The organism is Cryobacterium inferilacus (assembly GCF_019599185.1).
Classification (GTDB): Bacteria; Actinomycetota; Actinomycetes; order Actinomycetales; family Microbacteriaceae; genus Cryobacterium; species Cryobacterium inferilacus.
Genome location: NZ_JAIEUL010000012.1, coordinates 1 through 56870 on the forward strand (window position 1 = coordinate 1; position 56870 = coordinate 56870).

Sequence of the window (56870 nt, forward strand, 5' to 3'; positions counted from 1 at the left end):
GCACAGTCGGCATCAACATCCCCAAAGAAACCGTCAATATCTAACCCAAGTGACTCCACTCAGCTTGACATCGCCCGCGTGCGGACAATTGCGCCCGGTACGCCGGGCGCAATTGTCCGTTTGGGCAACACTTGGCTCGCGGGGCGACCCGGCTCAGCTCCAGAGTGCGGCCATCTCCTCCGGCAGGGTGCGCAACCGCGGCCAGCGCTCTGGCACGACCAGGCTCGGCAGCACGAACAACCACATCTCCACGACTCTCTGCACGAGGTCGTCGCGCCCGGTGAGCACGTCAGAGACCACCTGCACACCCGTGAACGCGGGGCTGATGAACCGGGCCGCGGCGGCCACATCCACATCGGCTCGCACATCGCCGTCACGGATGGCCCGGCGCAGCAGCACGTCGCAGGCCGCGATCCACTCCTCGTATGGCCGAACGACCGGGGTGGTGAGGCTGCTCGACTCCATGGTCAGGCGGATGCCGGCCCGCGTCACCGGGTCGTGGCGCAGCTGCTTCGACAGCTCGAACGCCATCCGAAGCAACACCTCCAGCCCGGGCTGCTCGCTGTGCAGCAGCTCGTTCCCCAGCGCGATCGCCCGCTCGTGCTGCGCGTCGATGACGGCGAGGGCGAGGGCCTCCTTCGACTCGAAGTGAAAGTACAGCGCGCCCTTGGTGAGGCCGGACGCGACGCAGATGTCCGCCATCGAGGCACCGCCGAAGCCGAGGGCACCGAACACGTCGGCCGCCGCCAGGATGATCGCCGCCCGGGTTTCGACGGCACGGGCCTGCTTGATCATGACGCTCCTCTGGCCGGCTCTGGCGCCACCAGGCGCGGCGTACACGAATGTTACGACTTCGTCTCCGAAAGAATCATACCGTTTGGTATGCTTTCGGCAGGCCGGGCGAACATTCCGGGGGGAACCTGTTTTCCCGGCCGACGACCATTGCAGTTCGTATCGCCAAGCCCCCCGTTCGCTGTGCACCATCTGCCGGGATCGAGGGGAAACCGACGCATGAACACCACCACATTCCACCTGGCCGCCCGCCTGGAATCCGGGGGTACCGGCAACGTGCTGGACGGCAACGGGGTCGACGGGGCCCAGCTGGGTGCGGTGATCGGCCTGACGCTCCTGGTCCTGGCCGCGCTGGGCGCCATCCTGCTCATCGTCGCCGCGCTCGTGCAGATCATCCAGGCCGTGCACCTGCGCGAGCCGGCCCGCACCCGCTGGATCCTGTCGGTGGTCTTCGCGCCCGTCTTCGGCGCGATCGCCTGGTTCGCGGTGGGAAACCGCCCCCAGCTGGGCTGAGCCGGAGCCACGCTCGGCACCTCAGGAGCCACCGATCGGCCGCACCACGAGCACCGGGCAGTCCGCGTGCCGCACGCACTGTTCGCTCACCGAGCCGAGCAGCATCCCGGCCAGGCCGCCGCGTCCCCGGGAGCCGACCACGAGCATCCTGGACCCCTTCGACACTTCGATCAGGGTCTTCGCCGGGCCTCCCAAAGCCACCCGGTACTCCACGGTGAGATTCGGATGCGCGGCCACAACGGCGCTCACATCTTTCTTCAGCCGCTCCAGCACGGCGCCGGCGTAGTCGGAGTACGACGACACGTAGCCGAACTCCCAGTTCGCCGGGCGCGGGGCGGTATCGATCGACCAGGCCCGCACCACGGTCACCGGCACCGCCAGGCCGGCGGCGAGGTCGAGCGCCACCGTCAGAGCGTGGTTCGCGTCGGCCGAGCCGTCGTGTCCGACGACGATGCCGGCGCTCGGTCCCGGCTCCTGCGCGGGTTGGGCGCTGGCCTCGGCGTGTACGGCCGCGGCGTCGCCGGTCGGCGCGGGGTCCGGCTGGGTGTCAGGAACCATGATGACCTCCTGCCGCGACGGGCGGCGAATCCGACCTCTGCGGCTGCCCCCATTCAACCGCTCCGGGGTCGCCGCCGAAAGAGCACGGCCCAAGCGGCGCGTCGGGGCGGATGCCGGTTCAGCCCAGCAGCGCCCGCCGGTCCAGCAGCGCCTGGCGGCTGTCCAGGCGCAGCTCGAGTTCGCTCATCACGGTGGCGGCGAGATCCTCGAGGGTGGCCAGCTGGGCAGGAGTGAACTCGCGCGGCACGTAGTCGATCACGCAGAAGGTACCCAGGTTGTGGCCGTCCCTGGAGGTCAGCGGTACCCCGGCGTAGAACTGCAGGCCCATCTCGCCGGCCACGAGCGGGTTCGCCAGCGCGCGCGGGTCGGTGCGGGCATCCGACACCACCCACGGCTCGTTGTGCAGAATCGCACTGGCGCACAGTCCCGCGTCCCGGTCGATTTGGGCGGCGCTCAGCCCATGCCGGGACTTGAACCAGATCCGGTCGTAGTCCACGACGCTCACCAGGGCGATCGGCACGTCGAAGATGCGGGCGGCCATGCCGGTGATCCGGTCGAACGCCCCATCCGGTGGCGTGTCGAGCAGGTCGTACCGGCGCACGGCGCTCATCCGGCCCTCTTCGTCCGCGGCCTCTGGTGCCCCCGGCCGGGTGAGGCGTGCCGTGGGCGCGAGCTGCACTGGTGCGTCGGCGCGGTGCCGGCCGGAGGCCCCGATGATGAGCTGGCGCAGCGCCAGCACCAGGTCGTGCACGAGCGGGCGGTCGCGCGGGTCGAGTGCGGTCATCGCGGCGAGCAGGCCGGCCCAGGCTCTGGGCACGGTCGCGGGGATCACCGGGTCGTTCAGCAGCCGGGCCAGCGCCGAGGGCACGGCAGAGCCGGGAAAGGCGACCTCGCCGGTGAAGCATTCCAGCAGCACCAGGCCGAGCGCGTAGACGTCGCTGGCCGGGCCGACGGGGTCCCCCTTGGCCTGCTCGGGGCTCATGTAGTGCGCGCTGCCGGTGGCGGTGCCATCCTGGGTCAGCCGTTCGGATTCGGCGAGCAGGGCGATACCGAAGTCGGTGAGCTTGGCCCGGGTGCGGGAGTTGTCGCCGTTGTAGTCCACCATCAGCACATTCGCCGGCTTCACGTCACGGTGCACCACGCCACGGGAATGGATGTACTCCAGCCCCTCTGCCAGGTCGTACCCGAGCTGGGCGATCTGGCGCACGGGCAGCGGCCCGGCGGCGAGCTTGCGCTGCAGGTCGGCGCCCTCGACGAGTTCCATCACCAGGTAGATGCGCGGCAGGGCGGGCACGCTGCGGTCCACGGCCGCGTCGAGCAGGGTGACCAGGCTGTGGTGGCTGAGCGAGGCGAGGATATTGACCTCGTCCTCCTGGCGGCGCACATCAGCGGCCGCGGTGGCGGAGGCCAGGAAGATCTTGATGGCCACATTGCGACCGAGGAACTCGTCCCTGGCCTTGTACACGGCGCCCATGCCGCCCTGGCCGATCAATTCCAGCAGCCGGTACCGACCTCGCAGGAGGCCCGTGGCTGCACCGTTCTCCGGCACGCTCCCCGCCTTCCCTGAGAGCTAAATCATATCCAGCCGGATGCCTCTCACGGCCGCTGACGACCCCCCGCAGCGGGCAATCGTTAGGGGCCCGTAATATCTTCCCGAGCACGACCTCCGCCTGCGCTTCGCAGGCTGCTCCCACCCGGCGGTGGCGTGCCTTCGCTAGTGTCGAAGAATGAGCTTTCTCGAGCGTCACCGCCTGTCCGCGCTCGCGACGGCGGCGGTCCTCGTGGTCACGCTGTCCGGGGCGGCCCTCATCAACGGTGCCGTGCGCGCCGAACCGGCCATCGCCGAGCCCGCCCCGATGATCGCCACCGAAGCGGTCGACATGGCCGAGTTCGAGCCGGGTCGCATCGTCAGCGACTTCACCTTCTTCAATCCCGACGCCATGACAGAGGCCGAGGTGCAGTCGTTCCTGCAGTCGCGCAGCTGCACGAGCAGCGACGATTCCCCCTGCCTCTGGGAGTACCGCACGGACACCGTCGACCAGCCCGACGCCGGGGCAGGTCATTGCGACGCGTACGTCGGCGCGGAGCACGAACGGGCCAGCCGCATCATCAGCAAGGTCGCCGAGGCCTGCGGCATCAGCCCGCGGGTGCTGCTCGTGCTGCTGCAGAAGGAGCAGTCCCTGCTCAGCCGGCCCACCATAGACGGTTACCTGCGGGCCACCGGGTACGGCTGCCCGGACACCGCCGATTGCGACGCCGAGTTCTTCGGCTTCTTCAACCAGGTCTACCGCGCCGCCTGGCAGTTCCGGCAGTACACCCAGGAACCCGACCGCACCTACCAGATCGGTGACGTCGAGGTGGGCTACAACCCGGACGCCGCCTGCGGGGCCAGCACCGTCGACATCCAGAACCAGGCCACTGCGAACCTGTACAACTACACGCCGTACCAGCCCAACGAGGCGGCCCTGGCCGAGGCCGGCCAAGACGGTGACGGATGCTCCACCCACGGCAACCTCAACTTCTGGCTGTTCTACTCGGCCTGGTTCGGCTCCGCCGACACCGACCCGTACCCGAGCGTGTTCGATTCCTGCCTCAACTACGCCGGCGGTCAGCCGTGCCGGGTGCCCGAGCTCGTTCCCGCGCTGTAACCACCCCGACGCACTCAGGAGGACCCATCGTGGACGTTCCCACCGGCCGCCATCTCGTCTACCAGACCAGCCTGATGAGCGCGCTCCTCGACGGCATCTACGACGGTGACACCACCGTGGCCACCCTGCTGGAGCACGGTGATTTCGGGCTCGGCACCTTCAACGCGCTCGACGGTGAGATGCTGATCCTCGACGGCGTCTGCTACCGGATGCGCGTGGACGGCACCGTGGCACCTGCCGCAGCAGATGACCTGACCCCGTTCGCCGTCGTCACCGAGTTCGTGCCCAGTGTCACCATCCCCGTTGACACGCCCGCCACCCGCGACGAGGCGGTGGCCCTCATCACCGATCGGCTGCAGAGCGCCAACTATCTGTACGCGGTGCGGCTCACCGGTGAGTTCGAGTGGGTGCGGGTGCGGGCCGTGCAACGGCAGGAGAAGCCGTACCAGCCCATGTCGGAGGCTATCCGCGGCGAGAAGACCCTCGAGTTCGGCCGCTCCACCGGCGTCGTCGCGGGGTTCCGCACCCCGCTCTACGGGCAGGGCATTGGGGTGCCGGGCGGGCACGTGCACTACATCGACGCCGACCGCGGCCACGGCGGCCACGTGCTCGACTTCCAGCTGCTCTCCGGCACGATCGAGATCTGCATCGGCACCGACCTGCACCTCGAGCTGCCGCTCACGGCCGAGTTCAAGGACGCCGACCTCAGCCCAGACGACCTCGCCGACCAGATCGAGCAGACCGAAAACCACCGCTGACCCCGGCTGAGTGCGCTGGTCGAGCCTGTCGAGACCCCGCGGGCCGACCCACGAACGCGCCCACCTCACCAGATCTCGACAAGCTCGATCAACGCTGGGTCGCGCCCACGTCGCTGGTCGAGCCTGTCGAGACCCCGCGACCCGACCCACGAACGCGCCCACCTCACCAGATCTCGACAAGCTCGATCAACGTATGGTCGCGACCACGTCGCTGGTCGAGCCTGTCGAGACCCCGCGACCCGACCTCTGAACGCACGTCACCAGATCTCGACAAGCTCGATCAACGCTGGGTCGCGCCCGTCCCGCACGGTCGCGACCGCGTCGCTGGTCGAGCCTGTCGAGACCCCGCGACCCGACCTCTGAACGCACGTCACCAGATCTCGACAAGCTCGATCAGCGGGTGTGGCCCGGCCACAGCGCCGCATCCAGCCCGCGCTCCAGCTTGGCGATCGTCTCCATGTCCGGCCAGGCCCTGCCCTCGAGGATGCCGATCAGCGTCGCGTGGTTCATCCCGCAGGTCTCGGCGGCGCTCCGGATGCTCCGCTCGCCGATGGCCCGGCGCAGATTGCCCGCGAACACCCGGGCAACCTCCCCGATCGGGTCGCTGGCCGGGCCGTCCGGCCACGCCGCGACCAGCTCATGGGGCTTCAGGCGGATGGTGCGTGACATTCCCCCAGCGTAGAGGCACGTCAGCGTAGAGGCACGTCGACTCAGGGTGTCCACCACGGCCGCAACGGCAGCGTGCCGCCGCCCCTCTGGTCGGGCCTGGTCATCAGCACCTGGTGCAACTGGATGCCGTTGCTCTCGAAGGCGAGCCGAGAGCCGGCCATGTACAGACCCCACACCTTCGCGGTGGGGAGCCCGACCTCGGCGACCGCCTCGTCCCAGTGCTCCACCAGGTTGGCGCCCCAGTCCCGCAGTGTCATCGCGTAGTGCTGCCGCAGGTTCTCGTCGTGCAGCACCTCCAGGCCGGTGTCATGCGCGTCGCTGATGATCCGGCCCACTCCGGTGATCTCTCCGTCTGGGAACACGTAGCGATCGATGAATCCACCCGCCTGGGCGCGCGCCCGGTTGTCCGGCCGGGTGATGGAGTGGTTGAGCAACAGCCCGCCGGGGCGGAGCCGGGACTGCAGAACGGCGAAGTACGACGGATAGTTCCGCCGGCCGATGTGCTCGAGCAGCCCGATCGACGACACCGCGTCGAACCCGGTTTCCGTGACTTCACGGTAGTCGGCGTGGCGCACCTCGGCCAGATCGCTCAGGCCCTCGGCCGCGATGGCCCGCTGCGCCCACTCGGCCTGCTCGGCCGACAGCGTCACACCGGTGGCGTGCACGCCACGGCGTGCGGCGTAGCGCACCATGCCGCCCCAGCCGCAGCCGACGTCGAGCAACCGATCCCCCGCTTTCAGCCGCAGCTTGTCGAACACGAGCCGGTACTTGTTGTCCTGCGCCTCCTCGAGGGAGGCGTCATCGTGCGGGTAACAGGCGCAGGTGTAGGTCATCGAGGGTCCGAGCACCCACTCGTAGAAGGTGTTGGACACGTCGTAGTGGTGGTGGATCGCGTCGGCGTCCCTGGTCTTGGTGTGCCGGAGTCCCCCGGCGATCCTGCGCCACCTGGGCAGCGCTTCCTCGGGCGGCGGCGCTACCGGGCGCAGTCGGTCGACACCGATCGAGCGGATGATGTCGGCCAGCATCCGTACCGGCGGGCGGGTGAAGACGAGGCTGTCGGCGAGCGCCGCGAGCAGTGCGTATGGGTCGCCAGGGTGCACGCCGCGAATCTCGAGGTCACCGGCGATGTAGGCGCGGGCGAAACCGAGGTCGCCGCGGCCGGTGGCGAGATAGCTCGTGCCGCGCGGGTTCCGCAGCTCCAGCCCGAATGGCGCGTCGGGCGGCCCGGCCGAACTCCCGTCGTAGGCGGTGAACGAGAGCGGAAGCCGGCCGCCGACCAGGATCTCCAGGACCTCGGCGAGGGAGAACTTGCCCGCCATTCCGGCGTGCGCTGGCGCATCCGTCAGCGACGTCGCCGCCGTCGAGTGGTCCTTGAACGTGGTCATCGTCGTTGCACCGCCTTGGCGTAGAGGTCGAGGAGACGTGAATCAGGGTCGTATCTTTTCTTCACCGCCCGGTAGCTGTCCCCGCCGTAGAGCTCGTCGAACTCCTCCCGGGAGTAGTACGAATCGGAGTACAGCGACTTGTGCCCCTCGAACCGCCGCACCGCGCGCTCGATCCGGCGGTTCGTCGCCCCCGCGACCGAACCGATCGGCACCGTCGACCAGAAGCCCACATTCACGTAGCTGCGCCGAGGCTCCATCGGGTAGAGCGGCCAACCGACGTCGCTCTGCAACCGCAGCGGGCACAGCCAGATCGGTGTGATCGGCACGGTGTCCAGGAACCAGCGCAGGAACGCCGCGCACCGCTCCATGGGCACCTCGATGTCCTGCACAACGCGTTCGCGCGGCGGCCGGCCGCGGAGCTGTTCGATCCGATCGCCGACGCGGAACCTCTGTTCGTATTTCATCAGCGTTGAGTAGACGCTGCTGCTCCGGTAGCGTTTCGGCCAGATCCGGCGCAGACGCCGGTCCTGCGCACCGAACGGCTGGGAGCACCAGAACCAGTCGGTGTCCCAACGCCACAGGTAGTCGTGAATGGTGAGGCGGTCATCCGTCACGCCGGTGTCGTGCTGGATCGAGCGATAGTAGATCTGCTGGCCGGTGTAGTCACTGACGGCACCGCGGGCATCGGTCTGCACGCCCACGCACAGGTAGCTCTCCTCGGCGCTGAACACCACGCCGTCGAGGTAGTCGATCGCCACACCGTCGAGCCGGCCGGTCTGGGCGAGGCGGCCGAGGGCATCGGCCAGGTCGCTGAGCGAGTGGAAGCGCAGGTGCCGGAGGGTGACGAACGGCGTGACCGGTTCCAGGTCGATGCGAAGGCGCACCGCGTACCCCAGCGTGCCGTAGGAGTTGGGGAAGGCCCGGTAGAGATCGGCGTGCTCGGTGGGCGACGCGGTGAGCACCTCCCCCGCGCCGGTGAGGATGTCCATCTCCAGGACCGACTCGTGCGGCAGTCCGTTGCGGAACGAGGTGGACTCGATGCCGAGCCCGGTGACGGCACCGCCGAGGGTGATGGTCTTGAGCTGCGGCACCACCAGCGGTGCCAGTCCGTGGCGCAGGGTCGCCGCGACAAGATCGTCGTAGGTGCACATGCCGGCGACCTCGGCCGTTCGCGCCCGGGTGTCGATGGCGATGACGCCGGTCAACCCTGAGGTGTCCAGGCCCCTGCCCTGGGTCGTGGTGCGAGTCCGGAACAGGTTCGAGGTGGGTTTGGCCAGCCGCACCGCGGTCCCGTCGGGAACGGCCCGATAGCTCTCCAGTAGGCGCTGCACGCCGGCGGCGTGAGCGCGCTGCGCATCAACGAGAGCGGGCACGCCCACACGATAGCCCGCGGTCGACCCGGCCGCGACGGCTAGCCCTGCCGGGCCTTCAAGCGGGGGTTCTTCTTGTTGATCACGAACACCCGGCCGCGCCGGTGCACGATCTGCGCGCCGGGGAGCTTCTTGAGTGCCTGGAGTGAATTGCGAACCTTCATGACTGCACCGTCCTTAATGAGAATGGATATCAATTAGAGTAACAGGTATGACACCGTCCTCATTCCTCACCGTCAACCTCGTCAGCGGACTCGCGGGTGCGGGCAAGTCGTCCATGGTCCGGGCCAGCGGCGGCACCGGCATCCGCCTGACCGGCTCCGACACGGATGCCGTGGGCCGAGCCCTCACCGACCGTCACGCCCAGGCTCCGACCGAGGTGATGCTCGAGGTGCACCCCTCTGCCGTACCGCTCGAGGTGGCCATCTCGGTGATCGCCGCCGGCGGCGACCCGATGCTCCGGCCGGAGGCCGGCGCCATCCGGCTGGGCAATTTTGTCAGCGTGCTCGACGCGTCCAGCTTCTGGCGGGACATCCGCAGCGACGCGCTCGCGCCGGAGCCGCCGGTGCCGTGCGCGACGCACGGCGAGCACGACCGCACCGTGGCCGACGCCCTCGTGCAACAGATCGAGTGGGCCAGCGTGGTGGTGATCAACAAGACCGACCTCGCCACCGCCGCCGACTGCGCCGACCTGCGTGACTTCGTGCGACTGCTCAACCCGTCCAGCCTCGTGGTCTTCGCCCGTCACGGGCACAGTTCGGTCAGCCCGTGGCTGCCGCCGCGGGAAGACATGCTGCGCTGGCTGCAGCAGAGCCCCGGTTGGATCCGGCAGCTGAACGGCGAGGGCCTGCTGGCCTCCAGCCGCACGGGCCTGGGCTGCGTCGTCTACCGCGACCCCCGACCGTTCCACCCGGGCCGACTCGCCGACTTCCTCAGCGACCGGTCCACCGAATCGGGCGAGATCCTGCGCTCCCGCGGGCTGTTCCGCCTGGCGTCCCGCCCGCATGTCGTCGGCTCCTGGAACAGCGCGGGCCCCAGCATCGAGTTCGAACCGACCGGCATGGGCAGCCATGACCCGGAGTCTCCGTGGGGTCAGGAGATCGCCTTCTTCGGCCGGGACCTCGACGCGGCGCGCCTCACCGCGAACCTCGATGCCTGCCTGCTCGACGACACCGAGTTCGTCGGCGGCCCCCTGGAGTGGAGAAGCCTGGCCGACCCCTTCCCGGCCTGGGATCTCGACCGGGACGACGCCTAGGCCGAAGCCCCGCCCGAGTGTCGTCCATTTACTTCAAAAAGCACCCTCGTTCGCAAGAACGAGGGTGCTTTTCTCCGAATTCAGCGGGCAGCCGCCGGACCGGCGGGTGGGGCTAGAAGTCCCAGTCGTCGTCTTCGGTGTTGACAGCCTTGCCGATGACGTACGAGGAGCCAGACCCGGAGAAGAAGTCGTGGTTCTCGTCGGCGTTCGGCGACAGCGCCGAGAGGATCGCCGGGTTCACGTCGGTGACGGCCTTGGGGAACATCGGCTCGTAGCCGAGGTTCATCAGGGCCTTGTTGGCGTTGTAGTGCAGGAACTTCTTGACGTCTTCGGTCAGACCGACCTCGTCGTAGAGGTCCTGCGTGTACTGGATCTCGTTCTCGTAGAGCTCGAACATGAGATTGAAGGTGTAATCCTTGATCTCATCGCGACGCTCCTGGGTCTCCTTCTCGAGGCCCTTCTGGAACTTGTAGCCGATGTAGTAGCCGTGCACGGCTTCATCCCGGATGATGAGACGGATGAGGTCGGCCGTGTTGGTGAGCTTGGCGCGGCTGGACCAGTACATCGGCAGGTAGAAGCCGGAGTAGAACAGGAACGACTCGAGCAGGGTCGAGGCGACCTTGCGCTTGAGCGGGTCGTCGCCCTGGTAGTAGTCCATCACGATGGACGCCTTCTTCTGCAGGTTGACGTTCTCGGTCGACCAGCGGAACGCCTCGTCGATCTCCTTCGTCGAGCACAGGGTCGAGAAGATCGACGAGTAGCTCTTGGCGTGCACGGACTCCATGAACGCGATGTTCGTGTAGACGGCCTCTTCGTGCGGGGTGATCGCATCCGGGATCAGCGACACGGCGCCGACGGTGCCCTGGATGGTGTCCAGCAGAGTCAGACCGGTGAACACGCGCATGGTGAGCTGCTGCTCCACCGGCGTGAGGGTGTTCCAGGACTGCACGTCGTTGGAGAGCGGGATCTTCTCTGGCAGCCAGAAGTTGTTGACGAGGCGGTTCCAGACCTCGACGTCCTTCTCGTCTTCGATCTTGTTCCAGTTGATCGCGTCAACGTGGGAGACGAGCTTGAGCTTGTCAATCATGAATTTTTCCTCTTGGTGATACGTCGTTGATCGAGCTTGTCGAGATCTGAGCCGAGTCTTCGACGCAGTACTTACATTCGGGCTTCAACACGCCCCTGTTGGTGTGATACCGGGTATGAGCACTGCGCTTACTCTTCGGCTGCGGAATGCCTTTGGTTGCGGCCGATAGTTTTGCAATGGTCTCAGCACTGGTTGTCTTGCCGAAATTCGGATTCAGCGGACCTCGACGCTTGGCCGCCAGAATAAGCTTCGCCTCGTCCGACATCGTATGGCCGAAGCCAGGGTGATCTGATCCAAACTTACCGAAGTTGGGGTTGTCTGCACCTGTATAAGTGCCCTTCCGAGATTCGCGCCAACGGGCCTTCTGCTCGTCAGAGTGGGTCTGACCAAACATCGGATTGTCCGCTCCATAGCGCGGTGGTATCGAGCGACCTGTAGAGCGTACTCGTGCGGCCTCCCGCTGCTCTTTCGACCACTCAATCCCGGTCGGCCCCAGTCCCCCTTCCGAGAGATTGAGAAGTCTGTCACCCTGTGCCCTCAGTTTCGCTATCCACAACACCTCAGCCTTACCGAGGTCGTCCAGAGTGCTAGTAACCACCTGAAGCGACTGCACATAGACGAATTCGGTAGGCGCTTTGCGCAGCCAGTCATAAAACGGGTTGCGAACGCCCATCTCAGCTTTCCGCCTGTGCTGTTGCATTCGCCGGCGAATGCTGGCGGTCGTGAGCCCGACGTAGCGGAACTCCGAAGATGTCTCGAGTCGGACGCCATAAATGACACCGATGATACTTCCCGGAAGCGGCGACCTCGCCAGGCTCACGTTTGTGCCTTTCCTTAGGTGCTCAGGCTGCTCACAGCAAACTCACTCATAACGCACAGGAAACACAGCCCTCAACCTCCGTGCCCTCGAGGGCCATCTGGCGCAGACGGATGTAGTAGATCGTCTTGATGCCCTTCTTCCACGCGTAGATCTGGGCGCGGTTGATGTCGCGGGTGGTGGCGGTGTCCTTGAAGAACAGCGTCAGCGACAGGCCCTGGTCCACGTGCTGCGTCGCGGCGGCGTAGGTGTCGATGACCTTCTCGTAGCCGATCTCGTAGGCATCCTGGTAGAACTCGGTGTTGTCGTTCGTCATGAACGGCGCCGGGTAGTAGACGCGGCCGAGCTTGCCTTCCTTGCGGATCTCGATCTTCGAGGCGATCGGGTGGATCGACGCGGTCGAGTTGTTGATGTACGAGATCGACCCGGTCGGCGGCACGGCCTGCAGGTTCTGGTTGTAGATACCGTGCGCCATGACGGATGCCTTGAGCTCGGCCCAGTCCGCCTGGGTCGGGATCTCGACGTTGGAGTTGGCGAACAGCTCGGCGCCGCGCGCGGTGGCGGGTGCCCAGACCTGGTCGGTGTACTTGTCGAAGAACGCACCGGAGGCGTAGGTCGAGTTCTCGAAGCCCTCGAAGGTGATGCCACGCTCGATGGCGATCTTGTTCGAGGCGCGCAGGGCGTGGAACAGCACCGTGTAGAAGTAGATGTTGGTGAAGTCGATGCCCTCTTCGCTGCCGTAGTACACCCGCTCGCGGGCGAGGTAGCCGTGCAGGTTCATCTGGCCGAGGCCGATGGCGTGCGACTTGTCGTTACCGCTCTCGATCGAGCGCACCGACGCGATGTGGCTCTGGTCGGAGACGGCGCTCAGGCCGCGGATGGCGGTGTCGACGACCCGGCCGAAGTCGGGCGCATCCATGGCCAGCGCGATGTTCATCGAGCCGAGGTTGCAGGAGATGTCCTTGCCGATGGTGTCGTAGGAGAGGTCCTCGTTGTACGTGGTCGGGGTGTTGACCTGGAGGATCTCCGAGCACAGGTTCGACATGTTGACGCGGCCCTGGATGGGGTTCGCCTCGTTCACGGTGTCTTCGAACATGATGTACGGGTAGCCGGACTCGAACTGGATCTCGGCGAGGGTCTGGAAGAAGTCACGCGCCTTCATCTTGGACTTCTTGATGCGCGGGTCGTCGACCATCTCGTGGTACTTCTCGGTGACCGAGATGTCGGCGAACGGCACGCCGTAGACGCGCTCGACGTCGTACGGGGAGAACAGGTACATGTCCTCGTTGTTCTTGGCCAGCTCGAAGGTGATGTCGGGGATGACCACACCGAGGGAGAGGGTCTTGATGCGGATCTTCTCGTCGGCGTTCTCCCGCTTGGTGTCGAGGAAGCGCATGATGTCGGGGTGGTGCGCCTGCAGGTACACTGCACCTGCGCCCTGGCGGGCACCGAGCTGGTTGGCGTAGCTGAAGGAATCTTCGAGCAGCTTCATCACGGGGATGATGCCGCTGGACTGGTTCTCGATCTGCTTGATCGGCGCGCCGGACTCACGGATGTTGGTCAGCAGCAGGGCCACGCCGCCGCCGCGCTTGGACAGCTGCAGCGAGGAGTTGATGCCGCGGGAGATGGACTCCATGTTGTCTTCGATGCGGAGCAGGAAGCAGGAGACGAGCTCGCCGCGCTGGGCCTTGCCGGAGTTGAGGAAGGTGGGAGTCGCGGGCTGGAAGCGGCCGGCGATGATCTCCTCGACGAGGGCGACCGCGAGCTGCTCGTCGCCCTGGGCGAGGCCGAGGGCGGTCATCACGACGCGGTCCTCGAAGCGCTCGAGGTAACGCTTGCCGTCGAAGGTCTTCAGCGTGTACGAGGTGTAGTACTTGAACGCGCCGAGGAAGGTCTGGAAGCGGAACTTCTTCGAGTACGCCAGGTCGTTCAGGCGGGTGATGAACTCGAAGCTGTACATGTCGAGCACGGCCTGCTCGTAGTACTCCTTCTCCACCAGGTAGTCGAGGCGCTCGCGCAGCGAGTGGAAGAACACCGTGTTCTGGTTCACGTGCTGCAGGAAGAATTCCCGGGCAGCTTCGCGGTCCTTGTCGAACTGGATCTCGCCGCTCGGACCGTACAGGTTGAGCATGGCGTTCAGGGAGTGATAATCCATGTCCAGGCCTGAGGGCGGGCTGATCGGGGTGACCTTCACGGCTGTTGCTTCCAAAACTCTTCCAATCCTTCGTGAACGGTGGCTACGTCGTCCGGTGTGCCGAATACTTCAAAGCGATACAGGTGGGGCACACCGCACTTCTGCGCGATGATGTCCCCGGCCAGGCAGAATGCCTCACCGAAATTCGTGTTGCCGGCGCCGATGACGCCGCGGATGAGCGACCGGTTCCGCTCGTCGTTCAGAAAGCGGATGACCTGGCGCGGCACGGCCGGGCCCAGGTCGCCGCCACCGTAGGTGGGCACGACGAGCACGTACGGGCGACGGGCCACGAGCGGAGCATCCCTGGGGTACAGCGGGATGCGGGCGGCGGGCCGGCCGAGCTTCTCGACGAACCGGGCCGTGTTGCCCGAGATGCTGGAGAAGAAGACGATGTCCACGTCTCCGGCATCCACACCCTCGACGGCGCCGCGGGCCGAGCCGGCGGTGGACTCGCGAGTGGAATCAGCCTGAAGCAGCATGGGTCCCCTTTTCGTGCGAGTTGTGTGGCCGGCGGATGGCGCTCCCCGGCGCGCCGTGCGGGTTAGGCCAGGCGCGCGGCGAGCTCGTTGATCTTGTCGGGGCGGAAGCCCGACCAGTGGTCCTCGTCGGTGATGACGACGGGCGCCTGCAGGTAGCCGAGCGCCTTGACGGCCTCGAGGGCGTTCTCGTCGGCCGACAGGTCGAGGATGTTGTATTCAATGCCCTTGTTGTCCAGGGCGCGGTACGTCGCGGTGCACTGCACGCAGGACGGCTTGGTGTAGACGGTGATTGCCATCGAAGAGGCCTCTCGTATCGTTCTCGTCGTTCAGGACCGTGGGCCGGCAGTGCGAAACCGTGGTGAAGACGTAGCTGAAATGTGCTGGAAATGCATCCGATGGATGCGAAGTTCGTTTCTAAGCGTGGTGCGATTGCTTGGACTTCAATACTACATCTAGTGATGCCAGATGGGAACGGCCACTACATGCGGGAATTACAATTATGTACTTATCCACCGACATTCCACCGGTTGTCAACAGGGCAGCAGCGCGGAAGACCGCAGGAATACGCGGTCGGGCCCGAAGTTATCCACAGGCAGACGGATGCGCTGATTTCGACCTGTGGAATCCGCTACCGGGCGCGTCGGGCGCGTCGGTAGTGGATCCCACCCCCATCCGGGGTGCGGTTCAGGTCTTGCGTTTCCTCGACACGACGAATCTCTGCAGCAGCACGAAGGCCAGCAGGATGCCGCCGGTGATGATGGTGGTCGCTTCGGGTGGGATGCTGCCGTCGCGGGTGATGAGCACGTTCATCAGGCCGAGCACGAGGGCGCCGATCACGGAGCCGAGCACGAAGCCGGCGCCACCGGTGAGCAGGGTCCCGCCGATGATGACGGCGGCGATGGCGTCCAACTCCCAGCCCACCCCGGTGATGTTCTGCGCGATGCCCAGCTTGGAGGTGTAGACCACCGCGGCCAACCCGGCGAGGGTGCCGCTGATCACGTAGATCGCCAGCTTGGTGCGCACCACCGGCAGTCCCATCAGCAGCGCCGACTGCTCCGAGCCGCCGATCGCGTAGACGGTGCGTCCGAACCGGGTGCGGTGCAGCAGGAAGAACGCCACGATCACGACGAGAGCGGCGATCAGCACGTTGGGGGTGGTGATCAGGTCGTCGATCTTCGGTCCGTCGTAGACCTTCCACGGTGTGGCCAGGGTGCGGATGGCCGAGTCGTCGTCCAGCCGTTGCGGGGTGGTGCTGAGGATGGAGGCGAGGCCGCGGGCGAGGAACATCATCGCGAGGGTCGCGATGAAGGGTTGCACATTGAAGTACTGGATCAGCACCCCTGAGGCGACACCGAACAGCGACCCAATCAGGATCATCAGCACGAAGACGACCAGCGGATTCCAGCCGGCGTTGGCGAGCATGACCCCGACGAGGCTGCTGATGGCGATCACCGCGCCCACCGACAGGTCGATGCCGCCGGTGAGGATGACGAAGGTGAGGCCCACCGCCAGGATGATCAGGTAGGCGTTGTTGATCAGCAGGTTCGAGATCGTGCTGAACGCCACGATCCGCCCGTAGGCGATCTCACCGTAGATGAGCATGGCCACGAAGATCGCCACCGCGGCCAGCGTCGGCAGGGTCTCCAGGTTGGGCTTCATCCGCGACAGCAGGGAGGGCGCTGCCGGTCGTTCGAGCTGGGTGAGAGTCATGCCGACACCGCTTCCTTACGCGTGCTGGTGACGCGGGTTTTGCGCCGGTTGAACATCGACCGCACCCTGGGCGACTGCAGCAGGCAGATGATGACGATGACCACGGCCTTGAAGGCAGGCGTCGCCGAGGATGGGATGGACATGTAGACGATGGTCTTGTCCAGCGTCGCGATCAGCAGCGCCCCGATGACGCTGCCGGTGAGCGAGAACTTGCCGCCGGCCAACGAGGTGCCGCCGATGACCACGGCCAGGATGGCGTCCATCTCGGCGGTCATGCCGGTCTTCGACACCTCCACGGTCATGACGCTGGCGGTGCTGAAGATCCCGGCCACACCGGCGAGAACCGCGCTGACGATGTATACCGAGATCAGGATTCCGACCGGCCGGATCCCGGCCATCCGTGCCGCCTTGGGATTGATGCCGATGGATTCGATCATCAGCCCGAGGGCGGTGCGGCGCACCAGAACGGCCAGGATCGCCACGATCAGCACGGCGATCACGAACACCACCGGGAAGCCGAGGACGGTGCCGTTGGCGATCCAGCGGAACGGTTCGTTCGTGGCGGAGGTGTTCTGCCCCGACGTGATCACCTTGGCCAGGCCGCGGCCGGCGAGCATCATCACCAGTGTCGTGATGAACGGTTGCAGGCCAACGATCGAGACCAGGATGCCGTTGAGGGTACCGAGCAGCGCGCTGATGCCCAGCGCCAGGAGCACGGCCACGGCGGCGGTGCCGAACGACCCGGTGCCGGTGGTGTTCATGAACTCCATCGAGACGGCGCCGGCCACGGCCATCACCGACCCGACCGAGAGGTCGATGCCGCGGGTGGCGATGACCAGGGTCATGCCCACCGCGATCATCATGATCGGCGCGCTGGCCCGCAGGATGTCGATGACGTTGCCGGACAGGTTGCCGGTGGCGGCGTTGACGGAGACCCCGAGGTAGGCGGGGTTCTTGGTCAGGTTCACCACGAGCAACAGCAACAGCGCCACGATCGCCCAGACGTACGGCTGGTGGAACAGTCTGGTGACGAACTGCACGGCAGCCGATGGGCGTGTTCCGGAGGCGCTCATTCACTGCTCCCTTCTGTGGCGATGATATCGACGATGGTGTCGGCGGTGACGGATGGGCCGTTGCTGATCTCGCCGATCTTGCGGTGGTCCTTGAGCACGATGATGCGCTCGCTGAGACGCACTACCTCTTCGAGCTCGGAGGAGATGAACACCACCGACATTCCGCCCTCGGCCAGGGCGGCGATGGTTTCCTGGATTTCGGCCTTGGCCCCCACGTCGATGCCGCGGGTCGGTTCGTCCAGGATCAGCAGTTCGGGGTTCGTGGCCAGCCACCGCCCCAGCAACACCTTCTGCTGGTTGCCGCCGGAGAGGTTGCGGATGGCCCGCTCGGGATCGGCCGGGCGCACGTTGAGCTCGACCAGGTACTTGGCGCAGATCTCGTTCTGCTCCCGGCGGGACAGCGGGCGGGCCCAACCGCGCCGGGCTTGCACGGCCAGAATCAGGTTCTCCCGCACCGTCAGGTCGCCGATGATGCCCTCGTCGCGCCGGTTCTCGGTGGAGAACGCGATCCCGCGCGCCAGGCCGGCCACCGGACTGTGCACCTGGGCTGCGGCACCGTCGATGGTCACCTCGCCGCTGTCTGCACGGTCGGCGCCGTAGATCAACCGGCCGAGTTCGGTGCGTCCAGAGCCGAGCAGGCCGGCCAGGCCGACCACCTCACCGGCGTGCACGTCGATGTCGACGGGCTCGATCGAGCCCTTCCGGCCCAGGCTCTTCGCACTGTAATAGGGGGCGGCCTCTGCGAACGCCGTGCGGCCGCGGTTGGAGCCGAGCGAGTTGAGCGAATCGACGTCCTTGCCGATCATCAGGGAGATGAGGTGGCTGCGGGAGAGCTCGCGGGTCAGGTGCTCGCCGACGAATTCGCCGTTGCGCAGCACCGTCAGGCGGTCGCTGATGGCGTACACCTGGTCGAGGAAGTGCGAGACGAAGAGGATGGCGACGCCCTGGTCGCGCAGGCGCCGGATCACGGTGAACAGTCCCTCCACCTCGTTGGCGTCCAGGCTCGAGGTCGGTTCGTCGAGGATCAGCACCGTGGAGTCGGTGACCATCGCACGACTGATTGCCACGAGCTGTTGCAGCGCAAGCGAGATGGTGGAGAGCGGCTGCCGGGGATCGAGGTCGCCGAGGCCGAGCCGTTCGAGGGCCTCGTGCGCCGCCTGGTGGGTTTTGCGCCAGTTGATGCCGAACGGTCCGTGCACCTCGTGGCCGAGCATGACGTTCTCGCCCACGGTGAGGTTGTCGCAGAGGTTGACCTCCTGGTACACGGTTGAGATGCCGGCGCTCTGCGCATCGGCGGTTCCGGTGAACCGTCGCGCTCCGCCGGCCACCGTGATGGTGCCGGAGTCGATCTTGTAGACACCGGTGAGCGCCTTGATGAGGGTGGACTTGCCCGCCCCGTTCTCGCCCATCAGGGTGTGCACTTCACCAGGGAAGAGCCGGAAGTTCACGTTCTGCAGGGCCTTGACCCCCGGGAATTCGATCGAGATGTTCTCCATCTCGACGATCGGCGCTGTCGCTGTCGCTGCCGGCGCTGTCGCTGCCATGTCTCTGCCTGGTCGTTCCTGCCGGCGTGCCGGCCTCGTCATTGAGTGGGGTGGCGAACCTGCCACGGAGGGCGTGTTCGTTCCTGCGGTCGGGTACCGCAGGAACGAACACCCTGTCCGCTGTCGCGGGTGGTGCGTCGGATCAGTACTGACGCTCTGGCAGGGCCGCGGTGGCCGCCTCGGGCGAGTCGAACGTCGTGCTCGGCACGACGATGCTGGACTCGACGTCCTCGCCTTCCAGGGCCGCGTTGACGACCTCGATGGCATCCTCACCGAAGAGCGGGTTGTACTCGGCCACGAAGCTCAGTCGGCCGGCCGCGAGCGCCTCGAGGGCGGCCTGGGTGCCGTCGATGGTGATGATCTTCACGTCGGTGCCGGGGGTCAGCCCGGCCTCCTCCACCGCGAGAGCGGCGCCGAGGCCCATCTCGTCGTTCTGGGCGAAGACGAGCTGGATGTCGTTGCCGTTGGCCTTGAGCATGGTCTCGAAGACACTCTTGGCCTCTTCGGTCGACCAGTTCGCGGACTGGCTCTCCAGCTTGGTCAGGTTGTCGGCGACGGCCTCGTCCCACCCCTTGTTGCGGTCGTTCACGACCGACAGGCCTGGCGGGCCTTCGAGAACGACGTAGTTGGCGCCATCCGGGAACTGCTCGTTGGCCCATTCGGCGGCCGAGGCGCTGATGCCCACGTTGTCCGGGGCGATGCGGCTGGTGTACAGGCTCTCGTCGTCCGGTTCGATACCGCGGTCGAGCAGCACCACCGGGATCTCGGCCTCCTGCGCCCTGGCGAGCACGTCTTCCCAGCCGGTGGCCTCCGTGGCGGAGAGCAGGATCGCGTCAACGCCCTCGTCGATGAACGACGTGAACGCCGTGATCTGCGAGTTCTGGTCGCCGTTGCTCGACGGGGCGTACTTGAGGTCGAAGCCGTTCTCGGCCGAGAAGGCGTCCTGGATGTTCTGCTCGTTCGCGGTGCGCCAGCCGCCCTCAGGGCCGACGGCCACGAAGCCGACGGTGGTGACCTCGCCGCCGTCGTCACCGGATGCGGCGGGCTCGTCCGACCCCGACGAGCAGGCGGCGAGGCTGAGGGCCAGTGCTCCGGCGAGGGCCAAGCCCGTGAACGCCCGGAACCGTTGTGTGGGTGCCATGTGATCTCCTCCTTGAGACCTGCGGACACGAGCGTCGTGCCTGCAGTATGAATGTGTTCGAGTGAACTGCTCTGGTGCGCGGCGGCCTGTGATCGCTAACAATCCGCGCCCAGCCAGCCGCTTGATAGTTTCCGACTTCGCTGTCCAAACCAATTGTTAGCCTTCACAATCGCTCTTTTCGGAGGCTATCCGCCTTTCCGAGCGGTTGTCAAGGCCTCCGAACGGGGCTCGTCGCGAATTCTGCAGCGGTTGCGCCGAACCAGTTGTGAACCCTAACATTCACAGAGGACGAGGAGGTTCGCGACGTGCACGACAGTAGAGCCGAACCGATCGTGGTCATGACCGGTATCACCGTCACGTTCGCGGGCGTGACCGCGCTGGATGCCGTGGACTTCCGGCTGTTCCCCGGCGAGGTGCACTCGCTGATGGGTGAGAACGGTGCCGGCAAGAGCACCCTGATCAAATCGCTCACCGGCGTCTACCGCATCGACGGCGGCCGCATCGAGGTCGACGGAGCACTCGTCTCCTTCACCAGCCCGGCCGACGCGCAACGGGCCGGGGTGAGCACCGTGTACCAGGAGATCAACCTGCTGCCCAACCTCACCGTGGCCGAGAACATCCTGCTCGGGCACGAACCACGTCGGCCGTGGGGCGGCATCGACTGGCCGGCGACCCGCCGGCTCGCCGGCGAGATGCTCAGGGCGATGAACCTCGACATCGACCCGGCCTCGGTCCTGGCCGACCATTCTCTGGCCGTGCAGCAGCTCATCGCCATCACCAGGGCGGTGGCCGTGCAGCCCAAGGTTCTGATCCTCGACGAACCCACGTCCAGCCTCGACACCGACGAGGTCACCGAGCTCTTCCGCATCATCACCCAGCTCAAGCAGGCCGGGGTCGCCATTCTGTTCATCTCGCACTTCATCGAGCAGGTCTACGAGATCTCCGACCGGCTCACCGTGCTGCGCGACGGCCGGCTCGTCGGCGAGTACCTCACCGACGACCTGCTGCGCATCGATCTGGTGCAGAAGATGGTCGGCGCCGAGATGTCGGCGCTCTCCGAGCTGCAGCATCGCACCACCGAGCGGGAGGTCGAGGAGGCCCTCGGCGGGGAACTGCCGCTGGTGAGCGCCATCGGGCTGGGCCGGGACGGCGCGCTCGAACCGATCGACCTGGCCGTGTACGAGGGCGAGATCGTCGGCATGGCCGGGCTGCTCGGCTCCGGCCGCACCGAACTCGCCCGGCTGCTGGCCGGCATCGACCGGCCCGACAGCGGCGGCGTGGCCGTGGATGGTTCGCTACGGAAATTCCGTGGCCCGCGGGATGCGCTGAAGCGCCGCATCGCCTACGCCTCCGAAGACCGCCGCGGTGAGGGCATCATCGGCGACCTGACCGTGCGCGACAACATCGTGCTGGCCCTGCAGGCCGACCTGGGCTGGTTCCGGCGGATCTCCCGCAAGCGGCAGGACGAACTCGCCCTCAGCTACATCCAGGCGCTCAACATCCGCCCGCCCAACCCGGAGGCGTTGGTGCGGAATCTCTCCGGCGGCAACCAGCAGAAGCTGTTGCTCGCCCGGTGGCTGGCCATCGCCCCCAGGCTGTTGATCCTGGATGAGCCCACCCGCGGCATCGACATCGGGGCCAAGGCCGAGATTCAGAACCTGGTCACCAACCTCGCCGAGAACGGCCTCGCGGTGGTGTTCATCTCCGCTGAGCTCGAGGAGGTGCTGCGGATCAGCAACCGGGTGGCGATCCTGCGGGACCGCAAGAAGGTCGCCGACATCGCCAATCACGACCTCACCGTCGAGCGGCTGCTCACCGTCATCGCCGACGGTGCGGAGGACGACGACGGTGACGCCCGGTGGGTCCAGCGGTGACCGGGCCCGCCGTGCACCTGGCGGCAGCGGGCCGGGGCGCTGAACTAGAATTGCACTCACAACCCTGCGCCAAGTGGGCTGGCCGTATGCACCGCGTGAGAATCGACCGCGGTGTGCCGGGGCCTTGTTACCCGCAGGGAAAGGGATCGCCGTGAGAGAGGAAACTCCCCGCCAGGCGACGATCTTCGACGTCGCCCGGCTCGCCGGGGTCTCGCACCAGACGGTCTCGCGGGTGCTCAACGACCTGCCCAATGTGCGGGCGTCCACCCGGGTGCGGGTCGAAGAGGCCATCACGAAGCTGCGCTACGTGCCCTCCCCCGCCGCCAGGGCACTCGTCACCCGGCGCTCGCGCACCATCGGCCTGATCGCCACCGGCACGCCGGAGTTCGGACCGGCATCCACCCAGTTGTACTTCAACGCCGCCGCGCGCAAGGCCTCCTGGTCGGTCTTCACGGCCAGCCTGATCGACACCGAGGCGTCCGCCATCCGGGCCGTCGTCGAGGCGTTCCTGCGGCAGAACGTGGAGGGGATCGCGGTGATCACCAGCCGTCAGGGCGTCGTCGACGTCGTCGCCGCCATGGAACTGGCCATTCCCGTCGTGGCGCTGGAGGCGACGCCGCGCTCTGGCATCACCACGGTGGGTGCCAACCAGTACAGCGGCGCCCGCAGTGCCGTGGCCTACCTGGCCGAGCTCGGTCACCGCACCATCGCGCACCTGGCTGGACCGAGCGATTCGATCGACGCCCGCGAACGCGAACGTGGCTGGCGCGATGAGCTGGCCTCCCGCGGTCTCCAAGCCCAGCGCATCGGCATCGGCGACTGGTCGCCGTCGGCGGGGTACAGCTTCGGCATGGCCTGCGACCTCGAGGGGCTCACGGCCATCTTCGCGGCGAACGACCAGATGGCGGTGGGGCTCATGCACGCCCTGTCCGACCGCGGCCGTTCGGTGCCGCAGGATGTGAGCATCGTCGGGTTCGACGACGTGCCGGAGGCCGAGCACCTGTCGCCGCCGCTCACCACCGTGCGGCAGGACTTCGAGCGCATCGGCCGGGACATGCTCGGCGAGCTGCTCGGCCAGATCAACGGCGACGGCGCTCGCCTGCCGGCGTCTGTCCCCACCCTGATCGAGCGGGCCTCCACCCGCCGCCTCACCCCCGACGCCTGACCCCACCATCCCCTTCCCGATCTGGGGCCTGACTACTGCCGCGAGATGACACGGCGGGCGGATGCGTGGGCCGGCGGGCGCAGAAAAGCCGCCGGCCCCGCATCCAAAGGGATGCGGGGCCGCCGGCCGGAACGAGCGGTGTTAGCTAGCGACCACCGGAGCGGCGCTTGTTGTAGACGTCGAAGGCGACGGCCAGGAGGAGCACGAGGCCCTTCACGGCCTGCTGCCACTCGATACCGATACCCATGATCGACATGCCGTTGTTCAGCACACCGATGATCAGACCACCGATGATGGCGCCACCGATGGTGCCGACACCACCCTGCACGGCCGCGCCACCGATGAAGGCGGCGGAGATGGCCTCGAGCTCGAAGCCGTCACCGGCCTTCGGGCCGGCCAGGTTGAGGCGGGCGGTGAAGATCAGGCCGGCGAGAGCGGCGAGTACACCCATGTTCACGAACAGCCAGAACGTCACGTTGCGGGTCTTGACGCCCGACAGCTCGGCGGCGTGCAGGTTGCCACCGATCGCGTAGATGTGACGGCCGAACACGCTGCGGTTCATGATGATGCCGTAGACCAGAACCAGCACGGCCAGCACGATCAGCGTGACCGGGATGCCCTTGTAGGAGGCCAGTGCGTAGGCGAACATGCCGATCACGACGGTGATGAGCACGAGCTTGCCGACGAACCAGACGAGCGGCTCGACTTCCTGGCCGTACGCGGCCCGGCCGTTGCGGGTGCGGAACTGCTGCACCACCAGGGCGATGATCGCGATCGCGGCCACACCCAGGGTCAGCGGGTCGAGCTCGAATTCACCGAACAGGTCGGTGAGGAAGCCGTTGCCCAGTGCGCGGTATTCGGCCGGGAACGAACCGATGTTGGCGTTGCCGAGCACTGCGAGCGCGAGGCCGCGGAAGATCAACATGCCGGCCAGCGTCACGATGAACGCCGGGATGCCCACGAAGGCGATCCAGAAGCCCTGCCAGACACCCACGAGGGCGCCGACCAGCAGCGACAGGATGATCGACAGCCACCAGGGCAGGCCCCAGGTGACGGCGAACACACCGGATACGGCTCCGACGAAGGCGGCGACCGATCCGACCGACAGGTCGATGTGGCCGGCGATGATGACCATCACCATGCCCACGGCCAGAACGAGGATGTACCCGTTCTGCACGATCAGGTTCGAGATGTTCTGCGGCCGCAGCAGGATGCCGTCGGTCAGGAAGCTGAACAGCACCACCACCACGATCAACGCGATGAAAATACCGTTCTTGCCGAGGTCGGTGACGACGTGGCTGAGCCAGGTCCCGATCTTCGAGCTGCTGGGGTTCACCTGTGCGCCTGCGGCCGAATTGCTCGCCGGCTTGGTTTCGAGATCACTCATTTTGACGTTTCTCCTTTGCCGATAGCGCCGACGCTAACGGGCCTTTTCCATGGTCATGTGCTTGATGAGGGTTTCCGGGGTGGCGTCAACGATCGGGAATTCTCCCGTGATGCGTCCCTCGGAAAGGGTGTAGATGCGGTCGCAGATACCGATCAGTTCGGGCAGCTCAGACGAGATCACGATGACGCCCTTGCCCTGTGCGGCGAGGGCATTGATGATCGCGTAGATCTCGTACTTGGCGCCCACGTCGATGCCGCGGGTGGGCTCGTCGAGGATCAGCACGTCGGGGTTCGAGTAGATCCACTTCGACAGCACGACCTTCTGCTGGTTACCGCCGGAGAGTTTCCCGGTCTTGGCCAGCACGGTCGGCGCCTTGATGTTCATGCTCGTGCGGTACTCGTTGGCGACCTTGAATTCTTCGTTGTCGTCAACCAGGCCACCCTTGACGAGCTTGCCCAGTGAGGCCATCGAGATGTTGCGCTTGATGTCCTCGATCAGGTTGAGCCCGTAGGTCTTGCGGTCCTCGGTGGCGTAGGCGATGCCGTTGTCGATCGCCTCGGTCACCGTGCGGGTCTTGATCTCCTTGCCCGCCTTGAAGACCTTGCCCGAGATGCGGCTGCCGTAGGTGCGACCGAAGAGGCTCATCGCGAACTCGGTGCGCCCTGCGCCCATCAGCCCGGCGATGCCGACGATCTCGCCGCGACGCACGTTCAGGTTCACGGCATCCACCATCACCCGGTTGGGGTCCTGAGGATGGTGAGCGGTCCAGTCCTCGACCCGCAGGATCTCTTCGCCGATGTTGGGCGTGTGATCCGGGTAGCGGTGTTCGAGGTCGCGGCCGACCATGTCCTTGATGATGCGGTCTTCGGTGACATCGGCCTTGGCGATCGTCTCGATGGCCTTGCCATCGCGAATGATCGTGACGGCGTCGGAGACCTTCTTGATCTCGTTCAGCTTGTGGCTGATGATGATCGACGTGATGCCCTGGCCCTTGAGGTGCAGCATCAGGTTGAGCAGGTGATCGGAGTCCTCGTCATTGAGGGCGGCCGTCGGCTCGTCCAGGATGAGCAATTTCACGCGCTTGGAGAGCGCCTTGGCGATCTCCACCAGCTGCTGCTTGCCAACGCCGATGTCCATGATCTTGGTGGTGGGGTTCTCGCGCAGGCCCACCCGGGCGAGCAGCTTGACGGCCTCGCTGTTGGTCTTGTTCCAGTCGATCAGGCCGAAAGCGCCGCGCTGTTCGTTGTTGAGGAAGATGTTCTCCGCGATGGAGAGGTAGGGACTCAGTGCGAGTTCCTGGTGGATGATGACGATGCCCTTGGCTTCGCTGTCCCGAATGTCCTTGAACTCGACGACCTCGTCTTCGAAGACGATGTCGCCGGTGTAGGTGCCGTGCGGGTAGACGCCGCTGAGCACCTTCATCAGCGTGGACTTGCCCGCGCCGTTCTCACCGCAGATGGCGTGAACTTCGCCGCGAGCGACATTGAGCGTCACGTCCTGCAGCGCCTTGACGCCGGGGAAGGTCTTGGTAATACCGCGCATCTCGAGGATGTTGGTGGTCACGTGCATTCCTTTCTGAGGTGTATCCGTTGTGATGACCGGCCGGCGGGGCGTGAACCCCGCCGGCCGGTCATGAACACGTGACTCTTAGCCGTCGATCTCGGCCTGGGTCCAGTAGCCGCTGTCAACCAGCTGCTCCGTGATGTTTTCGTTGACCACGATTGCGGAGTCGAGGAGGTAGGAGTCCACAACCTTCACACCGTTGTCGTAGTCGGTCGTGTTGTTGACCTCGGGCTCCTCGTCGTTCAGCAGCGCGATGGTCATGTCGACCGCGACCGAAGCGAGCTGGCGGGTGTCCTTGAAGATCGTGGCGTACTGCTCACCGGCAACGATGGCCTTGACCGAGTCGAGCTCAGCGTCCTGGCCGGAGATTGCGGGCCAGGCGTCGCCGACCGAGTAGCCGGCACCCTCGAGGGCAGAGATGATGCCTCGCGAGATGCCGTCGTACGGGGAGAGCACGCCGTTGATGACGGTGCCGTCGGAGTACGTGGACGTCAGGATGTTCTCCAGACGGCTCTGTGCCTCTTCACCGTCCCAGCGCAGGGTTGCAACCTGTTCGAAGTCGGTCTGGCCGCTGCCGACAACGAGCACGCCGGAGTCGATCAGCGGCTGGAGGGCATCCATCGCGCCGTCGAAGAAGAACGTCGCGTTGTTGTCGTCGGGGGAACCAGCGAAGATCTCGATGTTGAACGGGCCGGCCGGAGCGTCAGCGAGCGGCGCGCCTTCCAGGTCGGTCAGGCCGAGGCCGTTCAGCAACGACCAGGCCTGCTGCTGGCCGACCTTGAAGTTGTCGAACGAGGCGTAGTAGTTCACGTTCTCGGTGTCGCGGATCAGGCGGTCGTAGGCGATGACGGGGATGTCGGCGTCTGCGGCGTCCTGGAGCACGCTGGTGAGGGTGGTTCCGTCGATGGAGGCGACGATCAGGGCTTCTGCGCCCTTGGTGATCATGTTCTCGATCTGCGAGACCTGCATGGGGATGTCGTCTTCTGCGTACTGCAGGTCGACGGTGAAGCCCTCTGCCTCGAGCTGCTCCTTGACGGCGTTACCGTCGTTGATCCAACGCTCCGAGGACTTCGTGGGCATCGCGACGCCGACAAGTCCGCCGTCGCCGGCGCCTTCGCCGCCGTCTGAGCCGCCGCTGGAGCATGCTGCCAGCGAGACAACCATGGCTCCGGCAGCCAGGGTTGCGAGGAATGCTTTCTTCTTCACTGTGGTTCCTTTCGTATTTTCAATCGACTTTGATGTCAAATCTGTGAAGCGAATGTGGTGCGTGTGATTACAGGGCGTGCGCCGGGCGGATGTCCGCCTGGTTCCAACGCACCCCGAGGGAGACATCCCGGGAGGTGGTGGTCTTATCGGTCACGAGGGGATCGGTGTGAGCTCCAGGTGCAAACTTGTGGGTGGATGCTGCCGGTGTGGCACGCATCAGGTCAACGCCCCCTGCGGCGCCTGGCCGTAGACGTTCTGGTACCGGTTGAACAGGGCATCGATCGCTTCCTGCGGGATGGGGATGAGGTCCCCACCCTGGCGGGCGATCTGCACGGTGCGGGCGACGTCTTCGACCATGACGGCAGCCTTGACCGCGTCGCGGGCGTCTTTGCCGATGGTGAACGGGCCGTGGTTCTGCATCAGCACGGCCCGGGAGCGGTGCCCGGTGAGCGCCTCGACGATGCCCTGACCGATGGTGTCGTCGCCGATGATCGCGAACCGGCCGACCGGGATCGGCCCGCCGAACTCATCCGCCATGGCCGTGATGACGCAGGGGATCTCCTCGCCGCGAGCGGCCCAGGCGGTGGCATAGGTCGAGTGGGTGTGCACGACGCCGCCGACCTCGGGCATGTTCCGGTAGACGTAGGCGTGCGCGGCGGTGTCGCTGGACGGCGACCGGTCGGAGCCGGGCGTTTCCGGGATGACACGGCCGTCGAGATCGCAGAGGATCATGTTCTCCGGCGCGAGCTCGGCGTAGTCGACACCGGACGGCTTGATCACGAACAGGTCGGCACCAGGCACGCGGCCGGAGACGTTGCCGCCGGTCCACACGACCAGGCCGTTCGCGGTCAGCTCACCGTGGAGCCGGGCGATGTCGGCGCGGACGCGGGCGATGGCGACCTCGATCTGGGGGCCGAAGGTGCTCATGCCGTCACCGGCGCAGACTCGAAGCCAGCTGCAGGCTGCGCGGCGGTGGTGATCACAGAATCGACTTCCTTGTCTGAGGTGATGCGGGTGATGCGGATGTTCCGGTTCAATGTGAACGGTCACATCGCGTTTCTCATGTTAGCCGTATCGGGGAAAGATCTGTCAAGTCCGGTTTGTCACTTTTGGGTAACGCCCCACGAGCGGGGTCGTCGCGGCATCGGCGAGGCCGGGCTCAGAACGCGGGCGGACCCGTGGACGAGCGCACGATCAGGGTCGGGATGATGGCACTGCGGTCCACGACCGGGCCGGCGGTGATGTCGTCCAGCAGCAGGTCCATGCACCGTCGACCCAGTTCGGCGAAGTCCTGGCGCACGGTCGTCAGCGGCGGCCAGAAGTGTGCTGATTCGGGAATGTCATCAAATCCGACCACGCTGATGTCGCCGGGGATGTCCAGGCCGGCGTCACGGATGGCGTGCATCAGGCCCAGCGCCATCTGGTCGTTCGACGAGAAGATCGCGGTGAAGTCCCGCACCCGCAGCAACTCCCGGCCGGCGTAGTAGCCGAAGTCCGCGGTCCAGTCGCCCAGGATCGGCGCCGTCGTCGGCACATCCATCGCCCCCATCTCGTCGAGGAACCCGCGCATCCGCGCCTCCGCCTCGATCCAGTCCTGCGGGCCGGCCAGATGGTAGATATTGCGGTGGCCGAGGTCGATCAGGTGCCGGGTCGCCAGTCGGGCACCGGCGATCTGGTCCACGGACAGGCCGTGGTCATTCAGCCCGCCGGTGGATTGCAGGGTCACGTACGGCACCGAGATCGAGAGCTGTTCGAGAACGTCGAAGACGCGCATCTGCGGGGCGATCACGACGATGCCCTCCACCGACTGCAGCATCAGATGGTCCAGGGCCGCCTCGATCGACTCGGGATCGACCGCGGTGAGGTTGGCCGTGTTCACGTAGTAGCCGGCCTCCCTGGCGGCGTCCTGGATGGCCGCAATACTGCTGGCCGGGCCGTACTGCGAACTCGACGCCGAGAGCACACCGATCGTGCGGGAGGTGCCACGGGACAACGCCCTGGCGGCACGGTTGGGCCGGTATTGCAGGTCGTCCATGACCTGCTGCACCTTGGCCTTGGTGCTGTCCCTGATGCTGGGGTGGTTGTTCAGCACCCGCGACACGGTCTGATGAGACACTCCGGCAAGGCGCGCGACATCCCGGATGCTGGGTGCGCGACTCTTGGGCAGATCAGCTGGCACGGGGTGGCCTCGTTTGAATGTGCACGGTCACAAATGTGGCCGCAGGTCAATTATGCACGGGAGAGGCGCGCAGGGAGCGCCCACGGCGCCGCGGATGTGACTGTCACATCCCCGTGGAAGTAGATGTGACTGTCACATCGACCACGCCGCGAGACCGGCCGATCAGGCGCTGGCGCGCACCACGAGGTCGGTGGGCAACACGATCACACTCGGGCGTTCGAAAGATGCCCGGGGAAGCATGCGATCCCGCGCGGCCGCCCATCCACTAACCAACTGTTGCCCGTACGGACAATTGCGCCCGGCACACCGGGCGCAATTGTCCGTTCCGGGAACAGTTGCGGGCGGGTTAGCTGGCGGGCAGGGCCTGCGCGAGGTCGGCGAGGAGGTCGTCGATGTCCTCGATGCCCACCGAGAGACGCACGATGTTGGTGGCCACCTCGAGCTCCGTGCCGCGCACCGACGCGTGGGTCATCTCGGACGGGTAGTTCACCAGGGACTCGACCCCACCGAGCGACTCAGCCAACTGGAACAGGTGCATCGACTCGGCGAAGAGCCTGGCGGCGGTTTCGCCACCGCGGAACGCGATCGAGAGCATGCCGCCGAACGCAGTCATCTGGGAGGCGGCCAACTCGTGGCCCGGGTGGCTCTCGAGACCCGGGTAGTAGACCTTCTCGATCGCCGGGTGGGTCTCCAGGTAGCGGGCGATGGTGAGGGCGTTGCTGCTGTGCCGCTCCATCCGCACGGCGAGGGTCTTGATGCCGCGCACGGTGAGCCAGGCATCCAGAGGTGCCGAGACCGGGCCGGCCGCGAACTGGATGAACTTCGTCTTCTCGGCCAGCTCGTCGTCGTTGATGACCAGGCCACCGCCGATGACGTCGGAGTGGCCGCCGAGGTACTTGGTGGTGGAGTGCACGACCACGTCGGCGCCGAGGGCGAGGGGCTGCTGCAGCGCCGGAGAGGCGAAGGTGTTGTCGACCACTACGAGCACGCTGTGGCGGTGCCCGATCTCGACCAGACCGGCGATGTCGCTGATCTTCATGAGCGGGTTGCTCGGCGTCTCCACCCAGAGGATCTTGGTCTCGCCGGGGATGATGGCGGCTTCGACCGCGGCCAGGTCGCTCATCTCCACCGTGGTGTTGCGCACACCCCAGGCGCCGTGCACCCGGTTGATCAGCCGGTGCGTGCCACCGTAGACGTCGTTGCCGAGCACCACGTGGTCACCCGGAACGAGCACCGCGCGCAGCAGACTGTCTTCGGCGGCGAGCCCGCTGGCGAAGGACAGCCCGTGCTTTCCGCCCTCGAGCGCGGCGAGCATGGTCTCCAGCGAGGTGCGGGTGGGGTTGCCGCCGCGGCTGTATTCATAGCCGCCGCGGAGGCCGCCGATGCCGTCCTGAACGTAGGTGGAGGTCTGGTAGATCGGCGGGATGACGGCGCCGGTGGTCGGGTCGAATTCCTGCCCGGCGTGGATGGCGATGGTGTTGAAGTTCTGCTTCTCTGACTGGCTCATGGTGCGGTCTTCTTTCGGAAGGTTGTGCGGATGCGTCGCCGGGCGCAGGGGCTGCGCGGGCGCGGGCTAAGCGCTGAGGTAGGTGAGGAGGTCGTGCCGCGTGATCACGCCGAGCGGCTTGCCGCCGTCGGTGACGAGCAGTGCGTCGTGCTCGGCGAAGGCGGTGCGGGCCGAGCCGACGGGCTCGTTCACCCCGATCAGCGGCAGCGCGTCACCGATTATCGACCCCACCTTGTCGGTGAGTTGCGCCTCGCCGGAGAACACCCGGCCCATCAGGCTGCGCTCGTCGAGTGCACCGAGCACCTCACCCATCACGACGGGAGGTTTGGCCCCGAGCACGAGCAGCTGCGAGACGCTGGCCGACGTCATCGCCTCGATGGCGTCGCGCACGGTGTCGTTGGGGTGCACGTAGACGAACGGCGGCAGCGTACCGGTCTTCGACCGCAGCAGGTCGGCCACGGTGTGACCGGTGGGTGCGTTGGAGAAGCCGTAGCTGCGCATCCAGCCGTCGTTGAAGATCTTGCCCAGGTAACCGCGGCCGCCGTCGGGCAGCAGCACCACCACCACGGCGTCGGCGGGCAGGTCTTTCGCGGCGCGGAGGGCCGCGACCACGGCCATGCCGCTCGAACCGCCGACCAGGATGCCTTCTTCGAGAGCGAGGCGTCGGGTCATCTCGAACGAGTCGGCATCGGAAACGGCGATGATCTCGTGCGGCACCGCCGGGTCGTACGCGCCCGGCCAGAAGTCCTCACCGACACCCTCCACCAGGTACGGCCGGCCGGTGCCCCCAGAGTAGACGGATCCCTCCGGGTCGGCGCCGATGATGCGCACCGAGTCGTTCGACACCTCGCGCAGGTACCGGCCGGTGCCGGTGATGGTGCCGCCGGTGCCCACGCCAGCCACGAAGTGGGTGACGGTGCCGTCGGTGTCGCGCCAGATCTCGGGGCCGGTGGACTCGTAGTGACTGAGCGGACCGTTCGGGTTGGCGTACTGGTTGGGCTTGAAGGCGCCCGGGATTTCACGGGCCAGCCGGTCGGAGACGCTGTAGTAGGACTCGGGGTCGTCTGGGGCCACGGATGTCGGCGTCACGACGATTTCTGCACCGTACGCGGTGAGCACGTTGCGCTTGTCCTCGCCCACCTTGTCCGGCAGCACGAAGACACACTTGTAGCCACGCTGCTGGGCGACCAGCGCGAGGCCCACCCCGGTGTTGCCCGACGTGGGCTCGACGATGGTGCCGCCCGGCGCCAGCAGCCCGTCGCGCTCCGCGGCATCGATGATGCGGGTGGCGATACGGTCCTTCGCGGATCCGCCGGGGTTGAGGTACTCCAACTTCACCAGGACCGTGGCGGAAACGCCCTCGGTCACCTGGTGAAGTTTGACCAGGGGGGTGTTGCCGATGAGGTCGAGGATGGTGTCAGCGATTTTCATGATGATCCTTCGTCTGGGAGACGGGGTGCGGCGTCGGTGTTGCGCGGCGGGAGGTGCGGGGGGACGGTCCTGGAACCGAAAAGAGAGGGGTGTGCGAGTCGGCTAGCGAAAGCGGCAACAGGGACACGACGTCAGGATGATCACATTCACACTCTAGTCCGAGGCCGGAGAATCCCGACCAGCCTGTGAACCATCTGTGAGATGCGCCCTCGGGGAAGAGGCGGTCCCAACCGATGAGTTCGAATAGGAGCACAGCAAATGAAAGAGGCCCTCGTGACCCCTGCCCCGCCCACCGGCCCGTCCGTTCCTCCCTCGGCCAAGCCCAGCGTGAAACAACAGCGTGCCCAGCAGCGCGCCCAGAAACTCGAGCAGTACCACCGCGAGCAGAAGCGCAGCGCCCGCAACCGGAAGATCGGCCTGATCGCCGGAATCACGGCCGGCGTTGCGGTGCTCGCACTGGTGATCACGTCGATCGTGCTCACCCCGCAGAGCGCGACCTATTCCGCCGGCGGTGACGGCACCGAGATCGACGGTGTGGAGACCTTCGAGAACGCCTCAATGCACGTCGAAACCCCGGTCGACTACCCGCAGACGCCCCCGGCCGGTGGCGAGCATCACCCCACCTGGCTCAATTGCGGCGTCTACACCGAGCCGGTGCCCAGCGAGAACGCGGTGCACTCCCTCGAACACGGCGCCCTGTGGGTCACCTACGACCCGGATCTTCCCGCCGCCGAACTGGACACTCTCAAGGAGGCCCTCCCCTCCAGCTACGTGATCCTCTCGCCCTTCGACGACCTGCCCGCCCCCATCGTGCTGAGCGGCTGGAACTCGCAGTTGCAGGTGGAGTCGGCCGACGATGAGCGGGTGGCCGCGTTCTTCGAGGAGTACTGGAAGAGCAACGACGTGCCAGAACCTGGCGCACTGTGCACCGGTGCCTACGATGCCCCAGGCAAGGCGTAGCCCCGCCGTCCGCCGTCTCACCCTGATCGTCACGGCGGTTGTCGCCGCCGTGGCGGTCGGCCTGGTCGGGTTCTCGGTGGGCCGGCTGAGCACCATGGACAACCCCACCCCCACCTCGACGAGCGCCGAGGCCGGCTTCGCCCGCGATATGCAGGTGCACCACTTGCAGGGGGTCGAACTGGCCATGCTCATCCGTGATCGCACGAGTGCGGCCGATGTGCGCCTGCTCGGTTACGACATCGCCACCACGCAGGCGCAGCAGGCCGGTCAGCTCTACGGCTGGCTCACCGAGTGGGACCTGCCCCAGGCCGGCCCCGAGCCGGAGATGACCTGGATGACCCGGCCAGGCCGCTCCGGCCACGCCCATACCGACGGGGCACACACTCCAGGCGAGCCGATGCCGGGGCTGGCCACCGCTGAGCAGATCGCCGAGCTCACCGCCGCCACGGGCGTGGAGGCGGAGCGGATCTTCCTCACTCTGATGATCGCCCACCACCAGGGCGCCGTCGACATGGCCGAGGCCGTGCAGGACCGCGCGAACAACACCTCGGTGCTGGGCTTCGCCAACTCGGTGATCATTTCCCAGGAGGCCGAGATCACCCTGATGGAGTCCATGCTCGCCGACCGCGAACCGGAGTAGCCGCCGCGACCCTGGCTCGCGTGCGCGTCAGGCGTCGAGGCGCCGCTCCGGGGCCTGCTCCGCGTACAGCGAGGCGTAGGTGCCGCCGGCGGCGAGCAGCTCCTGGTGGGTGCCGCGCTCGACCACCCGGCCCGCGTCGATGACGAAGATCACGTCTGCGGTCACGATCGTCGACAGCCGGTGCGCGATCGCGATGGTCGTGCGCCCCCTGGACGCGGTGTCCAGCGCCGCCTGCACCACCCGCTCCGAGATGGAATCGAGCGCGCTAGTGGCCTCGTCCAGAATCAGCACCGCGGGGTCCTTGAGCAGCACCCGGGCAATGGCCACCCGCTGCTTCTCCCCACCGGAGAGCCGGTAGCCGCGCTCCCCCACCACGGTGTCGTACCCGGCCGGGAACGACGCGATGGTGGTGTGGATGTTGGCGGCCCGCGCCGCGGTCTCGAGCTCGGCATCCGTGGCGTCCGGTTTGGCGTAGCGGAGGTTCTCGGCGATGGTCGCGTGGAAGAGGTAGGTCTCCTGGCTGACAATGCCGATGTGCGACACCAGCGATTCCTGGGCGAGGTGCCGCACGTCCACGTCGGAGAACAGCACCCGGCCGCCGGTGGCCTCGTAGAAACGCGGAATCAGGTACGACACGGTGGTCTTGCCCGCACCACTGGGCCCGACGAAGGCAGCGAACTCACCGGGTTCGATCGCGAACGAGACCGCGTCCAGGGTCGGCCGGGCGTCCACCGCGGCATCCGGGTAGGCGAAGGTGACGGCGTCGAACTCGACCCGGCCGGTCACGGCGGGCACGGGGATGGCGCCGGGCGGGTCACTGATGGCCGGGATGAGGTCGAGGTACTGGAAGATCCGCGCGAACAGGGCGCTGGAGGTCTGCAGGTCCAGCGCCACCCGCATCAGGCCGAGCAACGGGAAGAGCAGCCGCGCCTGCACGGTGGTGAAGGCCACGACGGTGCCAGCGGTGATATCAACGGCGCCGTTGGTGAGCAGGACCCCCGCAACCAGGTACACGATCGCCGGGATGCTGGAGAGGAAGATGCTGACCATGGCGAAGAACCACTGGCCGCTCATCTGCTGGCTCACCTGCAGCCGCACCTGGTTGTCGTTCTCGTGGGAATACCGGGCAATCTCGGTCTTCTGCCTGGTGAAGCTCTTGGACAGCAGGATGCCGGACACGCTCAGGGTCTCCTGGGTGATCGCGGTCATGTCGGAGAGCGACTCCTGGGTCTTCGCGGCGATGCGCGCCCGCACCTGGCCGACCCGGCGCTGCGCGAAAACCAGGATGGGCATGAGCACGACCGCCACGATGGCCAGCTGCCAGTTCAGCAGCAGCATCGCCACGAACGCGGCGATCACGGTCACGGCGTTGCCGAGCACGCTGGAGACCGTGTTGGTGAGCACGCTCGCCACACCGCCCACGTCGTTCTGCAGCCGGGACTGGATCACCCCGGTCTTGGTGCGGGTGAAGAAGCTCAGCTCCATGGCCTGCAGGTGGGTGAACAGCCGCACCCGCAGCGCGCCCATCACGGAGTTGCCCACGGTGGCCGTGAGCCAGGTCTGCCACACCCCCAGCAGCGCGGTGGTGACGTAGGCGGCGATCATCAGTGCCACCAGCACGCTCAGCCGCTGCAGGTTCGGCCCGCCGGATGGCGGGAACAGGCCCTCGTCGAACGCCCGCTGGATCAGCAGCGGTGGCAGTACCGACAGGGCCGCAGCCAGCAGCACCAGGATCACCGTGACGGTGAGCTTCTTCCCGTGCGGGGCGAACAGCGAACGGATGCGGCCCAACAGATTCGGTATCCGGGGCGCCTCGGCGTTCTGGGCCTTCTGCGCCGCCGCGTCGTCGTTGCTGACCCGATTGCGGCGTCCCCGGAATTCCTCTGGGGGACGTCCCCCCGCGCCGTGCGTTCCGCTCATGGATTCACTCTAAATCAGCGGACCGACCCCGATGCCCGGGGCCGGTCCGCTGAGGCGCACGGGGACGGAGCTACCCCTTGGTCGCGCCCGCGAGCAGGCCGCGCACGAAGTACCGTTGCAGACCGAAGAACACGATCAACGGCACCACCAGCGATACGAACGCCCCGGCGGTCAGTCGATGCCAGTCCTGCCCTCGGTTACCACTGAGCTCCGCCAATCGTTGGGTCAGCGGCGCCACGTCCGCCGTTCCGCCGGAGAACACCAGGGCCACCAACAGGTCGTTCCAGACCCAGATGAACTGGAAGATCGCGATCGAGGCGATCGCCGGCACGGACAGCGGGAGCACGATCCGGAAGAAGACCTGGCTGGCACTGGCCCCGTCGACCTTGGCGGCCTCGATCACCTCGGACGGAATCTCCGAAATGAAGTTGTGCAGCAGGAAGATCACCAGCGGCAGGGCGAACAGGGTGTGCGCGATCCACACCTGCACGTAGGTCTGCTCCGGAATGAGCGGGATCACATCGTGGATCTGGGCCTGGATCGGTTGCAGGATCGACGTGAACATCTGCAGCAGCGGGATCAGGGCCATCTGGATGGGCACGATCTGCAGCGCGAAGATGAAGACGAAGAGCGCCCCGGCCCACTTGAACTTGATCCACGCGAACGCATACGCCGCCATGGCGGCCAGCACGAGCGGGAACAGGGTGGCCGGAATGGCGATGGCCAGGGAGTTCACGAAGTAACTGCCCAGCTGCGGCGACGACGCGCTCGAGGAGAACAGCACATCCCGGTAGTTGTCCAGGGTCAACCCGGGGTTCTGGAAGATCGTCCACCAGCCGGTCGTGCGGATGAGCTCTTCAGGGCGGAACGACGACAGCAGGATGCCGAAGGTGGGAATCGTCCAGACCACGGCGATGATCAGCGCCGCCAACGTCGCCCACCTGGAGGTGAGGCGGCGCTTGACGCGACCGGCCTTGGTGCCGGCAACGGCCTCTGCGGCGGTGTCCTTCCGGTTGGCGGTGCCGGGAATCGGCAGGTCGACCACGTTGTCGCTCATCGGATCTCCTTCTGCTGGCGCAGGACTCGGATGTTGTAGACCACGATCGGTAACACCAGCAAGAACAGGACCACGGCCAGTGCCGCGCCTCGTCCCGGCTCCACCGCCCGGAACGCCTGGGTGTACATCTCGTTGGCCACCACGCTGGTGTTGAAGTTTCCGCCGGTCATCGTCCGCACGATGTCGAAGATCTTCAGGGTGGCGATGGTGATCGTCGTGAGCACGACGACCAAACCCCCGCGGATGCCGGGCAGCGTCACGTTGCGAAAGCGCTGCCAGGCGTTGGTGCCGTCGAGCTGGGCGGCCTCGAGCTGCTCGATCGATACCCCCTTGATCGACGCCGACAGGATGACCATGGCAAAACCGGTCTGCACCCAGATCAACACGATGATGAGCATGAGGGTGTTGATCGGTTCGGTCTGTAACCAGAGCACCGGCTCCTGGCCGAACCACACCAAGATCTGATTGAGCAGGCCGATCTGGTCCCGCTCGGCGGGACGGTACTCGTAGATGAACTTCCAGATGATGCCGGCCCCCACGAACGAGATCGCGACGGGCATGAAGACCAGCACCTTGTAGATGCGCTCGCCCCTGGACTTGTCGATGAACACGGCGTACGCGAGGCCGATGATCGTCGAGACCGCTGGGGCGATGATCACCCAGACCACGGTGTTGCGCAGGGTGATCAGCGCCTCTGGCTGGGTGAACATCCAGACGAAGTTGTCCAGCCCGATGAAGTTTCCGGCTTTGTCGCCGAACGCGGTGATGGTGGTGCGGATGGCGGGATAGACCAGTCCGATCGCGATCAGCGCCATTGCCGGCAGGAGGAAGGCCAGAAGTTGGACGACATCGCGCCCCCTCTTGGGTGCACGGTCGACGAAGAAGAAGATGAGGCCGAGAACGGCCGAAAAACCGGCCAGGGCCAGGCCCACCTGAAGCAATTTGCCGATGAGATCGGTAGTGGTCACGAGTAGATCCGCCTCCTCAGTGAGTGGTCTGAAACAGTGGTGCTTCAGCGGGCCGCGCGGCTGGTGCCACGCGGCCCGCTGAATCAGTCGGCTGGTTACTCGGCCGGCCAGGAACCTTCAATGAAGTCGAGGGTCTCTGCGGTGCTCTTACCGCCGATCCAGTCGACCATGCCCTTCCAGAACGATCCGGTTCCGACAGCGCCGGGCATGACGTCCGAGGCGTCGAAGCGGAACGTGGTGTCGGGGTCCTGCAGGAGTTCGACGCTGGTGGCGAGGAGGTCGCTACTGGCGTTCTCCGGGTCCAGGCCGGTGTTGGCGCTGATGACACCGCCGATGTTCACCCGGTTGTTCGCCCAGGTGTCGCTGGACAGGTAGGTCTGCACCGCGACGGTCTCCTCGCTGTCGTTGAAGGCGACGACGATCTCGCCTCCGCCGGTGACAGCAGCGGCATCTTCCTCAACTCCGGGGGTGATGAAAGCCCAGACATCGCCATCCTCGGCGACCTCTGTGCCGTCCGGCCAGAAGCCCTCGTAGAACGTGGCCTGGTGGTGCATGGCGCAGGTTCCCTCGAGCACGGGCAGTCCGGCGTCACCGAACTCGGTCGTGGCGATCGAGTTGACCTCGCCGAGGCCACCGTTCACGTTGGCCGGTCCCTTGATGAAGTCCCCGACGGTGTCGAGTGCTTCGGCGATGGCCGGGTCATTGAACGGGATCTCGTGGTTGACCCACTGGTCGTAAACCTCGGGGCCGGCCTGGCGCAGGACCATGTCTTCCACCCAGTCGGTTCCGGGCCAGCCGGTGGCAACACCGGAGGCGAATCCGACACACCAGGGCTTCATGACCTCGGACTCGGCAATCTCGTCCGTCAGCGTGGCGAGCTCGTCCAGGGTGGCGGGGATCTCCCAGCCGTTCTCCTCGAAGACGGCGGGCGAATACCAGACGTAACCCTTGATGCTGGCCATCAGCGGCGCTCCGACGAGGGTGCCGTCGACGGTGCCGTAGCTGGCCCAGTCCTCTGACCAGAACTCGGACACGTTGTCGGCCACCGCCTGGGGTGCGGGCACGAGCGCGCCGGACCTGGCCAGGTCGGCCACGAGGCCGGGCTGCGGGGTGATGCCGAGGTCGGGCGGGTTGCCGCCCTGCACCCGTACGTTGATCTGCTCCTCGAACTCGGCGCTGCCCTCGTAGATCACGTCGATGCCGGTGCAGGCCTCGAAGTCGGCCCAGGATTCGTTCAGACGGTCGGCCTCGACCTCGAGAATCGTGCCGTAGATGTTGACCTCTGTACCGGCGTCGAAGGTGCCGTAGGCCTCGTAATCGGCACAGTCGGTGTCGGCCGTCTCCTCCGCGGCGATGTCGCCGGTGCAGCCGGTCAGGGCGAGACCCACCACTGCAGCGGCAGCGATCGGGATAAATAGCCGGCGACGCTGTTTCGCGCTCATGCAATTCCTCCTCAGTGAGTGTTGCGGGTGGCCGCACCCGGACGACCGAGTGGACCGAAATGTTGTGCGTGCTCGGGTGGCGGTTCGAAAAGCGATTGCATAAGGAACCGGTTCCAGAGCACAAAGTACGACCGAGTCCGATGCGCCACAACCCCGAACAGGTCACAGATTGACAAAGGCCCCGCCCTCACGGCCACCCGACCGCGATCGGGCAGCGGGACGCCGACGGCGGCATGGAACCGGTTCCACCCCGGCCGGGTTCGGGCTAGGGTGTGGTCGAGTTTTCCAAGGACGGAGGCTGGCATGAGCGCGATCGCCGATGTGGCGCGCCTCGCTGGTGTCGCCAAGGCCACGGCCTCCCGCGCGCTGAGCGGCCGCGGCTACGTGTCAGACGAAACCCGCTCCAAGGTCATCGCCGCCGCCGCGCAGATCGGCTACGTCGCCTCCCCCAACGCCGCCAGCCTGGTCACCGGACGCACCCAAAGCGTCGGCGTGATCATCCCGTTCATCAGCCGGTGGTTCTTCGCCGAGGTCCTCGAAAGCCTCGAACAAGCCCTCCTCGCCCGCGGCTACGACATGACCCTCTACAACCTGCCCACCCACTCCGCCGAACGAGAACGAGTCTTCGACTTCTTCCTCGCCCGCAAACGCTTCGACGGCGTCATCTCCGTCGGCGTCGAACTCAGCGACACCGAAGTCACCCAACTCCACCGCACCGGCCGACCCCTGGTCGGCATCGGCGGCGAAATCCCCGGCGCCCACACCATCGCCATCGACGACATCGCCGCCGCCCGACTGGCCACAGAGCACCTCCTCACCCTCGGCCACACCGACATCCGCCACGTCGGCGGCGACCAAGCACACCAAATGGACTTCGCCGTCCACACCAAACGCCTCACCGGCTTCACCGACGCCATGCGCACCGCCGGCCTCCCCACCGACAACGGCTTCACCGCCTGCGCCTTCACCGTCCCCGGCGGACACCAAGCCGGACTCGCCCTACTCAGCGACCCACACCAACGCCCCACCGCGGTCTTCGCCGCCAGCGACGAAATCGCCGTCGGACTCATCATCGCCGCCAGAGAACTCGGCCTCCACATCCCCACCGACCTCTCTGTCATCGGCATCGACGGCCACCCCTACGCCGACATGTTCCACCTCACCACCATCGAACAACACCCACGCAACCAAGCCACCCTCGCCGTCGACACCCTCCTCACCGAACTCGAAAACACCACCACCACCACCCTGCTCACCCGCGCCCCGACCAACCTCGTCCTCCGCGCCAGCACCAGCCCACCACGCTGACCGAAACTAACGACAAGGCCCAACGCAGCGGACCGGCCCCGCACGTGCGGGGCCGGTCCGTCGTTGCCGGCGCGCGTGCACCGGATGACACTCTGTGGGGATTACCCCTTCGTGGAGCCGGCCAGCAGACCGCGTACGAAGTAACGCTGCAGGCTGAAGAACACGATCAACGGCACGAGGATCGAGATGAACGCGCCCGCCGTGAGCAGGTGCCAGTCCTGGCCGCGACTACCGGTGATCTCGGCCAGTAGCTTGGTCATCGGGGCCACCGCGCCATCCGCGAAGATCAGCGCCACCAGCAGGTCGTTCCAGACCCAGAGGAACTGGAAGATGGCGAAGGATGCGATCGCGGGCATCGTCAGCGGCAACACGATCCGGAAGAAGATCTGCCCGTGACCTGCGCCGTCGACCCGCGCCGCCTCGATGACGTCGGCGGGGATCTCCGACACGAAGTTGTGCAACAGGTAGATGGCCAGCGGCAGCGCGAACATTGTGTGCGCGATCCACACCTGCGAATATCCGCCGGCGTCGCTGATCGCGGAGACGACAGGGAAACCGAAGATCTCACCCCGCGAGAAGAACTGCAGCAGCGGCACCAGGGCCATCTGCAACGGGACGATCTGCAGCGCGAAAACCGCGATGAACAGCACGTTCTTGCCGCGGAAGTTGATCCAGGCGAACGCGTAGGCCGCGAGGCTGGCGATGATCAGGGGCAGCAACGTGGCCGGCAGCGTGATCGCCAGCGAGTTGATGAACGCTCCGGCCAGGTTCAGCTGGCTGTTACCGGCCTGGAGCACCTCGCTGTAGTTATCGAGGGTGAGGCCCCAGTTCGAGAAGATCGTCCACCATCCGGTGCTGCGCACCTCCTGCGCAGGCCGGAACGACGACACGAACAGACCGAAAGTGGGGACCGTCCAGAGCACGGCGATCACCAGCGCCGCAGCGGTGGCACCCCGGCTGGTGAGCCGCTTCTTGGTGCGCTTGGCCGCGACAAACTCCTGGCGGCGTTTGCCGCGCCGCAGCTGGTTCTTGGTGGTTTTGTCGATGGGGAGCTTCACCGGAAGAATCGCGCTCATCGGATTTCCCTCTGCTTCTGAATCTGGCGGGCGTTGTAGACGACGATCGGAAGCACCAGCAGGAACAGGATCACGGCGAAGGCGGCGGACCGGCCCTGCTCGAAGTTCTTGAACTGCGTGTACATCTCGTTCGCGATCACGCTGGTGTCATTGGCGCCTGCTGTCATGGTCCGCACGATGTCGAAGACCTTGAGGGAGGCGATGGAGATCGTCGTCAGCACGACGACGAGGGCGCTGCGGATGCCGGGCACCGTGACATTGGTGAACTTCTGCCACGCGTTCGTGCCGTCGAGCTCGGCTGCCTCCAGCTGCTCGGCCGGTACACCCTTGATGGCCGCGGAGAGCACCACCATGGCGAATCCGGTCTGCACCCAGATCAGCACGACGATCAGGAAGACCGTGTTCCAGGGTGCGACGGAGAGGAAGTCGACGGGAGTGCCGCCGAGCCACACCACAACCTGGTTGAGCAGGCCGATCTGGTTCTGGTCGGCCGGACGCGCCGTGTAGATGAAGCGCCAAATGATGGACGCCCCGACGAAGGAGATCGCCATGGGCATGAAGACCATGATCTTGAAGTACTTCTCACCGCGGCTCTTGTCGATGAAGACCGCGTACGCCAAACCGGCCATCGTCGATACGAGTGGGGTGATGAGCACCCAGACGATCGTGTTGAGCACGGTACGGATGGCCTCCGGCTGCGTGAACACCCAGACGAAGTTGTCGAAGCCGATGAACTCGGTGCCGCGCGAGTTCATGAACGCCTGCACCGTGGTCTGGATGGTCGGGATGACCAGGCCGACGATCAGGAGCAGGATGGCCGGCGCGAGGAAGCCGAAGAGTTGGAACAGGTAGCCGGCACCGGAACGCGAGCGGAAGTCGACGATGAAGAAGATCCCACCGAGAACGGCGGCCGCGGCGATGGCCCACCAGTACGATCCGGCAGCGACCAGGATCAGCAGGGGTGCGGCGACGCAGACGGCGAGACGGATGACGGTGTAGACGGTGCCCTTGCGCGGGGCTATTTCGACGAAGAACAGGATCGCAGCCACCAGGGCCACGAACGCGAGAATGATGATGGGGACTTGAACCAGGGGCGGCAAGTCAGCCAGCCAGGCAAGGAATGCCGACATATGAAACCTCTCGAGTACGACTGCGGACTCATAGTGAGTGTGCTGGTGGGGCAAAAAACCACCGCCGCGAACACCAGCAGGGGGGTGCGGGTCGCCCCCATCGGGACGACCCGCACGGTTGAGCTGTCAAACAAGCCCGCTGTCAGGCGAGCCGGTTCCGATCCGGACTAGCTGGACGGCCAGCCGGCTTCGATGCTGGTGAGCACCTCGTCGGTCGGTGCTCCATTGATCCAGTTGACCATGCCCTTCCAGAAGGTGCCGGCGCCCACGGAGCCGGGCATCAGGTCGGAGCCGTCAAAGCGGAAGGTGGTTTCCGGGTCCTGGAGGATCGTGATGGCTTCCTGCAGGATCGGGCTCTGCGCGTTGGCCGGGTCGAGACCCGAGTTGGCGCTGATGACCCCGCCGAGGCTGACGCGGCTGTTCGCCCAGTCATCGCTGGCGAGGTAGGTCTGCACGGCCTGGGTGTCAGCGTCGTCCGAGAAGGCTCCGACGATCTCGCCACCGCCGGTCACGGCCTGGCTTCCGGCTTCTTCGGCCGGGGTGATGAAGGCCCAGACGTCACCGTCGGGACCGACCTCTCCACCGGCATCCGTGATGAAGCCGTCGAAGAAGGATGCCTGGTGGTGCAGGGCGCAGGTGCCGGCGGCCAGCGGCGTGGCCACGTCACCGAACGCGGTGCTGTTGATCGAGCTCACGTCGCCGAAGGTCGCGTTGACGTAGGACGGGTTCAGCAGGATCTCACCGACTGCGTCGAAGGCGGCGGTGATCGCCGGGTCAGTGAAGGGAATCTCGTTGGCAACCCACTTGTCGTAGGTCTCGGCGCCGGCCTGACGCAGAACCAGGTCCTCGACCCAGTCCGTGCCCGGCCAACCGGTTGCGTCGCCAGAGCCGAAGCCGGCGCACCACGGGGCGGTGCCGGTCTTCTCCTGGATGGTCTTGGTCACGGCGAGGAGTTCGTCCCAGGTCTCGGGAACTTCGACACCCCACTCGGTGAACTTGGCCGGGGAGTACCAGACGAAGCCCTTGACGCTGGCCATCAGCGGAGCGCCGTAGAACGTGTCGCCCACGGTGCCGTAGGCCTTCCAGTCGGAGGACCAGAACTCGTCGACGTTCTCTTCGACGGACGCGGGGGCCGGCTTGAGGAAGTCACGACTGGCGAGGTCGGCCATCAGGCCGGGCTGCGGGAAGATCGCGAGGTCGGGGGCGCTGCCACCCTGTGCACGGATCGCGATCTGGGCTTCGAACTCTTTGGACGACTCGTACTGGATGTCGATGTCGTTCTCTTCTTCCCAGGTCGCCCAGGACTCTTCGAGAAGCTCGGCCTCGGTGTCGGCGATGGTGCCGTAGACGCTGACGACGCCGTCGCCCTCAGCTCCAGCGTCGGCATTCGTGCTGCCGGGACCACCGGAACAGCCGGCCAGGGTAAGCCCGGCGATGGCCGCCATGGCGATGGGCGCTGTGATTCGGCGGTGGAATGACCGCATGTTTCCTCCTCGTTGAGTGATGCTGGTGCTGGTGCTCTAAGTCACACGATACTGGAAACGATTACATAGGGAACCGGTTCCACATCACAGATTATGGCACTAAATGCGCGGCCAATACCGGGAAATGGTCACAGATTCACAAAGATCATGCTCCAAACATGAAGATTCTTCGAGAATGCGATTTCGAGAGGCCAAGGTGGAGCAAACGATTCCAGCACCGGGGATCGGACCGGTATGGTGTGCACAGCAGTTTTCAACGACGGAGGCCGACATGAGCGCAATCGCCGATGTCGCACGCCGGGCCGGTGTCGCCAAGGCCACTGCCTCCCGCGCGCTGAGCGGCCGCGGCTACGTGTCGGAAGAAACCCGCTCCAAGGTCATCGCCGCCGCCGCACAGATCGGCTACGTCGCCTCCCCCAACGCCGCCAGCCTGGTCACCGGACGCACCCAGAGCGTCGGCGTGATCATCCCGTTCATCAGCCGATGGTTCTTCGCCGAGGTCCTCGAAAGCCTCGAACAAGCACTCCTCGCCCGCGGGTACGACATGACCCTCTACAACCTGCCCACCCACTCGGCCGAGCGGGAACGCGTCTTCGACTTCTTCCTCGCCCGCAAGCGCTTCGACGGCGTCATCTCCGTCGGCGTCGAACTCAGCGACACCGAAGTCGCCCAACTACACCGGATGGGCCGCCCCCTGGTCGGCATCGGCGGCGAGACCCCCGGCGCCCACACCGTCGCCATCGACGACATCGCCACCGCCCGCCTCGCCACAGAGCACCTGCTCACCCTCGGCCACACCGACATCCGCCACGTCGGCGGCGACCAGGCCCACCAAATGGACTTCGCCGTGCACACCAAACGCCTCACCGGCTTCACCGAAGCCATGCGCACCGCCGGCCTCCCCACCGACAACGGCTTCTCGGCCTGCGCATTCACCGTCCCCGGCGGATACGAAGCCGGACTCGCCCTACTCGCCGACCCACACCAACGCCCCACCGCCGTGTTCGCCGCCAGCGACGAAATCGCCGTCGGACTCATCATCGCCGCCAGAGAACTCGGCCTCCACCTCCCCGACGACCTCTCCGTGATCGGCATCGACGGCCACCCATACGCCGAAATGTTCCAACTCACCACCATCGAACAACACCCACGCAACCAAGCCACCCTCACCGTCGACACCCTCCTCACCGAACTCGAAAACACCCCCACCACCACCACAACCCACCTGGTCACCCGCGCCCCGACCAACCTCGTCACGCGCTCCAGCACCAGCCCACCACGCTGACCACACAGGCCCAACTGTTACCCGTGCGGACAACTGCACCCGGCACACCGGGCGCAATAGTCCGCAACGGCAACAGTTGCAGCGACCGTCCGATCCGTCGGCGGTTCGGGTTAGCCTCGAGGGAATGATTTCCGATCCAGCCACGGAGGCGAGCGGCGCCGTCACACCGACGGCCCGCACCCGGTACACGCCCCGGCACGCGTTCGACCTGGCGGCCACCATGGCCCCGCACCGGCGTGGCACTGGCGACCCCACGTGCCGCACCGATGCGGCCGGCATCTGGCGCACGCAGCGCACCCCGCACGGCCCGGCGACCCTGCTGCTGAGCCGTGGCACCGACGGCGTGGTGGATGCGCGCGCCTGGGGGCCAGGCTCCGACTGGAGCATCGGGCAGGTGCCGGCGTTGCTCGGCGCGGACGACGACTGGTCTGGCCTGGACCTGAGCGGCCACCCGGCCATCAACGAGGTGCGCCGGCGGGCGCCCGGGGTGTGGCTGGGCAGCTCCGGACTGGTCTTCGAGTCGCTGGTCCCCGCGATCATCGAACAGAAGGTCACCACGGTCGAGGCCCACCGCGCCTGGAACCGGCTGATCCGCCAGCACGGCGACCCCGCACCGGGGCCGGCGCCTGCGGGCATGATGGTCTCCCCTGGGCCGGAGCGGTGGCGGCTCATCCCGTCGTGGGACTGGCATCGGGCCGGCGTCGACCCGCGCCGCTCCCGCACCGCGGTGACCGCGGCGGCGGTCGCACCCGCACTGGATCGACCGGTCGACGCGGTCACGGCCGGCCGCCGATTGCAGTCGCTGGCCGGCATCGGCCGCTGGACCGCGGCCGAGGTGACGCAGCGCTCCCACGGCGATGCGGATGCCGTGAGTGTGGGCGACTACCACCTCGCCGCCCAGGTGGGGTGGGCCCTCACCGGCGCACCGGTCGACGACGACGGCATGCTCGAACTGCTCGAACCCTTCATCGGCCATCGCCAGCGGGTGGTGCGCCTCATCCTGGGCAGCGGCTACCGTGCGCCCAGGCACGGGCCGCGCATGACCATCCAGGACCACCGCGGTCACTGACCGGGGCCGCCAGCAGCGTCAGCGGGGCGGAGTGCCCGCCCGCTTGGGAGTGGTCATCCGCTCTGTCGCCTGCACCCGGTCGCGCAGGATGGCGACCGCACGGTCGAGGGTGTCGATATCGGCGGCCGGCAGGTCGGCGAAGTAGGGCAGCAGGGCGGCGGCCAGTTCGCTGCGCCAGGCGGTGAGGGCGGCATTGCCGGCCGGGGTCATGTCGATCAGGCTGACGCGAGCGTCGTCTGCGTCGCTCGTGCGTTCGGCCCAACCGCGGGTGACGAGCCCGGCGACCAGTTTGGTGGCGGTGGGCTGTGAGACCCGGCTCAGGTCGGCAAGCTCCCCCAGCCGGATCGGGCCGGTGGACAGCAGAACGCTGAGGGTGCGCCACAGGGCGGGCGATTCGCTGCCGTGAGCGGCGCGCGCGGCCACCCGGGTGAGACGGTGATTGACGGAGACCAGGTCCCCGAGCAGGTCCTGAAGATCGGCGGGCATTCCCCCACCCTAACCAGCCGTTAACGGCAGCGGGCGCCGCATCCAGTGGATGCGACGCCCGTGCGAGTAACTATCCCCTCGCGGGGATGAGACTACTTGAGGGTGACGGTGGCGCCAGCGGCCTCGAGGGAAGCCTTTGCCTTCTCGGCAGCTTCCTTCGCAACGCCCTCGAGGACGGCCTTCGGCGCGCCATCGACAACGGCCTTGGCCTCGCCGAGGCCCAGGCTGGTGAGCTCGCGCACAACCTTGATGACCTGGATCTTCTTGTCGCCAACGGCGTCGAGGATGACGTCGAACGCGCTCTGCTCTTCGACCTCTTCGACAGCGGCGGCGGGGCCAGCGGCTCCGGCGACGGCGACGGGGGCAGCGGCGGTGACCTCGAAGGTCTCCTCGAATGCCTTGACGAACTCGGAGAGCTCGATGAGGGTGAGGCCCTTGAACTGCTCAAGCAGTTCTTCGGTGGAAAGCTTTGCCATGATTTTTCTCCTATTGGTTTCTAAAGTTACTCACCGCGGTACCAGGCAGATGCCTAGTTCGCGGACTCCTGCTTTTCACGCAGCGCGTCGATGGTGCGAACAGCCTTCGACAGCGGTGCGTTGAACAGATATGCGGCTCCGAACAGCGAGGCCTTGAAGGCGCCGGCAAGCTTGCCGAGCAGAACTTCACGGGACTCGAGGTCGGCGAGCTTGCCTACCTCTGCGGCGGTCAGGGGGTTACCGTCGAAGTAACCGCCCTTGACAACCAGGAGAGGGTTTGCCTTGGTAAAGGCACGCAGCTTCTTTGCAACGGCGACAGGGTCACCGTGCACGAAAGCGATTGCGGACGGGCCAACGAGCTCCTCGTCAAAAGACGTGATGCCGGCGTTGTTGGCCGCAATCTTGGTCAGCGTGTTCTTTACCACGGCGTACGTGGCGTCCTCACTGATGGACGTGCGCAGCTCCTTGAGCTTCGCAACAGTGAGTCCGCGGTACTCGGTGAGCAGAACGGCGGTCGAGCTCTGGAACTTGTCCTGCAGCTCGGCGACCGTTGCTTCCTTGTTCGCCATGGCGCTCCTCTAAATATTCATGTGCCGGTAGCCCGGGGCGCAGACATGAAAAAAGCCCCAGCGCAAGCGCCGGAGCTGAGGCCAGTTGAACTGGCTAACTTCGAACACCTGCGCGGGCCGTTCACGTGAATGAACCTTCGATCGCTTTTCCATTTCTGGGCAGCGACAACCGGCGGTCTTTGGCTGTTCCCCACCATACGGGATGCCCGCCCTCCCGCGCAAATCGGCGGCACCACGAACCGGTGACGAAAACTAGTTGACAGAAGTCCACTATGTATTTATAGTTGACATCTGTCAATCATCTAGCTGGAGACTCATGTCACGCCGTTCCCCCACCACGTCCCCGAACCGGGCCATCACGGCCGACGGTTCCATGACCAAGCGCCAGGTTCTCGAGGCCCTCTCCGGCTTGCTCCTGGGCATGTTCGTCTCGATCCTGGCCGGCACAGTGGTCAGCACGTCGTTGCCGATCATCATCTCCGACCTCAAGGGCGATCAGTCCGCCTACACCTGGGTCATCACCGCGACCCTGCTCGCCACCACGGTGTCCACGCCCATCTGGGGCAAGTTCGCCGACCTCTTCAACCGCAAGCTGCTCATCCAGCTCGCTCTGGCCACCTTCGTGATCGGCTCGGCGCTGGCCGGCTTCTCCCAGGACACCGGCACCCTGATCGGCTTCCGGGTGCTGCAGGGCCTCGGCGCCGGCGGCCTGGCCGCGCTCAGCCAGATCATCATGGCCGACATCATCAGCCCCCGTGACCGCGGCAAGTATGCCGGCCTGTTCGGTGGCGTCATGGCCCTCGGCACCGTCGGCGGGCCGCTGCTCGGCGGCGTGGTGACGGATGCCTTCGGCTGGCGCTGGAACTTCTTCATCGCGCTGCCCATCGCCATCGTCGCCATCGTGCTGCTGCAGCGCACCCTGCACCTGCCGCCGCGAGTGAAGCGGGTCGTGAAGATCGACTACCTCGGTGCCGCCCTCATCGCCGGCGGCGTCTCGCTGCTGATGATCTGGGTCACCCTGGCCGGCAACGACTTCGAGTGGGCATCCGTCACCTCGTTCGTCATGGTCGCCGCCGCCGCCGTTCTGCTCATCGCCGCCGTGATCGTGGAGTTCAAGGCACCAGAGCCGATCATCCCGCTCACTCTGTTCAAGAACCGCACCTTCACCCTCGCCACCGTCGCCAGCATCTCCGTGGGTGTGTCGATGTTCGGCACCTCGGTCTTCCTCAGCCAGTACATGCAGCTGGCCCGCGGCGCCACGCCCACCCAGTCCGGCCTGCTCACCATCCCGATGATGGGTGGACTGCTCATCTCCTCCACCCTGTTCGGCACCCTGATCAGCCGCACCGGCAAGTGGAAGGCGATCATGGTCTCCGGCAGCGTGGCCGTCGTCGCCGGCCTGCTCCTGCTCGGCACCCTGCAGTACGACACCAACCTGATCCTGGTCGGCATCTACATGTTCGTCCTCGGCGCCGGCCTCGGCATGGTCATGCAGAACCTGGTGCTGGTGGTGCAGAACTCCATCGAGGTGCAGAACCTCGGTGTGGCCACGAGCGCCGTCACCTTCTTCCGCAGCCTCGGCGGCACCGTCGGTGTCTCCGTGCTCGGTTCGGTGCTCGGCACCGTCGTCGCCCAGCAGATCACGGACGGCATCGCCGGCCTCAAGCCGGCCGACCAGGCCGTCGCGATCGAGACGCTCGGCTCCGGCGTCATCCCGCACGTCAATTCGCTGCCGGGAGCGATCCGGATCGTGGTCGAATCGGCGTACGGCTCCGGGGTTGGCACGGTGTTCCTGCTCGGTGTCCCCCTGGCGATCATCACCCTGATCATGGTCGCGCTGATGCCCAACGCCTCGCTCGGCACCCAGACGGCGATCGCCCTCGGCAACGCCAAGGCGGCACTCGACGCCGAACACGCGCAGGAGCGGGCCGACCAGCGCGAGGTCGAAGACGCCGAGGACATCCTGATCGAGGTGGGTGCCGCATCCGCCGCCCTCTCCCCGGTCGGCCGGGCGCACCCGACCGGAACCATCCAGGTGACCCGGGCGAACGAGGACCCGTCGGGAAACCCCGGCGCGGGTCGCTAGTGTGATAGTCATGACCGAGAACGTCGAGCACCCCACGGTCACCGGCCCCGGCACGCCCCCGGCGGCCGACGTCGCCGAGGCCCTGGCCGAAGTCGAAGACCAGATGATGCAGCTCGCGGCCTATGTGCGCGGCGCCATGCGCCAGGTCGCCACACACATCGACCCGGCGCTGCAGCCCTTCGGTCTCAAGATCCTGCGGCTGCTGCGACGCTGCGGCCCGACGCACGCGAGCGCCCTCGCCGAGTCGCTCGACGTGGACCGCAGTGTGATCAGCCGCCAGGCTCGGCTGCTCGAGGAGTTGGGGCTGCTGGAGCTCGCCGCCGATCCGGCCGACGGGCGCGCGAAGTTCCTCGCGGTCACCCCGTTGGCGATCGAGAAGATGGCGGCGGTGCCCGGCGGGGACAAGTCCTTCGTGCACGCCAGGTTGGCCGGCTGGCCGGAGGCCGACCTCACCCAGTTCGCGCTGCTGCTGAAGCGGCTGAACTCGCCCGCCGGCGACGAGCCGAACCCGGCCGCATAACCCGTCAGGGTCGAGTCCCCTGCGCCGGCACGGGCCGTGCAGGCATTATGGGTTGCATGAGCATCAGCGCAGACGCCCTCTCCAGTGATTTCCGCGCCAGCCGGCAGGATGGCGAGTACCCGCGCCCCCAGCTGGTGCGCCGGCACTGGCGCGAGCTGGGCGGCGAGTGGGGGTTCGAGTTCGACGACGCCGACGAGGGCCGGGCCGCCCGCTGGTACGCCCAGCCCCGGTTCGGCCGCACCATCCGGGTGCCGTTCCCGTTCGAATCGGCCGCCTCCGGCATCCACGACACCGGCTTTCACCCCGTGATCTGGTACTCCCGCCGGTTCGGGCCGGCTGACCTTGCCGCCGCCGGATTCACCGGCGACGGCACCCGGCTGCACCTGCGCTTCGGAGCCGTCGACTATCGCGCGAAAGTGTGGATCGACGGCCAGCTCGTCGGTGAGCACGAGGGCGGCCAGACCCCGTTCTCGTTCGACGTCACCGATGTTCTCGCTCCCCACCTGACCGAGCACACCGTGGTCGTGCGCGCCGAAGACGACCCGCTCGACGCCGCGCAACCGCGCGGCAAGCAGGACTGGCAGCTGGAACCCCACGTGATCTGGTACCACCGCACCAGCGGCATCTGGCAGCCGGTCTGGTTGGAGGCCACGACTGACACCGCCGTGACGCTGCTGCACTGGACGCCGGATCTCGTCGCTGGCACCGTTCGGGTACGGGTCGACCTGTCGCGGCGACCCCCGGCCGGCAGCAGTCTGTCCTACGCCCTCAGCTACGAGGGCGTGCCGGTGGCGGATGCTGCCCACACCGTTGCAGAGGCCACCTCGACCACCGTCATCACCCTGCCGGCGCTGACGAACGGTCAGGCTGCCGACGAGCTGCTCTGGAGCCCGGAGCAGCCGCGACTGCTCGACGCGACGGTAACGCTGTCGACCAACGGATCACCCGTCGACGTGGTGCACTCCTACCTCGGCCTCCGCTCCTCCGCGGTCGGCGAGGGCCGCTTCCTGCTCAACGACCGGCCGTACTTCGTGCGCTCCGTGCTGCAGCAGGGCTATTGGCCCGCCTCGCACCTGGCCAGCCCCACCGCAGAGGCGCTCCGCCGCGACGTCGAGTTGATCAAGGACCTCGGCTTCAACGCCGCCAGGGTGCACCAGAAGATCGAGGATCCGCGGTTCCTCTACTGGGCTGACCGGCTGGGCCTGCTGGTCTGGGGCGAAGCGCCCGGTGCGTTCGCGTTCAGCGCCGCGGCCGTACGGCGCACCACCGCGGAGTGGACGGCGGCGCTCGAGCGTGACCACTCGCATCCGTCGATCGTCACCTGGGTGCCCGTGAACGAGAGTTGGGGTGTGTCGCAGATTGCACACGACCCGGCCCAGGCGGCCTTCACCCGGGCCCTGGCCGACCTCACCCGGGCCCTGGATCCCTCCCGCCCTGTGGTCTCCAACGACGGCTGGGAGCACGTGCACTCGGACATCCTGACCGTGCACGACTACGACGCCGACGGCCAGGCCCTGGCCGCGCGGTACCGCGACCCAGCCGCGATCAGCCGGTTGTTGGCCGGCTCAGGGCCTGCCGGCCGCCGCCTGGTGCTGCCCGGCCAGGAGGTAGAGGGCACACCGGTGATGCTGACCGAGTTCGGTGGCATCTCGTTCCCGCGGGAGGATGCGGAGGCCGGCGCGTGGGGGTACTCGAGCGCTACCTCCACGGAGGATTTCCTCGCCAGACTGGACAACGTACTGGCCGCCGTCCATGCCAGCGCGGGGTTGGCGGGCTTCTGTTACACCCAGCTGACCGACACCCTGCAGGAGACGAACGGGTTGCTCGATGAGGACCGCAGGCCCAAGGCGCCGCTCGATCGATTGCGGGGCATCATCAGCGGTGACCGCCCCGACTGACCGGGCCGGTGTGGACAGGGGTCGAACCGGGATCAGGCCAGGGGCAGGGCGACCCGGAAGCAGGTGTGGCCGGGCCGGCTGTCCACCGTGACGTCGCCGTGGTGTGCGGCGACGACGGCCTGCACGATGGCGAGGCCGAGGCCGGTGCTGCCGCCGGTGCCACGGAACCGGGAGCTGTCGCCCCTGGCGAACCGCTCGAACAGGGTCGCGCGCAGGTTCTCCGGGATCCCGGGGCCGTCGTCGGTCACGGTCACCACGGCCAGGTCGTCCTCGATCCACAGGGCCACCTCGACCCTGGTGCCGGCGTCGGTGTGCACCCTGGCGTTGGCGAGCAGGTTGGCGAACACCTGGTGCAGGCGGGGGCCGTCGCCGGCGGCGAGAACGGGTTCCTCCGGCAGGTTGAGGTCCCAGACGTGGTCGCGGCCGGCGGCATGGGCGTCGCTGACCACGTCGACCAGCAGCCGGGTGAGGTCCACCGGATCGTGCTCGAGTTCACGGCCTTCATCCAGCCGGGCGAGCAGCAAGAGGTCTTCGACGAGGCCGGTCATCCGCACGGATTCCGACTCGATCCGGCCGATGGCGTGGATGGTGTCCGGCGGCAGTTCCTGCCCGCTGCGCCGGGTGAGTTCGGAGTAGCCGCGGATCGACGCGAGGGGTGTGCGCAGCTCGTGGCTGGCATCCGCCACGAATTGCCGCACCTTGTTCTCGCTGGCCTGCCGCGTTTCGAGGGCGAGGTCCACGTGGTCGAGCATGCGGTTGAGGGCGGAGCCCACCCGGCCCACCTCGGTGCGGGGATCGGTGTCTGCGGCGGGCACGCGGTCCACCAGCAGCACCTCGCCGCGGTCCAACGGCAGCTCGGAGACCCGAGTGGCCGTCTCGGTCACCCGTTGCAGCGGACGCAGGGCCAGGCGCACGATCGCGGTGGCGAGGAAGGCAACGACCACGATCCCGACCAGCGACACGATGCCGATGATGAGGGCGAGCTGGGTGGCGGTGCCCGTGACGCTCGATGTGGGCAGGCCGATCAGGTAGAGCGCGCCGGTGCGGGCCGTGGCCGCGAGCACCCGGTATTCACCCACGTCGCCGCCGAGGTCCACGGTGAACGGTGCGCTGGTGCCGTCTTGCTGCACGGCGTCGTCGAGTTCGGTGAGCAGCTGGCTGACCTGGTCGTTGTCCAGCGCCACGATGGTGCCGCTGTCGTCGATGAAGCCGGCGGTGACGGTGCTGCCGTCGTAGACCAGGGCGAGGGTGCCGGGCGGCTGGCCCGGCCCGTTGAGCACATCGCTGGCCGAGGAGGCGGTGAAGGTGAAGTCGGTGCTGCCCGGACGGCCGCCGAGCGCCACATCGGAGCGTTGCGCGGCGTTGGCCAGCTGGTCGTCCAGGCCGTCCATCAGGTTGGCGCTGAGGATGGCGACGCTCACCGCCCCGATCACGAGGCTCACCAGTGCGAGCATCGCGACCACGGCCACCACCAGCCGGCGGCGCAGCGTCCAGGGGGCGCGGCCGGTGCGGGTCGGGATGATCGGGGTGTCGACGGCGGGTGACCCGGCGGTCATCAGGCGATCTTCAGCATGTATCCGGCACCGCGCACGGTGTGGATCATGGGGTCGCGGCCGGCGTCGACCTTCTTGCGCAGGTAGGAGATGTAGATCTCCACAACAGAGGACTTGCCGCCGAAGTCGTAGCTCCAGACCCGGTCGAGAATCTGGGCCTTGCTGAGAACCCGGCGCGGGTTGCGCATCAGGAAGCGCAGGAGTTCGAATTCGGTCGCGGTCAGTTCGATCTGCTCACCGCCGCGGAACACCTCGTAGCTGTCCTCGTCGAGCGTGAGGTCGCCCACGGTGATTCGCGGGTCGGTGGAGTCGGACACCGCCAGGGTGGAACGGCGGATGAGTCCGCGCAGCCTGGCCACGACCTCCTCCAGGCTGAATGGCTTGGTGACGTAGTCGTCACCACCGGCGGTGAGACCGGCGATGCGGTCGTCGAGGGAGTCCTTCGCGGTGAGGAAGAGCACCGGCGTCTCGTAGCCATCCGCTCGCACCCGCTGCAGGACCTGCAGCCCATCGATGTCGGGCAGCATGATGTCCAGCACGATGGCGTCCGGTCGGAACTCGCGCGCCAGGGTGATCGCCGCGCGGCCCTCGCCCGCGGTCCGCACCTCCCAGCCCTCGTAGCGCAGGGCCATCGAGAGCAGGTCGGTGAGGGTCGGTTCGTCGTCGACGACAAGCACCCTGATCGGGGATCCGTCGGCTTTGTGGAGGCGGGGTCCGTGGGCCGACTGCTCGTTCGCTCGTGTGCTCATGCCCCCAGTATCAGTGTCCTTCCTATGAATCGGCTATACGCCGCCCACGGTGACCCTGTGAAGACGGATGCGCAGCAAGGTCGGGCGCCAACACCCGCTGGGCAGATTCATAACCTGGCCATAGTCGGCCCATAAACACGCTCCCTAGCTTCGAGATCAGAGAGGCGGGATCCCCCCTGCCATTGGACTGGAGAATCGATGTTTGTCACCTATCTGCGACGCGAGCTGGCGGGTCGCCGCAAGCAGACCGCTATCGTCGCCATCGGCATGGCGCTTGCCATCGCCCTGGTCATTATCGTCAACGCCGTCTCGAGCGGAGTGCAGTTGGCGCAGTCCACCGTGCTCGCCTCGGTGTACGGCGTCGGCACCGACATCACCGTGAGCCAGACCCCGGTGGCGCCCACAGAGGGCGAGGGCGGCGGCGGGCCGCAGAACTTCGACTTCGGCGCAGAGGACGGCGCGACAGCCGACGGCAGCACCACCGTCAACCAGGCCACCCTGTCGGTCGAACGCGGTACCACCGCCTTCGACTCCACTGCCCTGGACACCGTCGGCGGCATCGACAACGTCTCGGCCGCCGCGGCCACCCTGTCGCTGAGCAACACCACCTTCAACGGCACCCTGCCCGACCGGTCGGCCATGACCCAGGGAGAAGCGCCCACCGCCGGCGAGGCGCCCACCGGAGCCGACGGCGCCGGCGGCAGCTCGTTCAGCGTCGACTCCTTCACGGTGCTCGGACTCGACCCGGCCGATGACGCCGTCGGCCCGCTGTCCGCCGTGAGCCTCACCGACGGCCGCAGCCTCGAGAGCACCGACGCCGGGGCCAACGTCGCCGTGCTCGACGCCAGCTACGCCACCACCGCCGAACTCATCGTCGGCGACACCATCTCCCTGGCCGGCACCGACTTCACCATCGTCGGTCTCGTGACCGCCTCCTCAGCGGATGCCGCGACGGCGTCGAACGTCTACATCCCGCTCGACGTGGCGCAGACGCTGTCCGGCCTGGAGGGCCAGGTCACCGACATCTACGTGCAGGCGGCGTCGTCCACCGATATCGAGCAGGTGCAGGCGGATGTCGAGACCGCTCTCCCGGATTCCACCGTGAAGACCCAGGCCGATCTGGCCTCGAGCGTGTCCGGGTCCCTCTCCAGCGCGTCCGACCTGGTCAAGAACCTCGGCCTGTGGCTCTCGCTCATCGTGCTGGCCGCCGCCTTCCTGATCGCCATCCTGTTCACCATCTCCGGGGTCACCCGGCGCACCCGCGAATTCGGCACGCTCAAGGCCATCGGCTGGTCGAACGGCCGGATTGTGCGCCAGGTGGCCGGCGAATCCCTCGTGCAGGGCCTGATCGGCGGGGTCGTCGGCATCGCCGTCGGCCTGTTCGGCATCCTCGCGATCAACCTCGTCGCCCCCACCCTCACCGCCGGTGCCGCCAGCGCGGATGTCCCGGCAGGAATGAATGGTGCCGGCGGACGTCCCGGCGGCGGATTCGGCCAGGCCGTCGTTGAGGCGGCCACGTCGGACATCGTCCTGCAGGTGCCGGTGACCCTGTCGGTCATCCTCATCGCGGTCGGCCTGGCCGTGCTCGGCGGGCTCCTGGCCGGCGCCATCGGCGGGTGGCGCGCCTCGCGCCTGAGCCCATCCGAAGCGCTTCGCAGCATCGCCTGACCCTCACTCCGACCGACGACACCCGAATCGAGACCTTATATATGTATGAACTAACCAATGTCACCAAGAAATACGACCAGGGCAAGCGCTCGGTGACCGCCCTGAACAAGGTCACCCTGTCCATTCCCGACGGTCAGATGGTCGCCATCCAGGGGCCGACGGGCGGCGGCAAGTCGACCCTGTTGCAGATGCTGGGCGCCCTCGACCGGCCCAGCACGGGC

At 66.7% G+C, this 56870-nt stretch carries 51 protein-coding genes (1 of these 51 running past the window's edge); 16 read left to right on the forward strand and 35 right to left on the reverse strand.

Annotated features, from left to right (window positions below):
- Window positions 1-153: 153 nt before the first annotated feature.
- Window positions 154-795, reverse strand: a complete 642-nt coding sequence (locus K2F54_RS11655; protein WP_220606038.1) for a ScbR family autoregulator-binding transcription factor — start codon at window positions 793-795, stop codon at window positions 154-156.
- A 216-nt stretch (window positions 796-1011) separates the two neighbouring features.
- On the opposite strand from K2F54_RS11655, the gene K2F54_RS11660 reads away from it, so the two are divergent.
- Window positions 1012-1305, forward strand: a complete 294-nt coding sequence (locus tag K2F54_RS11660; protein WP_220606039.1) for a PLDc N-terminal domain-containing protein — start codon at window positions 1012-1014, stop codon at window positions 1303-1305.
- A 21-nt stretch (window positions 1306-1326) separates the two neighbouring features.
- Here K2F54_RS11660 and K2F54_RS11665 read toward each other — a convergent pair whose 3' ends face one another.
- A complete protein-coding gene (locus tag K2F54_RS11665) occupies window positions 1327-1863 on the reverse strand; it encodes a universal stress protein (RefSeq protein WP_220606040.1) in 537 nt (178 codons plus the stop codon).
- A 118-nt stretch (window positions 1864-1981) separates the two neighbouring features.
- Window positions 1982-3412 (reverse strand): protein kinase domain-containing protein, encoded by a 1431-nt coding sequence (locus K2F54_RS11670; RefSeq protein ID WP_308287631.1) that lies wholly within the window; start codon window positions 3410-3412, stop codon window positions 1982-1984.
- 178 nt (window positions 3413-3590) lie between these two features.
- On the opposite strand from K2F54_RS11670, the gene K2F54_RS19215 reads away from it, so the two are divergent.
- Both K2F54_RS19215 and budA read left to right on the forward strand, forming a co-directional pair.
- Complete coding sequence (locus tag K2F54_RS19215; RefSeq protein ID WP_255577045.1) at window positions 3591-4511, forward strand: hypothetical protein; 921 nt, start codon at window positions 3591-3593, stop codon at window positions 4509-4511.
- A gap of 29 nt (window positions 4512-4540) precedes the next feature.
- Window positions 4541-5269, forward strand: a complete 729-nt coding sequence (gene budA, locus K2F54_RS11675) for an acetolactate decarboxylase (RefSeq protein WP_308287632.1) — start codon at window positions 4541-4543, stop codon at window positions 5267-5269.
- A 393-nt stretch (window positions 5270-5662) separates the two neighbouring features.
- Here the strand turns inward: budA and K2F54_RS11680 are convergent, their stop codons facing one another.
- The 4 genes from K2F54_RS11680 to ykgO are packed head-to-tail and all read right to left on the reverse strand — an operon-like array spanning window position 5663 to window position 8857.
- Window positions 5663-5938: a helix-turn-helix domain-containing protein gene (locus tag K2F54_RS11680; protein WP_220606042.1), complete on the reverse strand. Its 276-nt coding sequence runs from the start codon at window positions 5936-5938 to the stop codon at window positions 5663-5665.
- A 41-nt stretch (window positions 5939-5979) separates the two neighbouring features.
- On the reverse strand, window positions 5980-7323 hold the full coding sequence (locus K2F54_RS11685) for a class I SAM-dependent methyltransferase (RefSeq protein ID WP_255577046.1): 1344 nt from the start codon (window positions 7321-7323) through the stop codon (window positions 5980-5982).
- A complete protein-coding gene (locus K2F54_RS11690) occupies window positions 7320-8696 on the reverse strand; it encodes an FAD-binding oxidoreductase (RefSeq protein ID WP_220606043.1) in 1377 nt (458 codons plus the stop codon). The genes K2F54_RS11685 and K2F54_RS11690 overlap by 4 nt, the downstream gene beginning before the upstream one ends.
- A 38-nt stretch (window positions 8697-8734) precedes the next feature.
- Window positions 8735-8857, reverse strand: a complete 123-nt coding sequence (gene ykgO, locus K2F54_RS11695) for a type B 50S ribosomal protein L36 (protein WP_120338289.1) — start codon at window positions 8855-8857, stop codon at window positions 8735-8737.
- A gap of 47 nt (window positions 8858-8904) precedes the next feature.
- Between ykgO and K2F54_RS11700 the strand changes: the two genes are divergently transcribed.
- The gene (locus K2F54_RS11700) at window positions 8905-9948 is read left to right on the forward strand and encodes a GTP-binding protein (RefSeq protein WP_220606044.1); all 1044 of its coding nucleotides are present in this window, start codon (window positions 8905-8907) and stop codon (window positions 9946-9948) included.
- Between the two features lie 112 nt (window positions 9949-10060).
- On the opposite strand, the gene nrdF is transcribed toward K2F54_RS11700, so the two are convergent.
- From nrdF to K2F54_RS11745, 9 genes are all read right to left on the reverse strand, one after another.
- Entirely contained in the window at window positions 10061-11035 is a 975-nt protein-coding gene (nrdF, locus tag K2F54_RS11705; protein WP_066592434.1) for a class 1b ribonucleoside-diphosphate reductase subunit beta, read from the reverse strand.
- A complete protein-coding gene (locus tag K2F54_RS11710; RefSeq protein WP_255577047.1) occupies window positions 11028-11708 on the reverse strand; it encodes an NUMOD3 domain-containing DNA-binding protein in 681 nt (226 codons plus the stop codon). The genes nrdF and K2F54_RS11710 overlap by 8 nt, the downstream gene beginning before the upstream one ends.
- A 193-nt stretch (window positions 11709-11901) precedes the next feature.
- On the reverse strand, window positions 11902-14007 hold the full coding sequence (gene nrdE, locus K2F54_RS11715) for a class 1b ribonucleoside-diphosphate reductase subunit alpha (protein ID WP_220606135.1): 2106 nt from the start codon (window positions 14005-14007) through the stop codon (window positions 11902-11904).
- Window positions 14008-14042: 35 nt separating this feature from the next.
- Complete coding sequence (nrdI, locus tag K2F54_RS11720; protein WP_220606045.1) at window positions 14043-14525, reverse strand: class Ib ribonucleoside-diphosphate reductase assembly flavoprotein NrdI; 483 nt, start codon at window positions 14523-14525, stop codon at window positions 14043-14045.
- A gap of 62 nt (window positions 14526-14587) precedes the next feature.
- Complete coding sequence (nrdH, locus tag K2F54_RS11725) at window positions 14588-14821, reverse strand: glutaredoxin-like protein NrdH (protein WP_066592430.1); 234 nt, start codon at window positions 14819-14821, stop codon at window positions 14588-14590.
- Window positions 14822-15209: 388 nt separating this feature from the next.
- Complete coding sequence (locus tag K2F54_RS11730) at window positions 15210-16235, reverse strand: ABC transporter permease subunit (RefSeq protein ID WP_220606046.1); 1026 nt, start codon at window positions 16233-16235, stop codon at window positions 15210-15212.
- Window positions 16232-17308, reverse strand: a complete 1077-nt coding sequence (locus K2F54_RS11735) for an ABC transporter permease (protein WP_220606047.1) — start codon at window positions 17306-17308, stop codon at window positions 16232-16234. Before K2F54_RS11735 ends, K2F54_RS11730 begins: the two co-directional genes overlap by 4 nt.
- Window positions 17305-18852: a sugar ABC transporter ATP-binding protein gene (locus K2F54_RS11740; RefSeq protein ID WP_220606048.1), complete on the reverse strand. Its 1548-nt coding sequence runs from the start codon at window positions 18850-18852 to the stop codon at window positions 17305-17307. Before K2F54_RS11740 ends, K2F54_RS11735 begins: the two co-directional genes overlap by 4 nt.
- 142 nt (window positions 18853-18994) lie before the next feature.
- Window positions 18995-19993 carry an ABC transporter substrate-binding protein gene (locus K2F54_RS11745; RefSeq protein ID WP_220606049.1) on the reverse strand — a complete coding sequence of 333 codons (999 nt, stop codon included), beginning with the start codon at window positions 19991-19993 and terminating at the stop codon, window positions 18995-18997.
- A gap of 338 nt (window positions 19994-20331) precedes the next feature.
- Here K2F54_RS11745 and K2F54_RS11750 point away from each other — a divergent pair, with 338 nt between their 5' ends.
- Both K2F54_RS11750 and K2F54_RS11755 read left to right on the forward strand, forming a co-directional pair.
- Window positions 20332-21867, forward strand: a complete 1536-nt coding sequence (locus K2F54_RS11750) for a sugar ABC transporter ATP-binding protein (RefSeq protein WP_220606136.1) — start codon at window positions 20332-20334, stop codon at window positions 21865-21867.
- Between the two features lie 151 nt (window positions 21868-22018).
- Window positions 22019-23032 (forward strand): LacI family DNA-binding transcriptional regulator, encoded by a 1014-nt coding sequence (locus tag K2F54_RS11755; RefSeq protein WP_220606050.1) that lies wholly within the window; start codon window positions 22019-22021, stop codon window positions 23030-23032.
- Between the two features lie 145 nt (window positions 23033-23177).
- On the opposite strand, the gene mmsB is transcribed toward K2F54_RS11755, so the two are convergent.
- The 7 genes from mmsB to K2F54_RS11790 all read right to left on the reverse strand — a co-directional run bounded on the left by mmsB (window position 23178) and on the right by K2F54_RS11790 (window position 32305).
- Entirely contained in the window at window positions 23178-24419 is a 1242-nt protein-coding gene (gene mmsB / locus K2F54_RS11760; protein ID WP_220606051.1) for a multiple monosaccharide ABC transporter permease, read from the reverse strand.
- Between the two features lie 33 nt (window positions 24420-24452).
- Complete coding sequence (gene mmsA, locus K2F54_RS11765) at window positions 24453-25982, reverse strand: multiple monosaccharide ABC transporter ATP-binding protein (protein WP_220606052.1); 1530 nt, start codon at window positions 25980-25982, stop codon at window positions 24453-24455.
- A gap of 84 nt (window positions 25983-26066) precedes the next feature.
- On the reverse strand, window positions 26067-27188 hold the full coding sequence (chvE, locus tag K2F54_RS11770; RefSeq protein ID WP_308287633.1) for a multiple monosaccharide ABC transporter substrate-binding protein: 1122 nt from the start codon (window positions 27186-27188) through the stop codon (window positions 26067-26069).
- A gap of 216 nt (window positions 27189-27404) precedes the next feature.
- The gene (locus K2F54_RS11775) at window positions 27405-28115 is read right to left on the reverse strand and encodes an L-ribulose-5-phosphate 4-epimerase (RefSeq protein WP_220606053.1); all 711 of its coding nucleotides are present in this window, start codon (window positions 28113-28115) and stop codon (window positions 27405-27407) included.
- A 232-nt stretch (window positions 28116-28347) separates the two neighbouring features.
- A complete protein-coding gene (locus K2F54_RS11780; RefSeq protein WP_220606054.1) occupies window positions 28348-29367 on the reverse strand; it encodes a LacI family DNA-binding transcriptional regulator in 1020 nt (339 codons plus the stop codon).
- A 346-nt stretch (window positions 29368-29713) separates the two neighbouring features.
- Window positions 29714-30874: a cystathionine gamma-synthase gene (locus K2F54_RS11785; protein ID WP_220606055.1), complete on the reverse strand. Its 1161-nt coding sequence runs from the start codon at window positions 30872-30874 to the stop codon at window positions 29714-29716.
- Between the two features lie 66 nt (window positions 30875-30940).
- Window positions 30941-32305 carry a cystathionine beta-synthase gene (locus K2F54_RS11790; RefSeq protein ID WP_220606056.1) on the reverse strand — a complete coding sequence of 455 codons (1365 nt, stop codon included), beginning with the start codon at window positions 32303-32305 and terminating at the stop codon, window positions 30941-30943.
- 273 nt (window positions 32306-32578) lie between these two features.
- Between K2F54_RS11790 and K2F54_RS11795 the strand changes: the two genes are divergently transcribed.
- On the forward strand, window positions 32579-33265 hold the full coding sequence (locus K2F54_RS11795; protein WP_308287634.1) for a thioredoxin-like domain-containing protein: 687 nt from the start codon (window positions 32579-32581) through the stop codon (window positions 33263-33265).
- Window positions 33246-33905: a DUF305 domain-containing protein gene (locus tag K2F54_RS11800; RefSeq protein ID WP_220606058.1), complete on the forward strand. Its 660-nt coding sequence runs from the start codon at window positions 33246-33248 to the stop codon at window positions 33903-33905. The genes K2F54_RS11795 and K2F54_RS11800 overlap by 20 nt, the downstream gene beginning before the upstream one ends.
- A 27-nt stretch (window positions 33906-33932) precedes the next feature.
- Here K2F54_RS11800 and K2F54_RS11805 read toward each other — a convergent pair whose 3' ends face one another.
- The 4 genes from K2F54_RS11805 to K2F54_RS11820 form a co-directional block, all read right to left on the reverse strand.
- Window positions 33933-35825, reverse strand: a complete 1893-nt coding sequence (locus K2F54_RS11805) for an ABC transporter ATP-binding protein (protein WP_220606059.1) — start codon at window positions 35823-35825, stop codon at window positions 33933-33935.
- 70 nt (window positions 35826-35895) lie between these two features.
- On the reverse strand, window positions 35896-36882 hold the full coding sequence (locus K2F54_RS11810) for a carbohydrate ABC transporter permease (protein ID WP_220606060.1): 987 nt from the start codon (window positions 36880-36882) through the stop codon (window positions 35896-35898).
- Window positions 36879-37850 carry a carbohydrate ABC transporter permease gene (locus K2F54_RS11815; protein ID WP_220606061.1) on the reverse strand — a complete coding sequence of 324 codons (972 nt, stop codon included), beginning with the start codon at window positions 37848-37850 and terminating at the stop codon, window positions 36879-36881. Before K2F54_RS11815 ends, K2F54_RS11810 begins: the two co-directional genes overlap by 4 nt.
- Window positions 37851-37945: 95 nt before the next feature.
- Window positions 37946-39292 (reverse strand): ABC transporter substrate-binding protein, encoded by a 1347-nt coding sequence (locus K2F54_RS11820; protein ID WP_220606062.1) that lies wholly within the window; start codon window positions 39290-39292, stop codon window positions 37946-37948.
- 303 nt (window positions 39293-39595) lie between these two features.
- Here K2F54_RS11820 and K2F54_RS11825 point away from each other — a divergent pair, with 303 nt between their 5' ends.
- The gene (locus tag K2F54_RS11825) at window positions 39596-40600 is read left to right on the forward strand and encodes a LacI family DNA-binding transcriptional regulator (RefSeq protein WP_220606063.1); all 1005 of its coding nucleotides are present in this window, start codon (window positions 39596-39598) and stop codon (window positions 40598-40600) included.
- Window positions 40601-40701: 101 nt separating this feature from the next.
- Here the strand turns inward: K2F54_RS11825 and K2F54_RS11830 are convergent, their stop codons facing one another.
- The 3 genes from K2F54_RS11830 to K2F54_RS11840 form a co-directional block, all read right to left on the reverse strand.
- A complete protein-coding gene (locus tag K2F54_RS11830) occupies window positions 40702-41676 on the reverse strand; it encodes a carbohydrate ABC transporter permease (RefSeq protein WP_220606064.1) in 975 nt (324 codons plus the stop codon).
- Complete coding sequence (locus tag K2F54_RS11835) at window positions 41673-42806, reverse strand: carbohydrate ABC transporter permease (RefSeq protein WP_220606065.1); 1134 nt, start codon at window positions 42804-42806, stop codon at window positions 41673-41675. The genes K2F54_RS11830 and K2F54_RS11835 overlap by 4 nt, the downstream gene beginning before the upstream one ends.
- 167 nt (window positions 42807-42973) lie before the next feature.
- Entirely contained in the window at window positions 42974-44290 is a 1317-nt protein-coding gene (locus K2F54_RS11840; protein WP_220606066.1) for an ABC transporter substrate-binding protein, read from the reverse strand.
- A gap of 271 nt (window positions 44291-44561) precedes the next feature.
- On the opposite strand from K2F54_RS11840, the gene K2F54_RS11845 reads away from it, so the two are divergent.
- Both K2F54_RS11845 and K2F54_RS11850 read left to right on the forward strand, forming a co-directional pair.
- Complete coding sequence (locus K2F54_RS11845) at window positions 44562-45575, forward strand: LacI family DNA-binding transcriptional regulator (protein WP_220606067.1); 1014 nt, start codon at window positions 44562-44564, stop codon at window positions 45573-45575.
- Between the two features lie 124 nt (window positions 45576-45699).
- The gene (locus tag K2F54_RS11850) at window positions 45700-46644 is read left to right on the forward strand and encodes a DNA-3-methyladenine glycosylase family protein (protein ID WP_220606068.1); all 945 of its coding nucleotides are present in this window, start codon (window positions 45700-45702) and stop codon (window positions 46642-46644) included.
- Between the two features lie 18 nt (window positions 46645-46662).
- Here the strand turns inward: K2F54_RS11850 and K2F54_RS11855 are convergent, their stop codons facing one another.
- From K2F54_RS11855 to rplJ, 3 genes are all read right to left on the reverse strand, one after another.
- Window positions 46663-47130, reverse strand: a complete 468-nt coding sequence (locus K2F54_RS11855; protein ID WP_220606069.1) for a MarR family winged helix-turn-helix transcriptional regulator — start codon at window positions 47128-47130, stop codon at window positions 46663-46665.
- 92 nt (window positions 47131-47222) lie between these two features.
- Window positions 47223-47606 (reverse strand): 50S ribosomal protein L7/L12, encoded by a 384-nt coding sequence (gene rplL / locus K2F54_RS11860; protein ID WP_220606070.1) that lies wholly within the window; start codon window positions 47604-47606, stop codon window positions 47223-47225.
- A 53-nt stretch (window positions 47607-47659) separates the two neighbouring features.
- The gene (gene rplJ, locus K2F54_RS11865; RefSeq protein ID WP_120338318.1) at window positions 47660-48175 is read right to left on the reverse strand and encodes a 50S ribosomal protein L10; all 516 of its coding nucleotides are present in this window, start codon (window positions 48173-48175) and stop codon (window positions 47660-47662) included.
- 316 nt (window positions 48176-48491) lie between these two features.
- Here rplJ and K2F54_RS11870 point away from each other — a divergent pair, with 316 nt between their 5' ends.
- From K2F54_RS11870 to K2F54_RS11880, 3 genes are read left to right on the forward strand one after another with little or no spacing between them, the layout of a single operon-like run.
- Window positions 48492-50261 (forward strand): MDR family MFS transporter, encoded by a 1770-nt coding sequence (locus tag K2F54_RS11870; protein WP_374107290.1) that lies wholly within the window; start codon window positions 48492-48494, stop codon window positions 50259-50261.
- Between the two features lie 10 nt (window positions 50262-50271).
- Window positions 50272-50781, forward strand: coding sequence for a MarR family winged helix-turn-helix transcriptional regulator (locus K2F54_RS11875; protein WP_220606071.1), 510 nt, complete (start codon window positions 50272-50274; stop codon window positions 50779-50781).
- 56 nt (window positions 50782-50837) lie between these two features.
- Window positions 50838-52679: a glycoside hydrolase family 2 protein gene (locus K2F54_RS11880; RefSeq protein ID WP_220606072.1), complete on the forward strand. Its 1842-nt coding sequence runs from the start codon at window positions 50838-50840 to the stop codon at window positions 52677-52679.
- A 32-nt stretch (window positions 52680-52711) separates the two neighbouring features.
- Here the strand turns inward: K2F54_RS11880 and K2F54_RS11885 are convergent, their stop codons facing one another.
- Window positions 52712-54235, reverse strand: a complete 1524-nt coding sequence (locus K2F54_RS11885) for a sensor histidine kinase (RefSeq protein ID WP_220606073.1) — start codon at window positions 54233-54235, stop codon at window positions 52712-52714.
- Window positions 54235-54981, reverse strand: a complete 747-nt coding sequence (locus K2F54_RS11890; RefSeq protein WP_220606074.1) for a response regulator transcription factor — start codon at window positions 54979-54981, stop codon at window positions 54235-54237. Before K2F54_RS11890 ends, K2F54_RS11885 begins: the two co-directional genes overlap by 1 nt.
- A 198-nt stretch (window positions 54982-55179) precedes the next feature.
- On the opposite strand from K2F54_RS11890, the gene K2F54_RS11895 reads away from it, so the two are divergent.
- Both K2F54_RS11895 and K2F54_RS11900 read left to right on the forward strand, forming a co-directional pair.
- A complete protein-coding gene (locus K2F54_RS11895) occupies window positions 55180-56649 on the forward strand; it encodes an ABC transporter permease (RefSeq protein WP_220606075.1) in 1470 nt (489 codons plus the stop codon).
- Window positions 56650-56690: 41 nt separating this feature from the next.
- Window positions 56691-56870, forward strand: the start of a protein-coding gene (locus K2F54_RS11900) for an ABC transporter ATP-binding protein (RefSeq protein WP_220606076.1). Its footprint extends 492 nt past the window's final position; only the first 180 of its 672 coding nucleotides appear in the window; its start codon is at window positions 56691-56693; the stop codon falls past the right edge of the window.

Excerpts from the sequence above, each read along its gene's own strand:
- K2F54_RS11680 (WP_220606042.1), bottom strand. The coding sequence starts at position 5,938 with ATGTCACGCACCATCCGCCTGAAGCCCCATGAGCTGGTCGCGGCGTGG.
- K2F54_RS11870 (WP_374107290.1), top strand. The coding sequence starts at position 48,492 with ATGTCACGCCGTTCCCCCACCACGTCCCCGAACCGGGCCATCACGGCC.
- K2F54_RS11820 (WP_220606062.1), bottom strand. The coding sequence starts at position 39,292 with ATGAGCGCGAAACAGCGTCGCCGGCTATTTATCCCGATCGCTGCCGCT.
- K2F54_RS11740 (WP_220606048.1), bottom strand. The coding sequence starts at position 18,852 with ATGGCAGCGACAGCGCCGGCAGCGACAGCGACAGCGCCGATCGTCGAG.
- K2F54_RS11735 (WP_220606047.1), bottom strand. The coding sequence starts at position 17,308 with ATGAGCGCCTCCGGAACACGCCCATCGGCTGCCGTGCAGTTCGTCACC.
- K2F54_RS11895 (WP_220606075.1), top strand. The coding sequence starts at position 55,180 with ATGTTTGTCACCTATCTGCGACGCGAGCTGGCGGGTCGCCGCAAGCAG.
- K2F54_RS11880 (WP_220606072.1), top strand. The coding sequence starts at position 50,838 with ATGAGCATCAGCGCAGACGCCCTCTCCAGTGATTTCCGCGCCAGCCGG.
- K2F54_RS11790 (WP_220606056.1), bottom strand. The coding sequence starts at position 32,305 with ATGAAAATCGCTGACACCATCCTCGACCTCATCGGCAACACCCCCCTG.
- K2F54_RS11685 (WP_255577046.1), bottom strand. The coding sequence starts at position 7,323 with ATGACCACGTTCAAGGACCACTCGACGGCGGCGACGTCGCTGACGGAT.
- nrdI (WP_220606045.1), bottom strand. The coding sequence starts at position 14,525 with ATGCTGCTTCAGGCTGATTCCACTCGCGAGTCCACCGCCGGCTCGGCC.
- rplL (WP_220606070.1), bottom strand. The coding sequence starts at position 47,606 with ATGGCAAAGCTTTCCACCGAAGAACTGCTTGAGCAGTTCAAGGGCCTC.
- nrdE (WP_220606135.1), bottom strand. The coding sequence starts at position 14,007 with ATGGATTATCACTCCCTGAACGCCATGCTCAACCTGTACGGTCCGAGC.
- K2F54_RS19215 (WP_255577045.1), top strand. The coding sequence starts at position 3,591 with ATGAGCTTTCTCGAGCGTCACCGCCTGTCCGCGCTCGCGACGGCGGCG.
- K2F54_RS11710 (WP_255577047.1), bottom strand. The coding sequence starts at position 11,708 with ATGGGCGTTCGCAACCCGTTTTATGACTGGCTGCGCAAAGCGCCTACC.
- mmsB (WP_220606051.1), bottom strand. The coding sequence starts at position 24,419 with ATGAGTGATCTCGAAACCAAGCCGGCGAGCAATTCGGCCGCAGGCGCA.
- K2F54_RS11805 (WP_220606059.1), bottom strand. The coding sequence starts at position 35,825 with ATGAGCGGAACGCACGGCGCGGGGGGACGTCCCCCAGAGGAATTCCGG.
- K2F54_RS11750 (WP_220606136.1), top strand. The coding sequence starts at position 20,332 with ATGACCGGTATCACCGTCACGTTCGCGGGCGTGACCGCGCTGGATGCC.
- K2F54_RS11700 (WP_220606044.1), top strand. The coding sequence starts at position 8,905 with ATGACACCGTCCTCATTCCTCACCGTCAACCTCGTCAGCGGACTCGCG.
- K2F54_RS11745 (WP_220606049.1), bottom strand. The coding sequence starts at position 19,993 with ATGGCACCCACACAACGGTTCCGGGCGTTCACGGGCTTGGCCCTCGCC.
- nrdF (WP_066592434.1), bottom strand. The coding sequence starts at position 11,035 with ATGATTGACAAGCTCAAGCTCGTCTCCCACGTTGACGCGATCAACTGG.
- K2F54_RS11810 (WP_220606060.1), bottom strand. The coding sequence starts at position 36,882 with ATGAGCGACAACGTGGTCGACCTGCCGATTCCCGGCACCGCCAACCGG.
- K2F54_RS11835 (WP_220606065.1), bottom strand. The coding sequence starts at position 42,806 with ATGTCGGCATTCCTTGCCTGGCTGGCTGACTTGCCGCCCCTGGTTCAA.
- K2F54_RS11875 (WP_220606071.1), top strand. The coding sequence starts at position 50,272 with ATGACCGAGAACGTCGAGCACCCCACGGTCACCGGCCCCGGCACGCCC.
- K2F54_RS11890 (WP_220606074.1), bottom strand. The coding sequence starts at position 54,981 with ATGAGCACACGAGCGAACGAGCAGTCGGCCCACGGACCCCGCCTCCAC.
- K2F54_RS11655 (WP_220606038.1), bottom strand. The coding sequence starts at position 795 with ATGATCAAGCAGGCCCGTGCCGTCGAAACCCGGGCGGCGATCATCCTG.
- K2F54_RS11775 (WP_220606053.1), bottom strand. The coding sequence starts at position 28,115 with ATGAGCACCTTCGGCCCCCAGATCGAGGTCGCCATCGCCCGCGTCCGC.
- K2F54_RS11730 (WP_220606046.1), bottom strand. The coding sequence starts at position 16,235 with ATGACTCTCACCCAGCTCGAACGACCGGCAGCGCCCTCCCTGCTGTCG.
- K2F54_RS11885 (WP_220606073.1), bottom strand. The coding sequence starts at position 54,235 with ATGACCGCCGGGTCACCCGCCGTCGACACCCCGATCATCCCGACCCGC.
- K2F54_RS11845 (WP_220606067.1), top strand. The coding sequence starts at position 44,562 with ATGAGCGCAATCGCCGATGTCGCACGCCGGGCCGGTGTCGCCAAGGCC.
- K2F54_RS11785 (WP_220606055.1), bottom strand. The coding sequence starts at position 30,874 with ATGAGCCAGTCAGAGAAGCAGAACTTCAACACCATCGCCATCCACGCC.
- K2F54_RS11855 (WP_220606069.1), bottom strand. The coding sequence starts at position 47,130 with ATGCCCGCCGATCTTCAGGACCTGCTCGGGGACCTGGTCTCCGTCAAT.
- K2F54_RS11850 (WP_220606068.1), top strand. The coding sequence starts at position 45,700 with ATGATTTCCGATCCAGCCACGGAGGCGAGCGGCGCCGTCACACCGACG.
- K2F54_RS11800 (WP_220606058.1), top strand. The coding sequence starts at position 33,246 with ATGCCCCAGGCAAGGCGTAGCCCCGCCGTCCGCCGTCTCACCCTGATC.
- K2F54_RS11665 (WP_220606040.1), bottom strand. The coding sequence starts at position 1,863 with ATGGTTCCTGACACCCAGCCGGACCCCGCGCCGACCGGCGACGCCGCG.
- K2F54_RS11840 (WP_220606066.1), bottom strand. The coding sequence starts at position 44,290 with ATGCGGTCATTCCACCGCCGAATCACAGCGCCCATCGCCATGGCGGCC.
- nrdH (WP_066592430.1), bottom strand. The coding sequence starts at position 14,821 with ATGGCAATCACCGTCTACACCAAGCCGTCCTGCGTGCAGTGCACCGCG.
- ykgO (WP_120338289.1), bottom strand. The coding sequence starts at position 8,857 with ATGAAGGTTCGCAATTCACTCCAGGCACTCAAGAAGCTCCCCGGCGCG.
- rplJ (WP_120338318.1), bottom strand. The coding sequence starts at position 48,175 with ATGGCGAACAAGGAAGCAACGGTCGCCGAGCTGCAGGACAAGTTCCAG.
- K2F54_RS11660 (WP_220606039.1), top strand. The coding sequence starts at position 1,012 with ATGAACACCACCACATTCCACCTGGCCGCCCGCCTGGAATCCGGGGGT.
- K2F54_RS11825 (WP_220606063.1), top strand. The coding sequence starts at position 39,596 with ATGAGCGCGATCGCCGATGTGGCGCGCCTCGCTGGTGTCGCCAAGGCC.
- K2F54_RS11830 (WP_220606064.1), bottom strand. The coding sequence starts at position 41,676 with ATGAGCGCGATTCTTCCGGTGAAGCTCCCCATCGACAAAACCACCAAG.